This window comes from Pseudoalteromonas sp. BZA4 (genome assembly GCF_040104395.1).
Taxonomy (GTDB): Bacteria; Pseudomonadota; Gammaproteobacteria; order Enterobacterales; family Alteromonadaceae; genus Pseudoalteromonas.
The window spans coordinates 57,672-115,342 of sequence record NZ_JBECOT010000005.1 but is presented as its reverse complement, the minus strand read 5'-3'; the positions used below and the strand labels follow the sequence as shown (position 1 = coordinate 115,342).

Genomic DNA, 57,671 nt, shown 5'->3' with positions numbered 1-57,671 from the left:
CCATTTGTACAGTGCATTCAAGAAAACGGCATCGCGTAACCGCGTGGAGCTGGCTAATTGGGCACAAAATTACATGGCAGTGAGTTTGTCTTTACAAAATACACAGTGACAAACTACAGCCAGTTTAATCCCAGTGGTAGTGTTTGATCAGAATATTCAGCCACTTGCACGAGGCTTAAAAAACCGGCTTCGAGCAAGTATCCTTCAAAATCATGTTTCCGTTTAGCTTCCATTATTCGATACTCAGTTCGATTTAGATGTGACTTTATTCATAAAATACAGTGGAATACACAGTATTAATAATCCTAGCCATTGCCATAATGGCGCAAAAAGAAACACTAGCGCTGATTGTGCATCATGGGAAAAATAGATTGAACCTATGGTCACAGTACCAAATAAGACACACATAATAGTGACAATAAACGTGGCGATTTGTGTCACTCTTGTTTTACTGTGTTCAACCATCCACGCCATTAATAAATAGGGCGAAATACCCCATAAAACAAAACCAATTGGCAGACTTTTTGAACTGTCAAAATTATCAATGGTGATAACCAGGGTAATCAGTGCGGCTAAAACAATAAGAGAATAAGCGCATTTGGAGAAGGTAATCCATTTCATAAATAAAACTTAATTAACTGAATGCTATAAGTATTTATTTCGATGGATAATTAAGTAGAAAGTTCAAATTGGGCGCTGTGATGTTCAGCGCCACACTAATTAACTCATTAAATTAGACCGTTTTTGCAGACCAAATGCCTTTGTTAATACCTTTTAATACAAGGTCGCTAAGCGCTTTTTCAATTGCTTGCGTGACGCAAATACTCATAGGCTCATTGTCGGTGAATCCGGCTTCTGCTTCTGCAAGACGTTTGTAGCTCACATAGCGAAAGAAGCCTGCGCGCATTTCTTGGCTGAGTACTTTTTTGCTTGTCGCAACGGATAACAAAACTTGGCCTGTGCGAACATCGACAGCGCGTAAATAAATTGAAATTGCATCTTCACGGTATAATTCTGATGCGCCAATCCCGAAGTATTCCATACCAATCCCGCCGGTTTTGATATTTGTGTCGTAGCTAATGATACCGCCTTCTAAGATTATTTTAGCTGTCGTGAGTGGTGGTAATTCAGGTAGCTTATCGTTTTCGGCTTGCGCAGCGCGAATTATTTTACGCTCAGTTAAGATATTTTGTAGACCTTCGCGCTCTACCGGAATAAACCAATCAGATTCATGCAATGCTTGCACTAAAATAGAGTTAGCACCTTGTGTTACTGCGGTAGAAAATGAGCTTACATTTGCCTGTGGTTTGTATTGCCCAGTTTGGTCACGAAATGAGTACACTGACACAGGAATGCTTCCCATTGGTTGAGGAAGGGCCTGCAAAGCCTGGAAAGTTTCGGTTGGCTCAAGAGAGTCTGCTAGTTGTTTGGTCGGTGGGATTAAATTGCCCATTGATGAACAACCCGACAGAAGTAATACCATTGCTGCTAATGTGAATGTCTTCATTATCCAAACCTCGGTACTTCAATTACTGTCACTGTGCCATCAGAGGTGTTGGTAATTCTAACGGTGATTGTGTCACTGGTACTGGTGATAATTTGAATTTCATAATCACCCGTCATAAAGGTCGAGTCACCATTAAAGATGCTGTCGTCGATTTCGTCACCAAATGCCATATCTGTGATTTCTCGTACCATTCTATTTAAGTAGGTACGCTCTAACGAATCTTGAAATTTTTCCCCGTAGGTTTGTTCGATAACCGGCGCTTTGTGCTTGTTTTGTGATTGCGCTTTATTAAGTAGCATGCTGGCATTTAATGGGCTGCCACCAAAGCTTGGGTTAATTGGGGTATAAACGAGTTCGGTTGCCCAACTAGAAAGAGGGCAGAGGATTATTATTAGTGTTGTTAAGTATTTCATTTTACCATCCATTTTTTGCCATATCGGGTGTTGATTGCTGCATTTGACTGCGTGCCATGGCATCCATCACGCTATACATGGCTTGTTTTACACGTTCATCTAATGGCTCTAAGCGACGTCCTAAATAAGTGACGTACACTATTTGGTTATTCATTTTTAAGACAAGTCGAGTCCCCGCTCGGGGTAATACCGTTTCTTTTATTTCGATATTAAAACCTGCTGTTGAAGGTAAATCGCGCCATAGGTTGGCAAACTCAAAATAAAATTGATGGCCAAATCGGCTAATACTTCTATCGAGTACTAAGCCATCGATTTCGAGGTCTTCGCCATAACTAGCCGTACTTTGAGCTGCAAGCACGATGCAACATATGCGTAGTAAGTTTTTTATTTTCATAATGGAATGAGGGAGCAAGGCTCCCTCTTAAGCGATTATTCTTGGGTTACAGTTGCGGTATTGCCATCACCTAGTTGAGTGATAACAACTGTGCTGTTAGAGCCAATCATTGAGCCTTCAACAAGGTTTGCGTTGCCGTCTTGTACAACGACCAGTGAGTTACCCTCACCACCTAGCAAGAATGCACTTTCACCGATACCTACAACAAAGTTTTCTGAGCCTGTTTGGCTAATATCAACAGAGTTGTTGCTACCTTCCATAATCAGGTCGATGGCATTGAGTTCACCAACTTGTGTGAAAGCAACTTGGTTGTTGTTGCTATCAAGCACGCTTGCGAATGTTAATGCCGCTTCGTTAAGGTCACCCAGCTGATTAACTGCAATGTCATTATCGTTTGAAGAGAGTGAGTCGTCTGGGTATGAAGACTGGACTAGTACCGTGTTTTCATTGCCGCCTTGAGCAATATCAACGTTGTTGTCGCTACCATTGAAGTTAGCAACGTGAGCACTGTTTGCGTCACCAATTTGGTTAGCAACAAACTCATTGCTATCGCCAATAGCACCTAAGTACACATCATTACCGTTACCATTTTGGAATGCAGTGAGTTCGTTGTCGTTGCCAATAGCATCTAAGCCAGCGGTATTGCTGTCATGCTTTTGATTGACCAATAATGTATTGCCATCACCAACAATCACGCCTGACTCAAAGCTGTTGCTGTTGCCTTCTTGATCAGACTTAACTTCGTTGTCATTGCCTGTGATTTCTGCAACTAATGCGCTGTTAGAGTCACCATCTTGCTCAAACTCAACTTCGTTATAATCACCATGCAGCGAAGTAAGCTCAGCGCTGTTGAAGAAACCTGTTTGGTCAATAGTTATTTCATTGCCGTTGCCAATTACTTCATCAGAAATAAACGCATTGAAAACACCCTCTTGCATTACTTCGATGCTGTTGTCATCACCTCTAATTACATTGAACGTTGCTTCATTTAGTAAGCCGCTTTGCTCTGCGCTGATTGTGTTGCTGTTACCCTGTAAATCAAAGTTGTAGAACCAATGGCCACCATCACCTTGCGTTACAGTTGCGCTATTTTCATCACCAACCATGACGTTGATAGCTTCGTTGTTAACACCAAAGAATCCTGCACCTTCTTGCTCAACGCGAATAGCATTGCCAACACCAACGGTTTCAGACAATGCGCCATTCATGGTGCCGTTTTGGCTGTGCGAAACAGTATTATCGTCACCTGTATTGTAGATAAGAGATAAGTTAGATGTTTGTGCTTGGCTTACTTCAACCATGTTGCCATCACCTACACTGACAGTTTCTGCACGATGACCTGTACCTTGTTGAGTAATAACCGCATTGTTACCAACACCGGTAACCGATACTTGATCTAGGGTAATTGAGTTTGATACACCCAGTGTTGAAACTTGGCTTGCAAGCTCAGTGCTAGATTGAGTTTTATCATCTGTGTTTGCACTTGCTGCAAAGCTTGAACCTAACGCAATAGTAATTGCACAGGTAAGTAGAGACTTTCTTAACTTCATGATTATTTCCTTTAAATTATTATTAATCAAAGCTCTAAAATTATCTTTTTCGCTTTTAGAACCATGTAGCAGCATGCCTTGCCGGGTTAATTTATGTGATATTCAACTGTTAGCTAACAATCAGAAGTGAATGAAGCAACTTTGTTAGTTGTGACTCTGAGGTCGTACAAATAACAAGAAAATTACTTTAGACAGATTTGGAATAATATAAAATCATCAGTTTTTGTGGTTTTTATAAATTATTTATTTTCAATTGGTTATGTGTGTTTGCTTTGGTTTTAGTATGGGTTTTGATTTAAAAGCAGTAAAAAAGTTGGAGAAATATTAATGGATCATTGAGGGTGCTTTTTTCACAAAAAAGTGTGAATTGGACTTATTTTTATTGATTCAATCAGCAAAAAAGTATGGATTTAAACTTAGCATCATTTTTTTTCTTGCCTGTTATCTGCAATTTGCCATTTATGAAATATGCCACGTGATATTCATCATTCAGAAGTAATGAGCTTTGGTGGTCGGATCATAGTGATTCGATCAGTTCAACAAATTATGGATAGTAAATATGAAAACTAAATTATCTGTATTAAGCCTAGCCTTATTACCATGTTTAGGTGCTGCACAAATCAGCACACCAGCAAAAACAACCGTCGTTGGTGCAAGTGAAGACTCTGTACTTGTTATGTATAAAAAAGGCACCTCTGCTGCAATGCGTGCCCATGCTCGTAGCTTAGTTAAAGCCACCATCAGCGATATCAACAAAGATGGTGTCGATGATAACTATTCAGCTATTTTGTCTGGCCGTTTAGCTAAATTTAAAATTGCAGGTATGAGCAGCAAAGAAGCTATCAAGCGTCTACAAAACCATGCTGCTATCGAATATGTAGAGCCTGATTATCGCGTATCGATTGCCAGCGTACCTAATGATCCTGATTTTTCTTCGTTGTGGGGTTTACACAACGAAGGTCAAACAGGTGGTGTCGCCGATGCTGACATTGATGCAGTTGAAGCATGGTCAATCTCAACCGGTAGCCGCGAAGTTGTTGTTGGTGTAATTGATACCGGTGTTGATTACAGCCACGAAGATTTAGCTGATAACGCATGGATCAACCCAGGCGAAATTCCGGGTGATGGTATCGATAATGACGGTAATGGTTACATCGATGACGTGCACGGTATTAATGCGATTACCGACTCAGGTGATCCAATGGATGACCAAGGCCATGGTACTCACGTATCGGGCACAATAGGTGCGTCAGGTAACAACGGCACCGGTGTTGTTGGTGTGAGCCACGAGGTATCAATTGCGGGCTGTAAGTTCTTAAGTGCAGATGGTACAGGTTCAACTTCTGATGCAATTAAGTGTATCGATTACATGGTTGATCTTAAAAACCAAGGCGTAAATGTACGTGTTTTAAATAACAGTTGGGGTGGCGGTGGCTTTAGCCAAGCACTGGCAGATGCTATTACGGCAAGTGAACAAGCCGATATTCTATTTGTAGCAGCAGCGGGTAACGATGCGGTTGATAACGATCAAAACCCTCATTATCCGTCTAACTACGAGCATGACAGCGTATTATCAGTTGCCAGTACTGACAACAGAGATAACATGTCGAGCTTTTCACAATGGGGTTTAACAAGTGTTGATTTAGGCGCACCAGGTAGTGCAATTTTATCAACGGTACCGGGCAATGGTTACGCTAGCTATTCTGGTACATCAATGGCAACACCGCATGTTGCTGGTGCAGCTGCATTAGTGCTTTCGATCAACCCTGATTTATCAGCGCTTGAACTTAAAGAGTTGCTAATGAATAGCGGCGACCAAAATGAAGCGCTGCAAGGCAAAACAGTGTCTGGCAATCGCTTAAATGTGAATCAAGCACTTGAGCAAGCAGATCCGACTCCAAGCTTCAAAATCTCGGTGTCGCCAAGTTCACAGCAAATTACTGCTGGTGAAACTGCAACATATACCTTTGAAATTGGTTCAATCGCCCAGTGGGATGGTGTCGTTAGCCTAGCACTTCAAGCTGATTTAGCGGGCGCAACACTATCGCAAACAGAAGCCGTACCTGGTGATGTAGTTACACTAACGGTACCAACACAAGAAGCAACAGCATGGGGCAGTTATAGTTTTGTTGTTGATGCAACATCAGGTGAGTTAGCTAAACAAAGCAGTGCGTCACTGTTTGTTAACCCTGTTGGCTTAAATGACTTTACTTTCTCAAATGAAACATCAGTGTCTATTCCAGATAACAATGACACGGGTATTGATTCGGTGATTACTGTAGCTGATGAACTTACTGTGTTCTCAACGGATGCAAGTATTGATATTACTCATACTTACATTGGTGATTTAATCGTCACATTAACGTCGCCGCAAGGAACAACTGCAACACTTCACAGCCAATCTGGCGGTGGTGCTGATGATCTAGTACAAAGCTACTCGCTGGCTAACTTTAATGGCGAAGTTGCGACAGGTGATTGGGTACTCAATGTCAAAGACGTACTGTCTGCTGATACCGGTACTTTAAACAGCTGGTCACTGACGTTTAGCGCTATTGGTGAAGTGAGCCCGCAGCCTCCACAAGCTGGCTTTTCATTTGAAACATCAGGTTTAGATGTCACTTTCACTAATACCAGCACAGATAGCAATGACGATATTGTTGCTTGGGCGTGGGATTTTGGTGACGGTGCTTCATCAACAGATGCTGATCCTATGCATACTTACGCACAAGCAGGCAGCTATGAAGTGACGCTAACTGCGACAGATAGCGAAGGTCAAACAGATACGTTCACGCAAACGGTTGTGGTATCTGATGTTGAAATTGAGCTATCGGTTAAACGTGCTAACAAAACACGTTTAGGTACTATGCGTGTTGATTTAAGCTGGCAAACCGTGGCTGATCAAGTAAGCATCTACCGTAATGGTGAACTACTTGAAACAGTAGCTGATCGTGGTTTCTATCGCGATGTAGAGCGTAAAGCTGAGTTACCAAGCTATGAATATCAAGTTTGTGTATCTGATACTGTTTGTTCTAACCCAGTGACAGTGTCCTTCGACTAACATTGTTTCACTGCTCAAAGCCCAGTTTCCCCACTGGGCTTTTTTATTTGTATTACAAAATGAAATTTTCGCTAAAACTGTGTATAATTTGCGCCCCTTAAATATCTGTTCACGTGTCGTATTAATGTGGGGTTGTGAGTGAAAGCATTGCTGAAACAGCATGGTGTAATTTTTATTCTTCTAAGTATGCTAACCGGGTTAATGGGGGCATTTGTTAACCCATTGATGAGCTTATTCATTGTCGAAGGGCTGCAAACACCGCCCGTGTATTTAGGTGTTTATATGGTGGCGGTCACCATTACTGGGTTAGTTATTAGTCAGTGGTTAGGTGGCATGGCAGATAAAGGCACCAATGCGCGAAAGTTATTTATGGTGGCTGTATCAGGTATGGTGTGTGCGTTAGTGACCTTTGCGAATGCCACTGCATTTTGGCAAGTATTGCTCGCAGGCGTGTTGTTTCTTGCGATGGGCAATGCGGCAATTCCGCAAATGATGACCGTGGCAAGACAATGGGCTGGGCGTCAACAGAACATCGACATTACCAGTTTTAATTCCCGTTTACGTGCTGCTATTTCCTTTGCTTGGGTTGGCGGCCCGCCGCTTGGTTATTTATTAGCCGCTGGAGGCGAGTTTAGCCGCTCGTTTTACTTTGCTGCGGTGTGTGCCTTGGTTGCACTTATCTTTGCATTTAAATTTATTCCTGACTACAGCGCTCAAAAATCACAACATGGCAGAGAGCCTGCAGCCGCAGCGAGTTTATCATTTTGGTTGCTGGGCTTAGCTATTATGCTTGGTTCAACGGGTAATATTATGTATTCATCGGCACTGCCGCTTTATAGCATTACAGAACTAGGATTTGCTGAACATACGCCCGGGCTGTTTATGGGGGTAGTGGCACTATTAGAAATTCCTATCATGCTGTATGGGGCAAAGCTTGCTAAAAAATACAATAAAGTTGCGATGCTTGCAGTGGCATTTTGTTGTGCAATTGTATTTTATTTAGGGGTGTTTTTTGCCAGCCAAGTATGGCACTTAATCGCGTTGCAAGTTTTAAACGGCCTGTTTTACGGTATTTTTGCGGGCATTGGCTTAACCGTCTTACAAGATCAGCTCCCCGAGCGAATAGGGTTTACCTCTGCGTTTTACACGAACGCCATTAAACTTGGTGTTATGTGCGGGGCAGGGGCAACAGGGGTTGTTGCACAGTTTTATAGTTTTAGGTTTGCAACCCTTGGCTCTATGCTAGCTGCAAGTTTAGCCCTTGGATGCTTAATGTTGTTTAGCTATGTGAAGCGCCAAGAGCAGCAAGAAACTGTTATGCCAGTACTGCAAGAAGGCTTAGTTGAATAACTAGCTTAAATAGATAAAAAACCGAGCATCGTAGCTCGGTTTTTTGATTATGAGTAACTAATCATTAGCTATTAGCCATTAGCCATTAGCCATTAGCGATTTGATCCAGTAAATGCATAACTCGTTCACTGGCAGCTTCCATCTTATTAATGTGATTAATCGCTGCGTCTTTATTGCCAGTTTGCAGCATGACTAACGCTTCAACACCATTGCGATGAACTTCACGATGTGGCTCTTCTAATTGACGATAAGCATTGTGTTGTTTGAAGCCATTTGATTGCTCTGAATTATACCATTTACCTAGTCGGCACATGGTGTGATCTGAAAAGTCATCAATCGACTTATTACTTGTGCCATTGGCAACTGAGTAAACTTCACCTTTCCAAACAATGTGGTCCAGTTTTACGGTTTGCACAAATGAGCGTGTGGCTGCATTAATAATGGTTTCTTTCATTGAGCTACAGTGATTCATGATAGAACCATAGTCATTGTTTAGCGTATCAAAACTAGTTGAAAGCTGAGTGTTATTTTGCTGGATATCTTCAACCGAGGTCACCGTTTCGCCAGTTTTATTGATGATCTCTTTGACTAGATCAGATACTTCTTGGGCTGATTTATTGGTGTTGGTTGCAAGTGTACGAACTTCGTCGGCAACAACGCTAAACCCACGACCAGCCTCACCAGCACGGGCAGCTTCGATTGCGGCATTTAGCGCAAGTAAGTTGGTTTGATCAGAAATTTTAGAAATGGTTGATACAAAGGTGTTGATGCTATCGGCCATATCAGACAGACCCGTAATGTTACTGGTCATGCTGCCCATTTTGCCTGCCATACTCGCCATTTCACTGACAATATGTTGTAGGGCATTATTTGAGTCGTTTAATAGTTGGCTTATTTGTAAAGTAACTTGGCTTTCTTCTTCGATAACAAGGTATGAGTCGAGTACAGTTTGGCGTACCCCCTCAATTTGCGTGATACATTCAATCGAACTATTCAATAAGTTGGCAAGGAACAATTGGTCTGCATCATCAGCTTGCTGATGTAATTTTGCTTCTAAGCGTTCGTTTTCGTCACGTAATACGTGATTGTCGGCTTTAAGTGCCTCAACTTCAGCTAATAGCGCGTTGTATTGATCTTGGAGTAAAGAGTGGCTTTTGCTAGAGACAAACATGTATGTTCCTAATTTATATGGTTAATACCTAACCATGCTGATTATAGATCAAAGTATTAACTTATTATCAGTGTTTTTTATTAGAATGGTGGTAATTACGACTATTTGATTAAGTGTAGTAGAAAAAATTGGTTATTAAAGCCGAAAAAGCCCAGTAAAAACTGGGCTAAAACGAGGGAGGAGAGTAATTAATAAAAAGAGTATTTTAAAGTAAGCGACGTTGTACGGCCGTTAATAGTACGGGCACGGATAATGTCGTTATCTGGTACTGAGCCTTCTTCTGCTTCTGTGATACCTACGGTGTCGAACAGGTTGTTCACGTTAAGCGATAGACTTAAGTTTTCAGACAGATTGTAACTTACAAAACCATTCACTTGTGTATAGCCATCAAACTCAAGGTCGTTACTGTCTTGTGCGTAAGCATCTGTTGTACCAATAAAGCTCAGACCAGCAGCACCTTTATCAAAGTTGTAAGTTGCCATTAATGAGTAAATAAGGTCAGCTTGACGACGTGGTGTATTACCGACTAACTCTGGCGATAACGCATCTTTAGCAATTTCTGCGTCTGTCCAAGTAAAGTTACCACGGAAATCCCAATCACCTACGTAGTAGGTTGATTCAACCTCAATACCTTTTGCTTCGTACTCGCGGTCGAAGAATTTTTGTGATGTTGCTTCGAAGTTTTGCTCTTCAGTTTCTGCGTAGAATGCTGTTGCAAATACTGATAGCGAATCAAAACGTTTTTTCACACCGATTTCGTATTGGTTTACTTCATCAATTGCATCGGCTTCGGCTACCGAACCATCTGCTTCTACTTTACCGAATAGTAAGCGGTCTGCATTTGCGCGGCCGCCTTTACTTAAACGGGCAAAAGTCGCAAAGCTTGGATCAATTTGGTAGTTTGCACCAATTGAGTATGAGCTGTAGTGCCAGTCGTAGTTAACAATGCTTGGGTTCGCGTTATCAATACCAACAACACTTTGCTCAGGAATTGAGATAGTACCGTCGCCATTCATATCAATTGTTGATGTTACTGCACCTGCGTAGTTACCACGCGCTTCACCTGAATCATAGCGAGCACTTGCATCAATGCTTAAATCGCCAAACTTAGTGGCTAAGTTAATGTAAGGTGCGCGAGTTTCGTACTCTGTATCGTAGTTACGTTGACAGCAGTTACCCCAGTAAGGTGTACCATAAGCGTACAAGCCATTATCTGAATAGCTGTCGCCATTCGCAGCGTAAACGTCAAGTAATGCAGCGTTGTCGCCTTTTAGCTCCATAACATATGAGTTCCAAAGCCACGACATATCAATCGATTGGCTTGAAGCAAAGTAACCAAAGGTAACGCTAGTTTCATCAGAAAACGACTTAGTGAGCTTAAGGTCATTAACAATTGAACCCATGTCGTTTAGCGTTACATCAAATGTATGAATACGCATTGCTAAATCGTCATCGCCATAGGCTTCGCCTGCTGAACCACCATTTGCATAAACAAGCGATGCACCATCACCAGCAATACTAGAAGCAATAGAGCTTGCGCTTGCAACTTCAGCTGGAATAAGAGAAATAAAGTTACCGCTTACTGATGATGTTCTAAAGCGGTTTTCGATGCGCCAGTCGTTTTCTAAATCAAATGCAGCTTCAAAACCCACTGAGGTAACAACTGGGTTCATACCGTCGGTCATATCGCCTGTGCTGATTTGGTTATCACCATTTAAACGCAGAGTTTGTGTGAAAAGCGCTGAATGCGGCGTATCTGATTGTGCATCAAAACCTGGGATTGAATCGCCATCTGAGTACATAGGCATAGGTAGGTAACCTACGCTCTTATCATCGAGGTGTTTAAAGTAAACACGAACATAACCAGCATCAAATTCTTTAGTTAGGTTTGCCTTAATTTGGCCACCTTTATTTGATGTATAACCGGTTTCACGTGGACCTTCACCTTGGCGAACGAAGCCACCAATGTGATAGCGCACACTGTCGTTTAAATACGTACCATACTCAAAGTCTGTACGAATTGAATCATAATCAAGGCCTACCGTGGTCGATACACTGCCTGATTCGTTCTCACCCGTTTTTGAAATAAAGTTGATGATACCACCTGGGGCATCACTTGCTGCTGTTGATGCTGAGCCACCACGGATTGATTCAACACTTTGCACTGTTGAATCTAAGCGCATGAAAATGTCTGCGTTACCAAAGGCAATATCGCCAAATTGCATAACTGGTAAGCCATCTTCTTGTAGTTGCAAGAATTTAGCACCGCCCGATGCAACCGGTAAACCACGTACCGCGATATTTGCGTTACCTTCACCACCAGTTGATTCTGAACGAACACCCGGGATTGTTCTAAATGCTTCTGCAGTAGAACGAGGTGTTGATACTTCAATTTCAGCTAATGTAACACTGCTAACCGATGAGCTTGATGCCATGATGGTTGTACGGCGTGGTACACCGGTTACAACGATTGTTTCAAGGCCGCTTTTTTTAGCCTCAGGTTGTGCTTGCTCTTCGGCGTGTAAGTTTTGGCTTACTGCTAATGCAAGCGCGCTTAATGTGTAAAGGGCATGTTTGTGTGTTGTCATAATGTGCCTCGTCTCAATCCCAGATGGTTTGTTGTCTAAATTGCTATCTTAATCGATTAAGTAAAGATAACAATAATTTTACACAGTGCAAGTCTTTTTAGCGAAAAACTTGCACGATTTATGTTCGATAATTGATTTTTAACGATTTTTATTTAGTGGCTTAATGCACTGTGCTGCGCTAAAGCTTGCTCAGCAGGGTTTCGTAAGTAGTTATATAGCATGGCTAAAAACAGTAAACATGCGAAACCTGTTGCGAGATAAAAGCCGTAACGAATGTGGCCAAAATAGTCACTGATCACACCCATTAATAATGGGCCTGCTGCCGCAGAAAGGGCAGTAAAAAACAAAATAACACCAGCAACTGCACCGTGCTGTTGTACCGCAAAGCAAGAAATACCTTTTGAGTTTAAAGTTGGGTAGATCATCGACATGAATAGCCCAGATAAAGGGAGTAAGAATACCGCCCAATCAACGCCGCCGAAGATTAAGCCTAAATAACACAGTGCAATTCCTAAGCTTAAATACAGCATCGCTGCTTGCCAACTGAAGTGATTCAGCAGCCACACCGCTAAGAAACGCCCAGCGGCGCGTAATATGAAAAACAAGGTCAGTGCATAGGTTGCCAGTAATTGCCAAGGGCCGTTGTAATCGCCAAGTAGAGTAGGCATCCACACATAAATAGCCACTTCGGTTGCAACATAAAGGGCAATCGCTAAAGAAAAGCCAAGTGCATATGGGTTTTTCATCATACTCATGGTGGTTGCAAGAGAGGCCGGTTTGGCGTGTTCTTCAAGCTTTTTAGGTTTTGGATAATCTGCACGCCAAGCAATTAAGGTTAAAATTAAACATAAAACCCCAGCAATAACGTAAAGGTAGGTCCAGCTTACCTTTTGGGTGATTAAAAAGCTGACAAGGGCAGGGCCTACAATGGCGCCAACACCAAAGAAGCCTTCGACCAAATTCATTGTTTTTGTGTGTTCTAAATTGTTTTTAGAAATATCACCTAACAGCGCCAAAGCACCTGTTTTGAATAAACCAATAGCAAGGCCAATACAGCTAAGTAACACTACAAATATGCTAAAACTACTGCTAACGGCGAACAGAAAACAACAAATGGTGAATATGCCGAGCCCCAACATGATGGTTTGTTTGCGCCCAAAACTGTCGGCCAAAAAACCTAAAAACAGGCCACTAAAAGCAATAAGTGCCATAGGTGCATAATGGAAAGCACTGGCTTGGGTCATGCTTAAATTAAATTCTTCGATAAGCTCAGGAATGATCATACCAACCGCATCAGAGGTCATCGCAAACATAAAAAACATCATGTATGTCAGCCATCTAATGGTTTGCAAAGGATCGTGTGTTCTATTCATTATTGTATCCCCACCGAAAGGTCTGCGCCTTTACTATGTATATTAGTGTATAAAAACTATAAAAACTGCTTGAATAATTTGCTGTCGTGGTTAAAGATATATCTTAATCGATTAAGTTTCAACTTGGTATTAACAATTATGATCAACAACAAAGTGCAATTAATCACCTACGCAGACCGTATTACCGGTCAAGGTATTGATGAATTAAGTAATTTATTAAATGGCCCACTTAACAATGTGTTTGCAGGTGTACATTTGTTGCCATTTTATAATCCGATTGATGGCAGTGATGCTGGCTTTGATCCTATTGATCATAGTGAAGTAGACTCGCGCCTTGGTAGCTGGGACGATATTAACGTGCTTGGTGCAAACTATGACCTTATGGCTGATTTAATTGTTAACCATGTTTCAGCACAATCTTTCCAATTTAAAGATGTACTTGCGAAAGGCAAGCAATCTGAATTTTGGGATTTATTTTTAACTAAAGACGATGTATTCCCAAATGGCATGTCTGAGGCTGAGCAACAAGCGATTTACCGTCCGCGTCCGGGTAGCTGCTTTACACCTATCGCGTGTGGTGATGGCAAAACCTATGATTTTTGGACCACATTTACCGATAACCAAATTGATATTAATGTGAAATCAACGGCGGGTATCGAGTATTTAAATACGGTGCTTGGCAAATTTGCTGATAATAATGTCAACATTATTCGTTTAGATGCAGCAGGCTATGCGATTAAAGAAGCTGGCACAAATTGCTTTATGTTGGACGAAACGTTTGAGTATTTAAATAAGCTTTCGGCGCAAGCAAATGAAGCGGGTATGGAAACCATTGCCGAGATCCATAGCCATTTTCAAACTCAAGTTGAAGTCGCAAAGCGTGTAAATATGGTATATGACTTTGCTTTACCACCCCTTATTTTACACAGCTTGTTTAGCAATGATGCGCAAGCCTTACTGAATTGGCTAACTATTTCGCCGCGTAACTGTTTAACGGTACTCGACACTCATGATGGCATTGGCATCATTGACGCAGGCCCAATGGGTGATAAACCGGGTTTATTAAATGCAGCAGAAATTGATAACTTGGTTGAAACCATTCATGAAAAGAGTGAAGGGCAAAGCCGCCTAGCAACTGGTGCAGCAGCAAGTAATGTCGATTTATATCAAGTTAATTGCACATACTATAATGCCTTGGGCGCAGATGACTTTGATTACTTATTAGCGCGTGCAATACAGTTCTTCGCGCCAGGTATTCCACAAGTTTATTATGGTGGCCTGTTCGCTTGTGAAAACGATATGGAATTATTGGCTCGCACCAATGTAGGTCGTGATATCAATCGCCCTTACTTAGATGCGCAAGACATTGATGCTGCGCTTGCTAAACCTGTGGTGAAAGGGTTGATCAAGCTGATTCAATTACGTAATGAGCATCCAGCATTTAACGGTGAGTTTATTGCGAAAGGTGAAGGCAGTGTGTGTCGTTTAAGCTGGCATGATGATACCAGCTCAATCGAGTTAAAAGTTGACTTCGCTAGCCGTGAAGTGATCATTGTCGATCACCGAGATGGCGAACAAAGCATTGTTGATTTGGCTGACTTTTTAGCTTAACTACTTTGACCCAATTGCAGTTGATAGTCGATTTCGGCTGTTTGCTGCTCTTTCGATAGAAACAAGGTCGCAGCAATGCGGCCTTTTTCTTCACTATTTTGATGGACAGTGGTGAGTTTTGGCACAAATCGTTGGCCTTCATCTATGCCATCAAAGCCAACAATCCTGACATCTTCAGGAATAGATAAGCCCATTTTTAATGCTTCGCGCATGGCGGCAAGGGCAATTAAATCACTCATACACAACAACACGTTTGGTCTTGGTGTGCTGCTAAGTGCTTCTTTGGCGGCAATGCTGGCAAAGCGTTCACTGCTTTCTGGAATATTCCATGTTCTATCTTCACCAAGGGTGATGCCAGCATCGCTGATTGCTTGGTGATAACCGCGCAGTCGTTGATGAGCAATTGACTGACCGGCTTCAAACTCATGATGTTCGTATACTCGGCATAATACGTCGTTATCGAGTAAGCGCAGGCCTAAAATAGCAACCCGATCATCATTTTTTTGTAGTGCATGCTTGGCAATATCGAAACTGGCTTGTTGGTTATTTACGTTTACAGAGGCATCGCGACCGATATTAAAATCAACCGTTACCACATGTTTTGCGACCTGTTTTAATTGTTCCACAAGTTGCTTGTTACGAGGGCGACCATAACAAATAAAGCCATCAACAAAATCGACCACGCTATTAAGGTTATCGCTGTTACCAGAAAATAATAAAAGGTTAATACCATTTTTTTCGAGCACTGCTGATACACCGCGCATAAAACTGCTAGCAACCGGATCTGATACCATATATTCAACGCTGTCTGGTAGCACTAGAGCAACAATATTAAAGGTGCCTCGGCGTAATGATTGCGCCGCCTTGTTAGGGCCAAAGTAGCCGAGCTTTTTACAGGCAGCCAAAATTTCTTCGCGGCGTGCTTTTGATAATTGATCAGGGCGGTTAAACGCATTTGATACGGTGGCATTTGAAACGCCTAACTCTTGGGCAATACTTTTCAGCGTCCAACTTTTTGGCTTTGTCATTGTAGGTTCTTAATCGATTTACTTAATGGTAAATTACCATATAAAGAGTCGAAAAAAAGTGTTTTTAGTCATAAAAATAGGCGTACCATAAAAGAATGAGTACGAGTGTGAGAAAAAGGCGAATAGCGAGTGATTTCTAAGTTACCAAAATGGGTTGAGATTGGCGCATTTATTTTAGCGCTGGTGGCTGGGTGTGTGAATGCAGTTGGTTTACTTAGCTTTGAGCATCAAGCTGTATCGCATTTATCAGGAACTGCAACCTTGCTTGGCGCAGACCTCATGCATGGCAATAGCCTTGATGCTTTACATTTATTAGGTGTATTACTGTCATTTTTAGTTGGGTCTGGTATTGCTGGGTTCTTGCTGCATAGTTCAGCACTTAAACTAGGTCGTCATTACGACACGGCATTATTGATTGAAGCAGGGCTTTTACTGGGCGCACTTTGGTTATTGTTTAATGGCTCGGGTTACGGGCACTTTTTGGCCTCTGCGGCATGTGGTTTACAAAACGCCTTAGCAACAACTTACAGTGGTGCAATTGTTCGTACCACCCATGTAACGGGTATCTTTACTGATTTAGGTATTATGTTTGGTCGGGTTTTACGTGGCGAAGCGCTTGATAAACGTAAGACTAAACTGTTCGGCCTAATCATTTTAGGGTTTATTCTTGGCGGCTTAGCAGGGGCATGGTTATTTGCAAAAATGAGCTTTGCGGCGCTTTATGTGCCTAGTGCTATTTGTATTTTACTTGCCTTGACCTATCGTGTTTATTCTCATCGCAATCCAGAACTTAATGGTTAGCGATACTTTTAGGTGTTGCGCCAAAGGCTTGTTTAAACACACGGCTAAAATGGCTTGGGTTATTAAAGCCTAATTGGTAACAAACTTGGCTAATCGCCTCCCCTTTTTCGAGCAGTTTATACGCTTTTTGTAAGCGTAATTGTTGTTGCCAAAGAGCGGGCGTAACACCAAAGGCTAACTTAAATTGCTGATAAAATTTACTGCGGCTCATACAGGCTATCTTACATAACACATCAATATCAATATTCTCAGCAAGATGCTGTTCTATATAGCTTACTACATGGCTTAATGGGGTTGCGAGCTTGCCTTGCTTACAACTTGCTATCATTAAGTCTCGACTTTGCTGCTGTAACAGACGGGTTATGAGTTCATTGAGTGATAAATCAATTAAGTAATCGCGGTGTTGTTCATTTTCACTAAACAGGGTGATCATTCGCTCCAGCAGTTGTTGAGTTTGCGGATTATGCTGGGCGTGCACTAACTTGGCTTGATATTGGAAAAAGTCATCCTGGGTAATTTGCTGCTTAAAATTAAGCGCATCAACTACTTGGCTTATTTTATCGGTACTGATTTCAATCGCTAAACAGGTTGTTGGCTGATTGAGAGATGCATTGGGAAAGTCGATTAGCACCCCTTGTTCTGGGGCAAGTACAAATGATTGGTTTGGTAAAAACTCTTCATGATAATCACTGTCGGCAACATGCATGATTTTTTTACCGCTGATCATGCCACAAAATAATAATTCAGTGGAATGTAACGCCACTTTTTGGGCATCTAAATAGGTGTCGTAAATACTTAATTCCGCATGTTCGCCCGCAAAACTGACTTTATTTTCAATAAGCACATCAATACGTTGTCGTTTTTTATCTAAACTTCTGTTACTAACTGATGTGTTCATTGTTGCCTCGCTGTCGTCCTAAATTCTGGACAAATAGTCAAAAAGTCTGGACTAGGAATCAAGTGTGTTTTCAGTAACTGAGCTAACTTCAATTGTTAGCGGTTCATTAAACAATAACCTACTGCATAATTTAGTCAATGCTAAATAAAACACAACAATTTGAAGAGAGAACACATTATGATTTATGCAAATCCAGGTAGTGAAGGCGCAAAAGTTAACTTTAAAGCGCAGTATGAGAATTATATTGGTGGCCAGTGGGTTGCCCCTGTAAAAGGAGAATACTTTGAAAACATTAGCCCAGTAAACGGTAAAGTGTTTTGTAAAGTACCTCGTTCATCAAAAGAAGATATCGAACTGGCACTTGATAAAGCCCACGATGCAAAAGCGGCATGGGGAATAACGTCGGTCACCGAGCGTAGCAATATCTTATTAAAAATTGCCGATCGTATTGAACAAAACCTAGAAATGCTGGCAGTGGCCGAAACCTGGGATAACGGTAAAGCAATTCGTGAAACACTTGCGGCAGATGTGCCTTTAGCGGCTGATCACTTTCGCTATTTCGCAGGTTGTGTGCGCGCGCAAGAAGGTTCAATCGGTGAGATAGACGAAACCACGGTGGCCTATCATTTTCATGAGCCACTAGGTGTAGTAGGGCAAATTATTCCTTGGAACTTTCCATTGTTGATGGCTGCATGGAAACTTGCACCAGCCCTTGCTGCGGGTAACTGTATTGTTTTAAAACCAGCTGAACAAACGCCAGCATCTATATTAGTGCTACTTGAAGTGATTGGTGACTTATTGCCTGCAGGTGTTCTAAATGTGGTAAACGGCTATGGTAAAGAAGCGGGCGAAGCGCTGGCAACCAGTACTCGAATTGCTAAGATTGCCTTTACTGGTTCAACGCCAGTGGGTTCACATATCTTAAAATGTGCTGCTGATAATATTATTCCTTCGACGGTAGAGCTAGGTGGTAAATCGCCAAATATCTTCTTCAACGATGTAATGGAAAAAGACGATGAATTTTTGAGTAAAGCGATTGAAGGAGCCGTACTTGCGTACTTTAACCAAGGTGAAGTGTGTACGTGTCCATCGCGTTTATTTATTCAAGAAGATATTTACGAGCAATTTATTGAGCGTGTTCTTGCTCGAACTTTACAAATTAAACGGGGTAACCCACTTGATACCGAAACCATGGTGGGTGCTCAAGCATCACAAGCTCAGTTTGATAAGATTCTAAGCTACATCGAAATTGGTAAAAAAGAAGGAGCCGAAGTCCTCGCTGGCGGCGAAGTGGAGCAACTGTCTGATGAGTTTAACGGCGGTTACTACATTCAACCTACACTATTAAAAGGCACTAACGACATGCGCGTGTTCCAAGAAGAGATTTTTGGGCCGGTAATTTCAATGTCGACTTTTAAAGATGAAGACGAAGCATTAGCCCTTGCTAATAGCTCAGAATTTGGTTTAGGTGCTGGTGTGTGGAGTCGAAACATGAACCGTGCTTATCACTTTGGTCGTAAGATTGAAGCGGGCCGTGTTTGGACCAACTGCTATCATATGTACCCAGCGCATGCTGCGTTTGGCGGCTATAAAAAGTCAGGTATAGGCCGCGAAACACATAAACTCGCCCTTGATCATTACCAACAAACTAAAAACCTATTAGTAAGTTACAGTGAGAATCCACTGGGCTTCTTTTAAAAGCAATTTCTTATTGTTGTCGAAACTACCCAAACGCCACGTCTAGTGGCGTTTTTATTTTATAGCGGGTATAAAAAAGCCCGGCGAACACACAAGCCAGGCTTTTCGACAACAATTTGGTTGAGTCACCGCAAGTGCAGTGACTCGGGATAAAAAAGCTTAGAGAACACACAAACTAAGCTTTTGACAACAATTTGGTTGAGTTACCGCGTGTGCAATGAACTCGGAATAAAAAAGCTTAGAGAACACACAAACTAAGCTTTTGACAACAATTTGGTTGAGTCACCGCGTGTGCAGTAACTCGGAATAAAAAAGCTTAGAGAACACACAAACTAAGCTTTTGACAACAATTTTGTTGAGTCACCGCAAGTGCAATGACTCGGAATAAAAAAGCTTAGAGAACACACAAGCTAAGCTTTTGACAACAATTTGGTTGAGTTACCGCGTGTGCAGTAACTCGGTATATAAAAAGCCCAGAGAACACACAAGCTAGACTTTTTGTGACAACAATTCGGTTAGCGCAAACACTCTCAATGGTGTGAAGCTGTTTAGCTTAAAAGCGCTGATGGGTTAACTTTAGAGTAATCCTTCTAAACCGACAAACGATTAAAATAAACCTGATAGATGAATTTTTTTAATCTATTAGCATGTGAAGTACTTTTTATTGCCACAACAATGCCTTAGTGATTAAATAGGGTGTTTTTTAAACATAATAACTACTTAAAATGGATTTTTATGAAACGCGTGACGCTTTACTCATCACTCACCTTTAAACTTGTCAAAAAACGCCAGTCAGTTTACTAGACCTGTTTATGTGATTGTGCCAGGACAATGTGCCTGTGCTTGTTCAAATGATAGCCGAGTTGTAATTAAGCAGTATCTTTAGCAAAGAGTTTGTTAGACCCCTGAGGGAGGGAATTGAAGTGTTGACCTTACGTGAAGAAGAGCAACACTTTTTAAATAAATGGTATTAACAAGCTAATTCAGTAACAGGCTCTTCTGCTAACCAGTTTAGGGCCGCTGTTTTTGACTTAAATACACTCATTACCATGCCAGCTCGTTTATACAAATTGCAGTAGGTATCGCTAAGCAAACTACCGCCTTCAAGCCCTTCTTTTATGACTAAGGCTGTTTTGGCCGGCGCAATACCTTTACGTCGAAGCTCAACAAAATACACCATTAGTTTTTCAAGCGCCCCGGGGGTTGCCATGCATGAGTTTTCAAACTCAACCAACTCAAACCATTGACCATAATCAGCGCTGAGTTTGTTGATGTAATCTTTTTGCATAAAAGAATGCGCGTCAATAATCTCTTCGTTGAAAGGCCCTGTGGCAGTAGTTAGTAGCGTACGTTCACGCTGATAAAATTCGACAAGACCATGGGGTTTAAAATCTTTGAATGGATAATGGTTGGTTGATACTTTTTTATGCATCCGTTCAATCCCTGAATATTTATTGAGCTATTGATGATAGCAGTGAAATAAATTAATTCAATCTTTAGGTTTAATTGATTGTTAAAATAATAACAAAAGTATTAGTTTGGATTACCAAGTAGAACCCGCCTGAATGTAAATTGCATTCTGTTCAGGGCCATGGGCTACATCTAAGCCAATGCTAATACCGTAATGTTCATCAATTAAATAGCGAAAGCCTGCACCTACAGTATCAATGGTTTCAGCTTTCGATAAGTCAGAAAAGTTATCGGCTGCCCAGCCCATACCAGTAAACACATTGAGCTTTATTTTGTGAGTGATTTTATAGCTCGCTTCTGCTTCGGTAACAAATACATCGAGACCTTGATAGCGAGTTGCAGACACACCGCGAAGGCTAATACTTGGCGGAATATAAACCGGTAAGCGTTTTTCACCACGGTTGTTAACTGAGTCATACTGCATGCGCAGTGCAAAGTTGAATTTATCGGTATAACGCCAGTAATTTAAGGCGGTAAGCTTTAAGCTCGTGTAATCAACCTTACTGCCAATTGCCTCATCATAATATAAATACTCAGCCTTATAGTTAAAGCCTCGCTCAGGGTTAAGGGGGTTATCTCGGCTATCGTATTCTATTAATGGACCAATACCTGACGTATTTACATCAAGTGAAAGGTGGTCCTTGATTATATTGTTTTCGAGTAGAAAATCTTCGATAGGGTTTTCGGCTAAGCTTATTTCTACTTTTCGATAAATCTGTTTAAAGCCGTAAAAGAAGTTACTGTCGTCATAGCGCAACTTAAGGTTTTGAAACACCGCTGGGCCTTCAATATTCAGTGATAATGGCGTGAGTAGCTTGATCTCGTCGAAGGTATAAAAATCAAGGTTTATACTCGCCCAGCCAACAATCCCTTGATAGCGAATGCGGTCTTCATCCCAAAAGGTAATGTGGCCAACAGCACCGCCTTTGGTGCCATTTTTAGTACCCATAAAGCCTACTAAACTAATGCTTTGTGGCAGGGTAGAGCCTTCTTTTTTCTTCTTTTTGGCTTTCTTTTCGTTGTCATGAAAAAAAAGGCCAACAACACCAAGCCCCGGCCCTACAGCTGGCTCTGTAATAAAAGTTGGAATAGGTAAAAATGAAATGGGCTCATCAACTTTTTGCTGTTGATTACTTAATTGCTGCTCTGCAGGTTTTATTGCATATTCATCGTAACTTGATGCAAAGCTTTGTGTGCTTAACAAACTTGCTGCAAGCATAGTTATTAATACAACTTTTTTCACTTAATCCCTTACCTTGTTGTTTCTTGTTATTTCAAATTTTAATTTATAGCTGATAATTAAATTCGAGACGATGATCGCCATCCATAAAGTCAACGTTTTCATTCCAATTTGCGAAATAGCGTAGATTCATACGCGGGTTAATTTGGTAACTTGCTGCAAATTCATGAGTCAAAATATGGCTTTGGTTTAGACCGTAGTAGTGGTCTTTATAGTTATCGCTACCGCCGATAGTTGTCAGCCAAAATGGATTGTAGTTAAGCCAAATTTTATCGTTAATGGTTATTTTTGCGTACATACCCACTAAACCATAGGCTCCCATAATGGAATAACCACTGTCACGACTACCATCATCTTCTAGTGTATTTTCACCGAGCGATGCACCCACACCAGCTAACGGGTAAAATGTAAAACGCCCCATAGGTTTTAGTGCTTTTATATAGCTATACGAAACATCCATGCTTTCGTCAGCAACAAGGTTGGCATTTAGGTTATAGTTGGCATCAATCTGTGTTGCACTCATAGTGCTTAAATCAACAGAGAAGTTTCGAAAGCGAAATGAGTCAATTGAATCCGTCGTTTTGCTATCGCTTTCCCAGCCTAGCGCATCGCCATATATGCCTTTTACTTCAATCACATTCATGCCGGCAGTTGTTGCTATGCCCGTATCGTATGCTTGGCCAACTTTGAAATTGAGCCCTTTATTTGTAGCGCCAACTCCTACTTGAGTATAAACGGCCAGAGGGTCTGACATGTCTTGTACTTCTTTTTGCTCAGCCGCATGGCTCGAGGCTGCAATCATAAGCGTTAGTAAAGAGGGGAATCGAAGAGAAGTCATGTGTTTTCCTTACACAAAAGTTTGAAAAATTAGTGTTTTTTTAGTTTATATAAGTTGAAATTAGGTGCTTTTAGCTTAATAAATTCTCGACTTCAGCCTCTAAAGAGGCATCAATTTATTCTTTTCTAAAATAAAAATAGCATAAAAATAGCATAAAAATAGTGACAAAGGCGAGAACAAAAATCGAACAAGCCTCAGCAAATACAACGAAGCTCTCAAAAAGCACTTTAGTAACAATTTATATCAATTTATCAACTGGTTAATGAAAATGTGTGATTTTTGTGGAAATTTGATTTAAATCGTTTTTGCCGCTTTTAGAGACTAGACTGGTTTGTTTTTTAATCTATACTGAATGCTGCTCATATAGAGCAAATGGTACTATTAATGAAAAGGGATGATTTATGAAAAAACTAATAGCGGCGGCTATTTGCGGCTTGGTTTCAACGGTAAGCCTAGCAGCAGATAAACCGAACGTATTAGCCATTATGGTTGATGACGTTGCGCCAATCTCACTCAGTGCATACTCGCACGGTATGACCTACCCAACCCCTAATATTGATCGCATTGCTAACGAAGGTGCATTGTTTACAGATCACTATGCACAACCAAGTTGTACAGCGGGTCGTGCTGCGTTTTTAATGGGGCAATTACCAATTCGAACAGGCCTAACAACGGTAGGCCAACCGGGTAACCCTCTCGGTATTAAAGAAGCCGATCCTACCTTAGCTGAATTTTTAAAAGATCGCGGTTATATGACTGCGCAATTTGGTAAAAACCACTTAGGTGATTTAGATGAGCACTTACCAACAAAGCATGGCTTTGATGAATTTTACGGTAACTTGTATCACCTCAATGTATCCGAAGAGCCTGAACAAGCGGATTACCCAAAAGATCCTGAGTTTGTGAAAAAGTTTGGTCCACGTGGTGTTATCGAATCTTACGCCAATGGCAAAATTATCGATACAGGCCCGCTTACTCGCAAACGTATGGAAACCTTTGACGAAGAAGTGTTAGAGCGCTCACTTAACTTTATGGAACGTGCAGTTAAGGCGAAAAAGCCATTCTTTATTTGGCATGCGTCTAGTCGTATGCACGTTTACACACACTTAAAACCAGAAAGCCGTAATTTAGCGACGGGTATTAGCTCTGAAGAAGACGTATTTGGTAGTGGCCTGATTGAACATGATGGCCATGTTGGCAAGCTGCTTGATAAACTTGATGAGCTAAAAATTGCCGATAACACAATTGTTATTTACACCAGTGATAATGGCCCTGAGCAATCAAGCTGGCCAGATGCAGGTACAACTGAATTCCGCGGTGAAAAAATGACAACCTGGGAAGGGGGCGTGCGTGTGCCTTTCTTAGTTCGTTGGCCAAACAAAATACCTAAAGGCCTAAAGCTAAATGGTATTTCTTCACATGAAGATGTTTTCCCAACTGTTGCTGCTGCACTAGGTGAAAAGAACTTACGTGAAAAGCTTAAAAAGTCAGACAAAGTGTATATTGATGGTGAAAACAACCTAGCTTACTGGACTGGCAAGGCGGATAAGTCTGCGCGTAACTTCTTCTTCTATTACTATGAGTCACAGCTTACAGCAGTGCGTTTTGGCCCATGGAAAATGCACTTTGCGACTAAACCAAATGGCTTATATTACGAAGACATGGTAACTCATAGCATGCCTAAGCTATTTAACTTACGTAAAGATCCATTAGAGCACTATGATGGAGTAACAGGTTTCCACCAAATCATGCGTAAGAGTTGGTTGCTACAGCCAATCATTGCTAAGTTAAACGAACATGTACAATCTTTTGTAGAGTTCCCACCACGTCAAGAGTCAGCGTCTCTTAACGTGAATGAAGCAATCGAAAAAGCAAAATCACTAAACTATGGTCATTAATTACTAATCATAAGTTAAGTTGAAAGGGCCTACTTGGCCCTTTTTTAATGCTTAATGATTAATACTATTCATCATTTCGAGCTGTTTCACAAACTGCTCAATTTGCTGGTTACCCGGTACCAAGCGGGCTAGGTTTCTGGCATAAAACAGCGCTTGGCTGTAGTTTTCTTCTGCCACATACCACTGCGCCAAACTGTAGCTGATATCTGGGTTATTCGGTGTTAGATTAAAAGCGCGCTCAAGGGCTGATATTGCAGCTGGCATATTGCCTAAATCTTGTAATAGCAGTGCGTAGGTAAACTGATAGTTTGCATTTTCTTGTGCAAACTGCGCGGCTTTTTGTAAGTGTGTAAGGGCGGTGTCTTTTTGTTTTGTGCGAATAAGGCTCATTGCAAGGGCATAATGAATATCGCCGCTTTCTGCGTTAACGTCTAAGCCTTGTTTCAAGATGGCTTGCGCTGCTTTTTCATCGCCCTGGTTGCGATATAAATCAGCTAAATTGACATAAGCAGGAGCAAAAATAGGCTCTACACTGATTGCTTGTAGGTAATGTGCTTTAGCTTGCGCTGGCTTTTGTAGTGTGAGTGCCAGATTACCTAAATTGGTATGGGAATAGCCACGCTCTGCTTGGTACTCTTGAATGCCTTTGTACTCACCAAGGGCTGAATTTAAACGTTTGCTGTCTTGCTCATTAAGACCCGCCGGAAAGGGCTGAGTTAACATACCTGCAAGTGCTCTTGCTGCTTCAGCTCTGATTGGTAAATGCTCATCATCTAAAAGCGGGTTTAATAAACGCCAGCGCTGATTGATATCAAATGGCATGGCCGCCTCAATGGCTGCTTGGCGTTTTAATGGTTCGCTGTCTTTTACTGAGCGAGCAATCGCAACGACAGCATTATTATCTGGGCTTGCGGCTAAACGGCTTAATGCTGAAGCGCGAATAATGTCAGGAAAGCCTTTATTTTGCACGATTTTGGTCAGCATGGTTGAGGCATTTGGTAAACGGTTATCGGCGGCATAAAACGCCTCAGAAAAATGCGCAGTGCCAAGGTGTTTTGAATGTGGATGCCAGTCTTTTATTTTGCCAACCGCCCACTGCGGCGTCTTATCTTCATGGCAGCTATTACAAGCATTTGGGGCATTGGTTTTTAATGTTAAGTCTGGGCGTGGTACCCGAAAGCTGTGGTCGCGCCTAGCATCAACTTGCATATAGGTGGTGGCAGGCATATGACAATCAACACATTGGCTACCTTCACTTGCCACTTTATGACCGTGATGTTTCGGCGTATCGAACACCTCTTGGCTATGACATTGCGTACATGTTTGATTACCCGGTAGCTTTAATTTACCCGAATGAGGGTTATGACAGTTACTACATGTTACTCCCGCGTTGAACATTTTACTTTGTAAAAATGAACCCCAAACATAGTCTTCGTCCCACACTTGACCATCAACATGATAAAGCTCAGGAGTGAGTAATGAGCCTTGAAAGCTTTGTAAAAAGCTATGTGGGTCTTTGCGGTCGTCAAGCTGTGAGCGGCGAGCATGGCAGGTTGCACACACTTGCACTTGGTCGCTTTTTACCAGAGGCTGCACGCTTTGCATACTGCCATCGGCTTTTTGGGTAAACAGCGGAGTTTGCTTTTTAATATTATGAGTAAAGCCCTTATCGGCAATACTGCTATCGCCATCAGCCCATTTTAAATGAGCTTGTGGATCGCCATGACACGCTTTACAGCTCACGTTAATGCTTGAATAACTCGAATCAAAGCTATTCGTTTTAAGGTCAAATTGCTTTTTGAAATCAGTTGAGTGGCAATCGGCACACATATGATTCCAGTTTTGGCCTTTTTGCGACCAATGAAATAGGTCGTGTTTTTTCTGCTCAGGGTGCAGTACGAACCAGCGCTGACCGCCGTCTGTTTTACTGCGCGAGTCCCATGCAAATGGAAACAGCTGAATGTGACCTTGGCCCATATCAAACATGTATTGCTGCAATGGCTCATAGCCAAATGTGTATAAAACCGGGTAATCAGTCAGCTTGCCATCAAGGTTTGGCATGCTTATAAAAAGTTGTTGGTCTTGTTGATAAAAGCGCGCTTGCTGGCCTTGGTAGTCAAGGGTTTGTTCGTTGAAATTACCAAGCACCGTAGTGGGAGTAGCTTTTTCCATAGCATGAAAATGATGGGATGTTTGCCAATCTTCAACTTGGCTTTGATGACAGTTAATACACTGGGGTTCTGCAAACGCATTAAATGCGAAAAAGCTGCATAACAGCCAAGCCAATCTTATCACTGAATAAATCCTTTTTATTTTTACCACATGCACTTAGAGTTATATCAGTTTGTTGCTGATAAGCAAAGTCGGCTTATTAAAACGAGGGTATAAAAAAGCCCGAGAAACTCGGGCTTAGTAAGTTATAAACTTTTCTTCGGTGGCAGCGCGACGTTAGCAAAGATAAGCCCCGCCACTAATGACATGAAAATTAAAAAGGTTTGTTGGCCAATATGGTCTGCATAAACGAAATCTTGGCCTTCAATAAGTGAGTTCAAGCCAATATAGGTTTTACTACCAGGTACCAATACGATTAGTCCTTGCATAGCTACAATAGAGGCTGGAGCATTGACAACGCGGTTGAATAAGTTGCTAAAAACGCCCACGGCTAATGCGCCTACAAATGTGCCTAATGTGTAGTCTAGGTACATGGCTGAACCAATACTTGTACCATACGCTATAAAGCCAGATGCAATAGACCAAACAGCATGTTTTAGCTTGGTTCTAAAAATCACGATTAGGCTGCTACATAGCATGAAAATAGCAAGCCAAGCTGTCCATTTGGGTAAAGGCTCAGGTTGCACAAAGTCACTTTGACCAAAAATAGCAAAACCAATACCAATACCAATAAATGCGCCAAAATACAGTTTAAACAGAAGCATGAATGAGTCCATCACCCGAGCCGTACCAGATACTAAATGTCTTGCCGCTAACTCTGCCAAACCTAGGGCTAACGCTAAGCCGGGTATAAACACAATGATGGCAGAAAGTACCACTAGCCGTATGTTGATTTGGGCATCAATATAGACACTAATAGCACAGGCTATAATCGCCGATACAATGGCTACTAATGGTTCAAGCATATGGGCAACACGTTTAGAGCGTGTTGACCAAAGTACAAATAAATACACCACTAAGGTAATAAGTGCTGACCAAAATACATCATTCCAGCTAGTACCCATCAACATGGCAAATGCACCACCTGAGGTTGCAAACGCAACGCCAGTCATAAATTTATTATATGGGTTTGGCATGGTGTAAATAATATCGAGCTGTTTATCGACCTCTTGTAGCGTCAGCTCGCCATTAAGCATTTTGTTTACTAAGTCATCGGTATCTGCCAGCGAGCCTAAGTCATGATCGCCCGGATCAACACGCGCAACATGGGTGTACTCTTCTTCGTGCCCATCTGTCCAAATAACAAATGTCACTGATGTTGGCGACATAACAAAAGATGATTTCAAACCGAGGTAAGTCGCAACTTCCATTAAGTGTGCTTCTAGTCGGTATGCAGGTGTACCGTATTTATGAAGCATTTTGCCAAGCTTCACGATAAATTTTCGTTTTTCAGTAAACGTTGCGGTTTTCAAAGGCGTTTTGAACCAAAGGTTAAATTGTTCAGTTAAGGATAGACCAAAATTCAATAAGATATAGTCCAATAGCTAGACTATATCGCTTAAATTGACCAGCGCGATTTTAGCGACAAAAGCCGCTATGTCTAGTGTTATTTACGGCAAAATTACTTATTTTTTGCTTCAATCCACTGCGCCATGTATTGGGTCGAACGCATGGTGTGATGTTTGAGCATTTGGCCGGTAAAATTTTGCTGTCTATGCTGCGCTAATGACTCACTAATGGCGGTGATTTTAGCGATTAATTGCGACTGAAGTTTTGATTTATCATAATATTTTTGCAATAACTGCTGGCCATTTTGCTGTGCCTGAGTAAATAACGCTTCATCTTGATAAAGTGCCACTGCTGCATCTGCAAATTGCTGTGCATCTTCACAGATTGCGCCTGACCAAGGCTCATTTTGATGCATGCCTTCACTACCAATAGGAGTTGTTACGCTCGGCGTTTGCATGATCATCGCTTCGAGTAACTTACCCTTAATACCAGCTCCAAAACGCAGTGGCGATAAACATACTCGGGCATCTTCCATCACTTGATAAGCATCATCAGCCCAGCCTTTGATTAAAAAGCCGGTTTTTGGATTGTTCAGCGCTGTTGCCTTTGGTGGCGGGTAAGAGCCATAAATGTGGAGTTCGGCATCGGGTAATTGTTTGCGGATCAGCGGCCAAATCTGTTGTAAGTATAACACTGCATCCCAGTTTGGCGCATGACGAAAATTACCAATGGTCATAAAGTGTTTGCGCTCTGCAAATGTTTTGGTGCTGGTGGGGATATGCTGCAAATCGACCAAAAATGGTAGGTGGTGAAGTAGGGCGTTATCTACTTTGAAAACGTCATTGAGTAGCTGCATCTCGTAATGCGAGATAATTAAGCTGATGTCTGAGCGTAAAATAGCGGCGATTTCTCGCTTGGCAATATCACTGTGTAAATCGCTATGGCTGAATGCTCGACCTGCTTTATGAGCGTCGTGACGGGCATTTCTTAGACACTGTAAATCTTCGGTATCAAGAATCTTAAGTGCGTTAGGGCAGTATTTGTCGACTCGCCAACCAAACTGTTCTTCCATCATAAAGCGGTCAAACATCACAATATCAGGGTTATACGCTTGTACGTACTCATCAAAGCTAGAGCAGTTTAATGCAATTACTTGTGTGGTAATGCCATCTTCGCTGAGATCCACCATGTGTTCGGTTTTTTGCGCTGGGCTTGCAAATTCGACTTGCCAGTTTTCTGCACGAAAGGCGCGCAGGAGTGACATCATGTGGGTGCCGGCTGCCGACGAATTAGGCTCAGGCCATACATAGCCGATCACTAACACTTTTTTCATTGACTTGAATCTCGTATTTTTAAGTTAACATCCACCAAGGTGCGAACTGGCGGTGTTGATTTATCTAATAGTTCTTTTAGCACCTGACAGGTGCGTTTACCGATTTCATCGGCATTAATGGCGATGGTTGAAAGAGAAGGTAGCATTAAGCGGGAATCTTCTAGGTCATCAAAGCCAATAACTTTAATGTCTTTACCCGGCTCTAGGCCATGTTGGCGCATAGCTTCAATCGCGCCATAAGCAATCACATCATTAAAACAGACAATGGCTCTGGTATTTGGCGCTTGTTTTATAAGGGTATTAAAGGCTTCTCGGCCACCTTGGCGGTTTGTCGGTGCTTGAATAACCGGTTTTTCGTCAGTGATATTAAACTGCTCAAGCGCAGCTAAAAAACCACTTAAACGTTCATGGTAATCAGATATTTCTGCAGTGCCGCCTAAAAAGGCTACCTCTTCTATGCCTTGCGATAAAATATGGCTGGTCGAAATATGTGTGCCTTTTTTGTTATCAGGCAAAATACACGGCGCTGCTGAAAAAGGAATTTCACGCATGATATTAATAACCGGAAAACCACTATTTATTAAATCATCTTGCCACTGTTGCTCAGTCCCCGGTGCCGGACACATAATAAACGCCGATACGTTGTATTCTTTTAGGGTTTTCACCACTTGAGTTTGCCTTTCGACACACTCCGCAATATTCACCAGCATTGGCAGCATGCCAAGCTCAAAGATGTGTTTTTCGAGACCAACAGCAAGCTGAGCTGAATACGGGTTGGTTAAGTCATTTATAACCAACGCGACTAGGTTTGAGCGCTTGCTGCGTAGTGCAGCAGCATCGCGGTTATACACATAGCCAAGCTTATCAATGGCAGCCAGTACTTTTTCTTTACTTTTTTTACTGACCTTATCACTGTTGGTAAGGACCAAAGACACGGTTGATTTTGAAACTTGTGCTTGTTCAGCAACATCCCAAATTGTGACTTTGCCTGTCGATTTTTTCATTTTTATTAGCAAAAAGTGGCGAATAGAGTGCTTTTATTTTAGCGTAATTTAGCTGTTTAAGTCACTGATTGGCTGCCAAAAGGGTCGAAACTCTTTATGAAATGCTGCAAACATGTTCTACTTGTTTACAGAATCGAAAATAAAAACGAAAAAGGAACGAACATGAAAGCATTTAAACTGCTTTTTGCGCTAGTTATTGGCGCAGCTGTTTGCACACCCAGTTTTGCTAATCAAGGTTATCAAACTCCATCGCCTGCACTGGCTGCTGTGGTTGACGCTAAGCTTGCACCGAGTAGTTATTTATCGAATGATGGCCAGTGGCTGGCGTTATTTGATAGAAAACGCATCGATACGTTACAAGACTTAGCCAAAGAAGAGTTGAAACTTGCGGGTATTAAGCTTAATCCTGCTAATTTTTCGCGCTCACGAGTGCGTAATAAGTTTACATCGTTAGTGCTTAAGCATGTTGAAACCGGTTCTGAAATTGTTGTATCTGGTTTGCCAAATGGCATTTTACGCTCACCAAGTTGGTCAAGCGATAGTCAATACTTGGCGTTTGTGGTTGAGCAAGCATCGAGTGCTAACTTATGGGTTTATAATGTAAGTACTAAGCAAGCCCGCCAGTTAAGTGATACACCACTTAATTCAGTGCTAACGCGCACGCCTTATACTTGGTTGCCAGATAGCAGCGCCATTGTAGCTAATGCAGCGGTTAATATTGGTAAAGCACGTATCAGCAACGACAGCTCGCAGATTGTACCAGTTATTCAGCAAAGTAGTGGTGAAAAAGCGCCTGCGCGTACTTATCAAAACTTGTTAACTAGCCCATATGATGAAGCACAATTTAAGTTTTTTGCGCAAAGCCAGCTGACTTATATTCCGCTTAGTGGTCAGGGCCAACCAATTGGTCAACCGGGCTTAATTAAATCGTTTTCGGTCTCACCTGATTCAACCAATATTTTGGTTGGCATGATTGATGAGCCTTTTTCTTATCAAGTGCCTTACAGCCGATTTGCTGCGACTTGGCAAATTTGGGGTATGCGTGGCTATACGCTTGCAGAGCTTGCGAAGCAGCCTTTAGCAGATAACATTCCACAAGGTTATGACAGTGTGCGTACTGGTCGCCGCGAATTTCAATGGCGAGCAGATCAAGGCGCTGAAGTCATTTGGGCAGAAGCACAAGACGGCGGTGATATGAAAACCGACGTGCCTCATCACGATTACCTTTATAGTCTAAGAGCACCATTTAAACGTGATGCTAAGTTATTTGCTAAAGTTGAACGCCGTTTTGATTCAATTACTTGGGGCAACGGTAATGTTGCTCTGTTATCTGAATGGCGCTTTAGCGACCGACAAGTTCGCACATTTGTTATTCAACCACGTAATGCAGATAAAAATCGCGTGTTATTTTCTGAGCGCAGCTATAACGATGCCTACAAAAACCCAGGTTACCCAATTTATGAAAAAAATGATTTGGGCGCTGATGTATTAAAAGTCGTTGGCGGACGCTATCTTTTCTTACGCGGTAATGGTGCATCTGAAAAGGGCAATATTCCGTTTTTAGACCGTTATGATGTAAAAACCAATACCACAACACGCATTTGGCAATCAGAAGCGCCATATTATGAGCGTGTGCGTGCCATGCTTGATGATGAAGGCGAGCGTTTAATTACGATTCGAGAATCTAAAACTGAGCAACCTAACTTCTTTATTCGCGACCTAGACGATAAAACCCTGACTCAACTTACGACTTTTGAGCACCCTTATCCAGAATTTAAAGGAGTAACTAAAGAGCTAATTCGATACAAGCGTGATGATGGTGTTGAGCTTAGTGGTACGCTTTATTTACCGCCGGGTTATGATTCAACTCAAGGCCCGTTACCGGTTCTAATGTGGGCTTACCCGCTTGAATATAAAGATAAAGCCGTTGCGTCACAAATGCGTGAGTCGCCGTATGAATTTACCTACATCGGTTATTGGGGGCCAATGCCTTACCTTGCAAAAGGTATTGCTGTGTTTGACGACCCGAAAATGCCAATTGTGGGTGTTGATGGTAAAGAGCCAAACGACTTATTCCGTAAGCAGCTGGTGGCAAGTGCTAAGGCTGCGGTAGATGTACTTGTTGAAAAAGGTGTGGCAGATAAAGATAACATTGCCATTGCAGGCCACTCTTATGGTGCCTTTATGGTGGCGAATTTATTAGCGCACAGCGATTTATTTAAAACCGGTATTGCCCGCAGTGGTGCTTACAACCGCACCCTAACGCCATTTGGTTTCCAAGGTGAAGAGCGTGATTTTTGGCAAGCGCAAGATGTGTATGCGGCTATGTCACCGTTTTTCCACGCTGAGAAAATCAATGAGCCTATGCTGATGATCCACGGTCAAGAAGATCCAAACTCGGGTACCTTCCCAATGCAAAGTGAGCGTATGTATGCTGCATTAAAAGGCCTAGGTAAAGAAGCCCGCTTAGTAATGTTACCTTATGAGGCGCATGGCTATCGTGCCCGTAAGAGCTTGCTGCATGTGCTTTGGGAGCAAGAGCAGTGGTTAGATAAATACTTATTAAGTGATGAAAAACCCGCAGAGCCAGTTGCCGCTGAAGGTGTTACTCAGTAATTAGTAAAATATTAAAAATCCCCGCCTTATAGCGGGGATTTTTGTATTGCCTACTTGCATATTCTTATCCGCAGATAAGCGGTAAGCAAATAAGAGGAAATGTTGTTCATGTTTATAATTCCAGATACCGACAAGAAAATTCGAGCAAAGATATCTAGCTATAAATACTAAAACTACGTTAATCACGTACAGGTTTGCTATCTGTACGTTGTTTGCGTATACTTTGCCAATGAAAAGTGTATTTGTTGAATCAACTATATTTGAAAAGTACCGTAACGAGTATCTCAGCGATGAAGAGTTTAGGGTTTTCCAAGCTGAATTAATGTCTAACCCTAAACAGGGTGATGTTATTCAAGGTACAGGTGGTTTACGTAAGGTGCGAGTTGCTGGCAAAGGTAAGGGCAAACGCGGTGGCTTTCGTGTTGTTTATTATTTTCTTGATGACAAACATCGTTTCTACTTGTTGACCATTTATGGTAAGAGTGAAATGTCTGATTTAACAGCAGATCAAAAGAAACATTTAAAGGCTTTTATGGAGATTTGGCGTAATGAGCAGTCGTGATTTATTTGCAGAGTTAAGTTCTGCACTTGTTGAGGCTAAAGAGCACTCAGAGGGCAAGTTAACTCTTAAAACGCATCAAATTAACGACATAAGTGAGTTAGACATCTCACCTGATGAAATTGTAAGTATTCGTGAGCAATTTAATATGTCTCGGGGGGTCTTTGCTCGTTTGCTGCACACATCATCTCGCACCTTAGAAAATTGGGAGCAGGGGCGAAGTGCACCAAATGGGCAAGCAGTAACTCTTCTAAAGCTGGTTCAGCGTCATCCAGAAACTCTTTCGCACATAGCTGAGCTATAATTTCAAAGTAATGCTCGATAAAGACATGTGATTTTGACCTATTTTTTCTATCTAGATTCTAATACAAGTTTACACTTTAACATTTATTTTCCTGCTTAGGGCTAGGGCTAGGGTTAGCATGCAGATATTAACGAAATGCTGACTTCTATCATCACAATATACTCTCAAAGGGAGTCAGAAAAGTAAGTTAATTCATTGCTTTAGGTGGGGTTTTGATTGTTTGCTTGCGCCTAAATATGATTTTTAAAATAGCTCTGGCATTTTGAAAGTAAATTCAAGTATTACATTAAAGGAATAATGAAATGTTTATAATTCAACTAACGTTTTCTGATAATAAATCTCAAGCTAAAGATTTCATGGAAGGCCATAAAAAGTGGCTTCAGACAGGCTTTGATAAAGGTATTTTTGTATTATCTGGAAGCTTGCAGCCTAACGCAGGCGGCGGCATTATTGCAGTCGATGTTTCAAAACAGGAGATCGAAGAAATTGTCGCTGAAGATCCTTTTGTAATCGAAAATGTAGTTAAATCTGAAATCATTGAGTTAACGCCATCTAAAGCTGATGAACGCTTATCATTTTTGCTTGATAATCGGTTTTAATTGCTCGCTTAACCAATCAATAAACACTCGGGTGCGCCTTGGTAAATGACGTCGATTTGGGTAGACGATATTCATAGGCATGGGCGGCAAATTATAGTCAGGTAAAACTTGGATAAGTTCACCGCAGCTAAGCTCGTCAAGAACTCCATGACGTGGCACCTGAATAAGACCAAGCCCTGCTAAACACGCTGCTTTGTAGGCATCCGTATTGTTAACTGTGAGCTGTGATTTCATGGTCAGGGTTTGCCAATCGCCTTGTGTATCTCGGTATTCAAAGCCGGGGTCAAGTTGGCCGAGTGTTTGACTATAGCGAACAATGTAGTGCTCGGCTAAATCGCTAAGCTTTGTGATGTTGCCATAGTTTTTAATATAACCTGGGCTTACACAGTTAATCATCGGGCAGTGGCCAATTCTTTTCGCAATCAGCGATGAGTCTTCTAAATGACCGACTCGCACTACACAATCAAAGCCTTCTTCAATGAGGTTAACTCGTCTGTCAGAACTGCTCAGTTCAATCTCTAATTGTGGGTGTGCAGATAAAAAGCTGTCTAGATTCGGCAGCACTAAACGTCTGCTAATTGGCTGTGGCATATCTACTCTAAGACGCCCTGATAACGCTTCGTCTTTTTTATGAAATAGGGTTTGTAGTTCGTCTATATCAGCAAGCATATCTTTGCAGCGCTGATAAAAAACTGTGCCTTCGTTGGTCAGCGTGACTCGCCTTGTTGTGCGGTTTAGAAGCCGAGCACCTAACGTATCTTCGAGTTGTTTGACCAACTGCGAGACAGATGATTTAGGCATGCTCAGTGCAAGTGCTGCAGCCGAAAAGCTTTTTAGCTCTGCAACCTGAACAAAGGTTTTCATGGCATTCAGTTCATTCATGATTGTTTGTTATTTACGAACAGTTAATTCAATTTTACATGGTTTATCTGGTTTTGCAGTGTAAATATACTGGTTGCTCAAAATAACTCCAAAGCAAAGGTAAACATGATGAGCAACAAAATTGCAGTGATCACAGGTGGTAATCGCGGTTTAGGTAAAAATACAGTTTTAAGTTTGGCACGTAAGAACATTGATTGCGTATTTACTTACAGAAGCCATAAAGATGAAGCACAGCAGGTCGTAGAAGAAGTAGCTGCACTGGGGGCAAAAGCCGTCGCCATTCAACTTGATGTGAGCGATATATTAGGTTTTGCTGAATTCAAACAAACACTTGAAAGTACCTTAGCAACACAATGGCAAACCTCTCGATTTGATTATTTAATTAATAACGCAGGCCATGGTAGTGACAGTGCATTTGCTGATACCAGCGAAGCTATGTTTGATAATTTGATGAATGTACATGTAAAAGGTGTGTTTTTCTTAACGCAAACATTGCATGAGATGATCAATGATGGCGGGCGTATTATTAACTTATCTTCTGGGCTGACACGCTTTGCATTACCAGGAAAAGCGGCCTACGCCACCATGAAAGGGGCCGTTGAGGTATTGACCAAATACATGGCAAAAGAACTTGCTGGTCGCAATATTGCCGTGAATGTCGTCGCACCTGGTGCAATTGCCACTGATTTTGGTGGCGGTGCTGTCCGTGATAATGAGCATGTTGCTCAATTAGTCAGTTCATTTACAGCTATGGGGCGCGTTGGCCAAGCTGATGATATTGGCCCTATGATTGCGCAATTACTCGGTGATGAAAACCGTTGGGTAACCGGACAACGCATTGAAGCATCGGGCGGTATGTTTTTATAAGCCTGTTAGCAATCGCGTGTTTGTTTGCTTATTTAAGTGAATGTGATTTAATCGCTTTCTCTTTTTAAGCAATAAACATGTGATTGCATTTATGCTCGATTTAGCAGTACTCGCGGTTTTTATTCCGACCTTTTTCTTTGTTTCTATTACACCTGGTATGTGTATGACGCTCGCCATGACGTTAGGGATGAGTGTGGGCGTTAGACGTACGCTGTGGATGATGGTCGGCGAGGTGTTAGGCGTTGCCACGGTAGCCATTGCTGCGGTGATTGGGGTTGCTAGTATTATGCTTAATTACCCTGAGTTATTTGCCTTTTTAAAATACTTAGGTGGTGCGTACTTAATTTACCTAGGGGTTAATATGTGGCGCGCTAAAACCAGCTTTAAACCTAATGATGATACACAGCAGCAAATTGGTCGTGGGCAATTGTTTTCGCAGGGGTATATTACTGCCATTGCAAACCCAAAAGGGTGGGCATTTATGATTTCTTTACTCCCTCCGTTTATTAATGTTGATTTAGCGGTTGCTCCTCAGCTTGCGGTATTAGTGAGCATTATTATGCTGAGCGAATTTATCTGTATGTTGATTTACGCAACAGGCGGTAAAAGCTTAAGGCTGTTTTTGGATAAAGGCGATAATGTGAAGTGGTTAAATCGTATTGCTGGCGCGCTAATGATGTGCGTGGGCGTTTGGCTGGCGCTAGGTTAATACTAATTTGGATAATACCCATCCGAATACGGCAAATGGGTATTATCCTTGTAGCGTCTTAATCAACTAATTCAACTTGCTTAGAAACATGGTTAAAACACAGTTTTAATGTATCAATGGCAGTTTTTGTTTTTGCCGCTAAGCTGTCTCTGGCTGGTGTTACGGCATAAACAGTGTAATTTGGCATTGCCCACTCAGGTGCGATTTCAACCAGCTCTTTTGATTTTAGTAAATGCCTGACTTCTGGCTCTGGTAATACGCCATAGCCAACACCATCACACACTAATTTAATTAAACTTTGCATATTATTTACGGTGATCTTTGCTTTCGGTAACGGCTTGCTTGCCAGCGTTGACGGGTTAAACGCATTACTGTCGGCGTTGCTGTGGGCGATACGGGCAAAGTTGCCAAGGTCTTCCCAATTGGCTTTATCGAGTTTGCTAATTGCATGGTCTTTATGAGCACATAGCTTTAACGGCCAAGTTGCTAATTTACGAGCAACGAGGTTTGAGTCAGTTAATGGGCCAATCGCAATCGCTAGGTCAGCGCCGCATTTGATCATATCAATTGGCTCATCAGTCAAAATTAACTGAATACGTAAATCATCAAACTCGTTAATTAAGCGATCTAATGGCTCGCTTAATAGGCCGCCGCCAAACCCCACAGGCGCAACTAATTTGAGCTCGCCACTGGGTTTATTTTGTAATTGTTGCAATTGCGTACTGGCCTGATCAGCCAGTGCCAGTATTTTTAAACAGCTTTGATAATACAGGTGGCCCGCTTCGGTTAAAGTCAGTTCGCGCGGGCTGCGGTTAAATAGGCTCAATCCGATTTCTTGTTCTAATTGCTTAATGTGTTGACTGACAGCCGATGTGGTCATCGATAACTCTGCAGCTGCACTGCTCATGTTGCCTGTTTCAACAGTACGAGAAAATACACGCAATGTTTTTATCAGCTTGGAATTCATGGTTCAGGCCTTCTTAATTCAGTTTTAAGAAATCGTAAATTGTGAAAATCGGGACTTCTCATTAGTATGCAAACGCTAATTATTATCATTTATAAACAAAAAGTCACGGAGTATTATTATGACGAGGGTTGTTTCTTCTGTTTTACCACTCACCGCTGCTGTGTTAGCAGGTCTTTCCCATTTTGCATACGCTGATGACAAAAAACAAGACATGGAAGTAATAGTTGTATCGGCTTCCGGTTACGAGCAAATGCTTAAAGAGGCACCAGCCAGTATCAGTGTTATTGACCGTGAGCAGCTTGAAAAACGTTTTTATCGAGATCTAACCGATGCAATGACCGACGTTCCCGGTGTAGTTGTCACAGGTGGTGGCGACAGAAAAGATATCAGTCTTCGAGGGATGGCAAGTCAATATACTTTGATTTTAATTGACGGCCAGCGCCAAACCTCACGCGAAACTCGTCCAAACAGTGATGGCCCAGGTGTAGAAGGGGCATGGACTCCACCTATTTCAGCAATTGAGCGTATTGAAGTTATTCGCGGCCCTATGTCTTCACTATATGGCTCAGATGCAATCGGTGGTGTTATCAATATTATTACCCGTAAAACACCAGAAAAATGGTACGGCGAACTGCGTTTAGATAGCACGATTCAAGAATCAAGTGAATCGGGTAATATCAACCAAGGCAGCTTCTTCACTGCAGGTGGTTTAATTCCTGAGTTATTAGGTATGCAGTTATCTGGTCAGTTTTCAAAGCGTGACGAAGACGATTTTGAAGCCGGTTTTCGTGGTAAAGAGCAAAGTAATATCAAAGCAAAGTTTATCTTAACGCCCTCTGATAGCCATGAAATTATGCTTGAAGTAGGTTCTGCAAAACAAAAACTCGACGAAACATTAGGTAAAACAGTTGCTCCTTTAGCTGAAGGTGAAAGCTGTGGTCGACGTGGTTGCCCAGAGTCATCAACCACAGAGTACGACCAAGAAAGCTACTCACTAAGCCATAATGGTTTTTATGATTTTGGCTCATCACGCAGTTACTTAAAGTACGATAAATTCGATAATACCTCTCGCGAAATGTACGTCGAAAATACCGATGCGCAAACAAGCTGGACTTTACCATTTACCAATCATAATGCTGCATTTGGTGCGTCATATTTAAAAGAAGAGCTAGACGATTACACCAGTAACCGCATTAGTGACCTAACGCATGTTGAGAACGAGCAGTGGTCAGTATTTGCCGAAGATGAGTGGGCTGCAACCAAGCAATTTAAACTCACTACCGGTCTTCGTTATGACCATGATGGTAATTTTTCAGGCCATTTCAGCCCGCGTTTGTATGGCGTGTATACAGCAACTAAGTCGTTGACGGTGAAAGGCGGCATCTCAACAGGCTTTAGAGCACCGAATATTCGTCAATCTACCGCAGCTTGGGGGCAAGTGAGCCGAGGTGGTAATATTTACGGTAACCCAGATTTAAGCCCAGAAAAATCAGTAAACTACGAAATGGGTATCTACTATGATGCCAGCCGTGATTTATCGCTTTCAAGCACCGTATTTTACAACGAGTTTGAAGATAAAATTACCCGTATTTCGTGCCCACTCACTCAGTGTACTGATGGACCAAACCAGTTTGGTTCAATGCCAACGACCTATGTCAATGTGGATGAAGCCGTTACGCAAGGCTTTGAGTTATCAGTATCTTACGACATTACCAGTGAGCTTGATGTAAGTGCCAACTACACCTACACCGACTCTGAGCAAAAAACCGGTGAATACAAAGGCAGCCCACTTAACCAATTACCGAAGCATATTTTACAAACATCAGTTAATTGGCGCCCGGTTGATAAGCTAGGTACCTGGCTGCGTGTTCATTACCGCGGCGAAGAAAGCCAGCCGACAACAGGCCCGTCGCAAGATAGCTTAATTGCGCCAGATTACACCTTGGCTGATATTGGTGGTAACTATGATTTAAGCCGCAGCATTAAGTTAGGATTTGGTGTTTATAATCTGTTTGATAAAGAAATCACTGAAGATGAATACGGATATGTTGAAGATGGTCGCCGTTATTGGGTTTCTCTAGGCTTTAACTTTTAAATAATTATCAAGTTATTCGTATTTGCAGGTTTAACCACTAAGTTAATTGGTGGTTAAACCTTATTTTAGTAAAACTTAGGTTGTTATCTCAACGATAGCGCCGTAGTGCTGAATGACTTGCCCTGCAATATAATTTCCTTGTTTTGCGCATTTTTCGATAGCTTGATCCTGCAGCCAAGCCGATAAAAAACCAGCATTAAATGCATCTCCTGCCGCTGTTGTATCAATGACTTTGTTAATTTTATTGGTAGGATAATGCGTTGCATTTTGTTGCTCTAAAGTACTGTATTGGCACCCATTTCCACCATCTTTAATTACAAGTTCTTTAACGCCTAATTGATGAAGCCACTCTCTACAAGCTGAAATATCTTTGCAACTCCAAATCAGTGCTTCATCATCAAACGTTACCAAAGCCAGGTCGGCTAATTGCGCCATCCGCTTATTAATATCCTGACAGTATTGCATCGAATGCCATAACGAAGGCCTGTGATTGCTATCATAAGTTATTTTTACACCTGCGCGCTTTAAGTTTGTCAGCTCGTTAAGTAATGTATAGCAATCATCTGGGGGCAAAATTGCCAAACTAATGCCTGATAAATAAACAGCATCAAACTCAGTTAATTTATTGATGATATTATAAAATTTGGGCTGCTGAACAAGGTGCTTTGCTGCAGAATTATTGCGCCAATATTGAAAAGAACGCTCGCCATGTTGGTCTGTTTGAATCATATAAAGGCCAGCGTGTCTTTGCTTATCTTTGAGAACAAAGTCGCAATTTATTTGATAATCCTGCCAACGAGCGATCATAGCTTGGCTTAATGCATCTTCACCCATGGCAGTTACATAACAGACATCGACTTTTTCGCCTGCTAATTTCTTTAGGTAAATTGCGGTATTCATGGTGTCACCACCAAAGTTTTGTTGCATGGTTGCGAACAGCTCGCCAGACAATTCCACCATACATTCTCCAATAATGGCGACTTTTTTAGCCTGCATTACAGAGTGACTCCTTTTTTCCAAATGGCGACTTCACGAATATCATTAACTTCGTTACATGTTGGCTTACCGTTTACTATCTCAACTAATAAATCGACAAATTCCTGATGCACTTCAGGCATGCTTTTACCGCTGACTAGCACACCGGCATCAAAGTCTATCCAGCGCGTTTTTTTATTTGCCAGCTCTGAGTTAGTAGCAATTTTTAAAGTCGGCACAAAGCCCCCATAAGGCGTACCTCGACCGGTTGTGAATAACACAATATGACAGCCTGCAGCGGCAAGTGCGCTGGTGGCAATGGGATCATTACCTGGTGCATTGAGTAAATTTAAACCAGCGACACTTAAGCGTTCACCATACTCAAGCACAGCCTGCACTTTGCTTGTGCCAGCCTTTTGTGTACAACCCAACGACTTATCTTCTAATGTACTAATTCCGCCTTTTTTATTGCCTGGAGAAGGGTTTTCGTAAATAGGCTGATTATGTGCTTTGTAATAACCTTTAAAGTTATTAACCATGCTGACAAGTTGATTAAAGGTTTCTTCATCTTTACAGCGAGACATGAGTAATGTCTCTGCACCAAACATTTCGGGGACTTCCGTCAGGACTGTCGTGCCTCCTTGAGCGATTAAGTAATCAGAGAAGTAGCCAAGCATAGGGTTGGCTGTGATCCCAGATAGGCCATCACTTCCTCCACACTCAAGGCCAAATTTTACTTCACTGAGCTTGCCGGTTTCTCGCTTATCGTGTTTAACGACGCTGTAGATTTCTTCTAGTAGAGCTACGCCATCTTCAACTTCATCATCAGAGTGCTGTGAAATTAAAAACTTAATTCGTGATTCGTCTATATCACCTAAACCCGCTTTAAAAGCTGCTAATTGGTTATTTTCGCAACCTAGACCAACGATTAACGCGCCACCGGCATTAGGGTGTAAGGCCATATCTTGCAATAAAACTTTTGTGGTTTCTAAATCATCGCCTAACTGAGAGCAGCCAAATTGATGTGGAAATATGTGTACGCCATCAATTTCAAGATCAGCATGGTTACGTAAAAACTCATCTTTCATTTGTTTGATCATGCCATTCACGCAGCCAACGGTTGGGATCAACCATATCTCGTTGCGAATACCAATCTCACCATTGGCACGACGATAAATATTAACCTCAGGTGATGGCTCCTCAGGGGCTTGTGTAACGAACTCTGGCTGATATTGGTATGTTAATTCATCATGCAATGTTGTTTTGATGCAATGTGTGTGTACCCATGCGCCAGGATTAATATCTTCAAGTGCAAAACCAATTGGGGCGCCATATTTAATGACTCGCTCACCCTTAGCAATCGGCTTAAGCGCAACTTTATGACCCTTATCTATGTCTTCTAACGTTTTAAAAGAAAAGCCTTCAAATTCGATTCTTTCATTTGCATTGATTGGCTGTAAGGCAATCGCCACATCATCAGTATTGTGAAGTCGTAATAGTCTGCTCATGCTTATGACTCCAATAAGTTAACAAGCGTTTGTTCAACTGAGCTTGATAGCATTAGACTTAGTTGCTCAGTCACTTTATCTGTAAGGCCTGCTATTTCATTTAAGTCTTTATCCCAATGCCAGTTTGCAGCTAACACAGAGCTTACTAGCTCATTGGTTGTTATTGATCCTTGCTGATGTTGTTGCCATTGCTCGTTGAATAAAGCCAACCACTTTGGACTGTCGGCTAATTCAATTTTGTCTCCATTTCGCTCGCCACGATAAAACAATATTTGCCCAGCTAAAGCTGTTGCGATGAGTGGTGGTACAGTTTCGTTGTCGCTAATATATTGCTCTAATTGAGGTAACAAGCGTGTTTTGAATTTAGTCATGCTATTTAATGAAATAGACATCAGTAGGTGACATATATAAGGGTTTCTAAAGCGGTTTAATACGTCATTAGCGAAAATCTGTAACTCTTCTTTAGGTAAGGATAGAGTAGGGATGATTTCATCAAATATCAGTTTAGTAACGTATTTTTCAAGCAGAGGTGAAGCGAGAGCCTCGCCAACCGAATCAATATTTGCCATATAGGCAAGTGGAACCATAGCAGTATGCGCACCGTTCAAAATAGCCACTTTTCGTTGTTTATAAGGCGCAATATCGTCAACAATCTTAATGTTTAAGTCACTTCCTTCAAGGTGTAATACATCAGCTAAATGCTGTGGTCCTTGGATCACAAATAAATGAAAGTATTCTGCTGTTACCATGAAGTTGTCGTAATAACCGCATTGTTGCTGTAAAGCTTGATGTTCATCGCGCGGAAAACCCGTCACAATACGGTCAACGAGAGATGAACAAAAATGATTGTGCTCGTTAAGCCAGTTCACAAACTCGCTTGGTAAATCCCATAACTGACTGTACTGCAATACAATCTCTTTAAGCTTTTCGCCATTATAATCAATAAGTTCACAAGGAATTATGATCATGCCACTACTACTTGCACCATTGAAGTGCTTGAAGCGGTGAAATAACCATTGCGTTAGTTTTGCAGGAAATGCCTTTGCAGGGGTATCAGATAACTTGTCCTCGGGAATGTATTCAATGCCGGCTTCTGTTGTATTCGAAAAAATGACTTTAAGGTCGCTGTTCTCGGCAAGCTTTAAATAGTTATCAAACTCTTTGTAAACTGGGATTTCTTCGTTAACGCAACTGATAATACGCTGCTCAGAAACAGCTTTGTTTTGCTCATTGATACCACGAATAATACAGGTATATAAGCCATCCTGTATATTAAGAAGTGGCAGCGAGTCGTAGTCGATGGGTCTGATGATAGCAACACCGGCATTTAAACCGGTTTGTTCGTTAAGCTTATCTATTTGCCAATCGACAAATGCACGTAAAAAATTGCCTTCTCCAAACTGCATAATACTCGTTGGATATTTGTTTTTATTAAAGTTTTTACGATTTAAAGTTTGCATTTTTGTGCCCGCTCTTAGCATTGTTACAGTGTATTGCAGAACATAGTAGTTAATTTTGCCACCGGTGGCAAATAAGATTTGACAATTTGCTACCGGTAGTCAAAACTGGCCTTTAACAAATAAGTAATACAATTAACGTTTGTTTATAGCTATCCATTGAAAACTCAAAAAATTTTTTAAATGGATACGCAGGTCATAGCTTGGATTGCCGTGTACCTTAATGAAATATAAAGGATTATATAAGACAACATGAACACACAACTGAACACACAAAGAAGACACAACAATGCATAAAAATCTTCTGAGCACGCTATTTCTCTGCTGCTGTTTACTTTTTATCAGTGCTTGCAGTGACGACAACAAGGTTATTCGCCTAACAATGGCGCATACATTAGATAGCCGCCATGTTACTCATCAAGCCATGGAGTATATGGCAGAGCGTTTAGCTTATTACTCTGATAATCAAATGGAAATTGTGATTTATCCCGCAGCACAATTAGGCACGGAAAGAGAGTTAATAGAGCTATTACAAATCGGTAGTTTGTCGATGACAAAAGTATCGTCAAGCCCACTTGAAGGCTTTGTGCCTCAAATGAAAGTATTTGGGGTGCCTTATTTATTTAACGATAGTGAGCACTTTTGGAAAGTGCTTAATAGTCAGCTTGGGCAAAAATTGCTTGATGACCTAGCTGTAGCTCGCCTTAAAGGGCTTGGCTATTATGATGCGGGGAGTCGCAGTTTTTACACAACAGATGCTGCTATTAGAACGCCCGATGACTTAATTGGTAGCAAAATTAGAGTTGTAACTAGCCCAATGGCTATTGCTACTGTGCAGTCTTTAGGTGGCGCTGCCACTCCCATTGCGTGGGGTGAACTTTATTCTGCGCTGCAACAAGGTGTTGTCGATGGTGCAGAAAATAACCCGCCTAGCTATTACCTATCTCGTCATTATGAAATTGCGAAATACTACACCCTAGATGAACACACTTTTGTGCCTGACATCGTAGTTGCTAGTCAAAAGGTTTGGCAGCAATTAACGACTCAGCAGCAACACTGGCTGAAGTTGGCAATGCAAGATTCTGTTACCTATCAACGTAGTTTGTGGCAATCAGCATCTGATCAGGCATTACAGGCCGTTGTTGATGCGGGTGTTGAGGTTATTTACCCAGATAAACAAGTGTTTCAAGAGAAAGTAGCCCCTTTTCATGCCTCATTTAAAGGCACGCCTATCGCCGCACAAATTGCGGCAATAAAAGCGATGCAGGAGGCGTTATGAAAGAGTTTAATGCGAAAATAAATCAGCTCATTGAATGGGTATTAATTGTTGCGATGTTTGCCATTGTTGCAGTCGTTAGTTGGCAGGTGTTCTCACGCTTTATTTTGCAGTCCCCTAACTCTTACACTGAAGAACTTGCTCGTTTTTTACTTATGTGGATTGGCGTTTTAGGTGCTTCGTATGCCTATCGTACCCGAGCACACTTAGGGCTTGATCTTTTCTATCAGAAGATGATTCCAACGATACGTCGTAAGTGTTCATTTTTAATTGAGTTTTCAGTACTGATTACCGCGCTCAGCCTATTAGTTTATGGAGGCGGTATGTTGATGAACTTAAGCTTTGCATTAGATCAACGTTCAGCTGCTCTTGGGATCAATATGGGGTTCATTTATGTTGCTTTGCCAATTAGCGGCGTACTTATCACACTTAATTGCATTGAAAATATCATTTATTTTTTTAGACAAACACAGGAGCAAGAATAATGGAAATGACAGCCATCTTGTTGCTTGTTTGTTTTTTCACACTGCTCCTAATCAATGTACCGATCTCGATTAGTATTGCTCTGTCGACCTTGTTAGCACTGGTTTTACACATGGATTTTACTCCAGCGGCAACGACCATTGCGCAGCAAATGATAGGTGGAATAGATAGCTTTGCACTACTGGCCATTCCGTTTTTTATTTTATCGGGTCTGATCATGGGGCAGGGGGGCATAGCTAGGCGTTTAATTGAATCTGCTATGGCTATGGTCGGTTTTTTACCGGGCGGTCTAGCGCTGGTCAATGTGATGTCTTGTATGATGTTTGGCGCAATTTCTGGTTCTGCAGTGGCGGCCACATCGGCGATAGGCAGCTTTATGGTGCCAGAAATGAAAAAGCACGGTTATAGTGAAAACTTCGCCGCTGCGGTCACGGCCAGCGCAGCAACAACGGGTATGCTAATACCGCCAAGTAACATCTTAATCATTTATGCCATAGCAAGTGGTGGTGTGTCGATCGCGGCATTGTTTGTTGCCGGTTATTTACCAGGTATTTTACTGGGCTTAACACTGATGTTGGTCTGTGCCATCTATTCTTTAAAAAATAACTACCCAGTAGCAGCACGTTTACCACTTGCTTTAGTTTTAGAAAAAGTGATTGCAGCCATCCCTAGTTTGCTTCTCATAATAATCGTTATTGGCGGTATTATAGGGGGGGTATTTACAGCCACAGAGGCCGGTGCTGTCGCTGTACTATATGCACTGGTTTTAGCCGTTTTTGTATATAAAGAATTATCGCTAGATGAGTTACCTAAACTACTGCTAAAAGCTTGTGAAACAACGGCAATCGTGATGCTTATTATTGCCGCTTCTAGTGCGATGTCGTGGGTTTTATCATATTCACACATTCCGCAAATGGTGAGTCAATTTTTCTTAACCTTAAGTGATAACCCATTACTGATTTTGTTATTAATCAATCTCATTTTAATATTAGTGGGTGCTTTTATTGATATGACACCTGCTGTGCTTATATTTACTCCGATCTTTTTGCCGGTTGCAGCACAGTTTGGCATGTCGCCAGTGCAATTTGGGGTAATGATAGTGCTTAATTTATCAATCGGTTTGGTATCGCCGCCGGTTGGTAGTGTATTGTTTGTCAGTTGCGCAGTAGCAAAAACTTCGCTTCATAAAATCATTAAGCCAATGCTGCCTTTGTATTGTGTGATGTTTATGGTGCTTATGTTGGTGACCTATTTACCTGCCATAAGTGAGTTTTTACCTCGCTTACTAGGGTTGATTGATTAATAAAAACAATTGCTTTGCTAGAGTTAACAGCTTTTATGGATAAAAGCTTGGTGCTACTATAGCTAAGTTAGTTATTTCGGAATCTTCTATGTCAGTGACAATTAATGATATTGCCCGCTTATCGGGGGTATCAAAACGTACCGTTTCTCGTGTAATAAATAGCTCGCCTGCGGTAGGTGAAGCAACACGTGAAAAAGTGCTTGAGATAATAAAGCAAACAGGCTTCTCGCCAGATAAGCAAGCCAGGGGTTTAGCCTCAAGCCGTTCGTATTTGTTAGGGCTAATTTATGATAACCCTGATGCACTCTATATTGATGAAGTGCAACGAGGTGCATTGAGTGTCTGTGCTGAATTAGGCTACGAGTTAGTGGTACACCCAGGTTCTGCAAAACGCGAAGATTTTGTTGATGACTGCTTACGCTTTATTGCTCGCTCAAAATTAGATGGCGTCATTATCTTGCCTCCGGTATCAGAAAACAAAGAGCTCGCAGCAGCTTTAAGAGATGTTGATTGTCCTTACGTAAGGCTTGCGTCAGTTGATTTGGATGACGCTGATAATATTGTTGTATCTGACGAGCGTGCAGCAATGCGTGATATGGCAGACCATTTAGTCGAATTAGGCCATCAAGACATTGGCTTTATTTCTGGCCCACAAAATTATCGTTCATCAATAGAGCGTTTAGCTGGCTTTTTAGCTGAGTTGCAGGTTTATGATGTAAATTTACCCTCAGAATATATTGTTGAAGGCAAAAATAGTTACGACAGTGGTTTAGAGTGCGCTAGGGAGTTATTAAACAAACAACCTAGGCCAACAGCAATCGTTGCTAATAATGATGAGATGGCTGCAGCTGTACTCCGTGTGGCTAACAACCAAGGCATTAAAGTGCCAGAACAGTTATCGGTCGCGGGGTTCGATGACAATATTCTTGCATCTCGGATCATTCCATCGCTGACAACAATACGCCGACCTGTATTTAATATGGCATGCTTAGCCGTACAAAAGCTGATTAATCGCTCTCGTGGTAATCAAGACAAACTACCTATGCCTAAAACAGTAACGCCACATCTGGTGACACGCGAATCAACATCTCGAGTTCCTAAGTAAGCACGACATTATGGCAGTAATGCCGTGCTAGATTTTTATAAGTTATACGCCTTTTTAACCAACCCATAAGTTAGTTGATAAGCAAGCTCGTGGGCTGTTTCAATCGTTATTTGATGATTTGTAACAAGCTCTGCTAAGTAGCGGCAATCAACTCGACGTGCCACATCATGCCTTGCTGGAATCGATAGAAAAGCTCGCGTGTCATCATTAAAACCGACCGTATTATAGAAACCTGCGGTTTCAGTTGTTTGCTGACGAAAACGCAGCATACCTGCAGGGCTATCATGAAACCACCATGCCGGACCTAGTTTTAAACTAGGGTAGTGACCAGCAAGCGGTGCCAGCTCACGACTGTAAGTCGTTTCATCTAGGGTAAATAAAATGATTTTTAACTTTGGATGATTACCATATTTAGTTAAAAGCGGCTTAAGCGCATTAACATACTCGGTTTGGCTCGGAATATCTGCGCCTTTATCACGGCCAAATTGATTGAAAATTGGCTGGTTATGATTACGATGTGCACCAGGATGAATTTGCATCACAAGGCCATCTTCAATACTCATACCTGCCAGCTCCGTTAGCATTTGGCCACGAAATAGCTCTTGCTCTTGTTCTGTTGCGTTACCTGTGCGGCATTTTTTAAATAATGCTTCACATTCAGATAATGATAGATCAGCTGTAATCGCACTGGGGTGACCATGGTCGGTTGCAGTTGCTCGACCTTCTTTTTTAAAGTAAGCGCGACGAACTCGGATCGCTTCTAAATAACCTTGCCAAGTACTGGTATCTTGGTCTGTTAATTCGCCAAGCTTAGCGAGGTTATCAGTAAAGTCTTCTCGGCTCGCATCCACAACATCATCAGGCCTAAATGTGGTTATAACTCGTTTGGCCATAGCCGTTTCAGCCATCTCTTTATGATGTTCTAGTGAGTCTAATGCACCTTCAGTTGTTGCTATGAGTTCTATATTAAAGCGATCCATTAATGCTTGCGGTTTATAAGCATCTGTTGCAAGTTCAGTGGTGATTTTATCGTAGTATTGTTGTGCGTTTTCAGAGTTAAGTTTTTCTTTAAAACCAAATACATCATAAAAAACGGCATCTAACCAATAGCCACTTGGGGTGCCTGCAAATAGGTAATAGTTATCCGCAAAAATCTGCCAAGCTTTTTTTGGATCTGCATTTTTTGATCGTGTTAAATCGCCATCGATACCATGCTCAGGAATACCAAGCTCGGTTAAATCAATACCTTGGCTGTAAAGCATTCTAAATACATAGTGATCTGGTTTTATAAAGAGTTCAGTGGCGTTACCAAAGTTAGGGTTTTTATTAAACCACTTTGGGTCTGTATGGCCATGTGGGCTGACTATTGGAAGGTCTTTTATTTGTTCATAAAGCTCTCGGGCAACACTAACAATTGCCGGGTCACTCGAAAATAGCCTATCAGGGTGAAGTGAAAGCGGCTGTGATTTAATTGACATAAGGTTCCTCAAAATCTTGCGTTGCCAGCGGTGGCAAAATTTAAATATGTAATGACTAAACTTAATTAGCAGTGAGTAACTTAGGCACGTTAGTTGTTTTTTAATGGCCTAAGACTGATATTTATGCAAACAACTTTAGCAAACATTGCCACCGGTGGCAATGTTGTTGCGCGTAGATAAATTTAGTCTATCTAAAATGAAAAAAGCACTGACCCTAAGGGTACAGTGCTTTATTTTCTAACTTGATGGGGAAATCAAATAAACCTTCCTTGGTTTTGCTAAACTTAGTTAGAAGCTATAGCGGAATCCTAAGCCGAATGTACGGCTATAAATAGACGCTGAGTCGTTTAGAACAGTTGGTAGTTCGTAGTATTGACGATAAACCTCATCTGTTAGGTTTGTTGCATCAAATGTCACAACCAAGTCTTCAGTGACATCGTAACTTACTTGGAAGTCTAAACTTTGTTCTGGTCGACGATAAACTCCTCGTGGATGCGCGAAACGACCTGAGCCATAGCGATTTAAGAATGAGTCACGCCAAACGTAAGAGAGGCGAGTGCTGAAATTTTCTCGTTCATAAATTAATACACCGCTGTAAGAGGTATCTGAAACACCAAATACGCTTCTGTTTGTGTACCCTGTTAATTCACCTTCGTTGCTGAAGATTGGAATGTCTTGATCCGAATCTAAGAAGGTACCACTTGCTTGAAGGCCAATGCCATCTAACCACTGTGGAACAGATTCAGGGAAGTAAACTAAGCCAACTTCAACGCCTTTAAGAACACCATTGGAGGTGTTGCCAGGTTGAGAAAGTATATAATCTTCCATCTCGCCTGTTTCTGGGTTTGGAAATTGAGCTTGGCGTAATGAATCAAAAACAAACCCTTCAATATCTCTGTAGAAGTAGGTCGCATACGCTGAGCTACCTTCATTAAAGTAGTATTCTAGTGAGAAGTCATAGTTAGTAGATTCAACTGGGCGTAGACTTTGATTACCACCGCTAGCGTTGCCGTAGCCAACATTTGTAGTGTCTGGACGTAAATTAATAAAACTATTTAATTGGCCAAACTCTGGGCGGCGTAAGGTTTGCGTATAAGCAAAACGAGTTATTAGATCATCACTTAAATGGTAGCGTAGCGTTAAATTAGGTAAGAACTTTGCGCTACTATTTCGGCCAGTACTTTGTACTATGCCACCAACTTCTCCATCCCAGTGGTAAAAGTCCATGTCAGCGCCTGCGTAGGTATAGCGAAGACCAATATCACCGTCTAATCGATTACCAAAAAGTTGTGTTTCAAATTGGCTTTGCACATACGCAGCCCATGAAGTTTGGTCGATATCGAAGTTCTTTTGTAGCGTCATTCGACGCTCGCCATCGGCGCTATCGTAGAAATTAAACGTATCACGATACTCTGCACGGTTTTGCCATAAGTTTTTTGCATTAAAGGCAACCCATGATCTCGGCAAATCACTTTTCCCATCAAAGAAATCACTATTTACGTAGTGCGCTTCTGAGCCTAGAGATGCTAATGGAATAGGGTTAAATCGATTAGAATCACGACTACTGCTATCAGCTGTACGTTTATCATAACGAACACCTGCTTTAGCTTTTGTAAAGATACCCCAGTCAACATAGAAGTCGAGGTCAAGCGTGAATGTTAAGCCATCACCATTATCCTCACCGCCGTTGTCGAACATGGTACTGGTGGTCCATAAGCTTGGATCGGTTAAATCAAGTGGAGTACCAAACTCTTCATCGTAAACAGTCCATGCCATGATGCCGTCTTCATGATTGAAGTCTGCCATGACAAATGGGAAACGAGTATTTGCCTGCATAGCAACAAACTCACGTTCATATTTACTTGTTTGATAGACCAACTCAGATTTTAGTGTTGCATCTTCAGATAGCGCCCATTTACCACCTAATGCAAACATGTAGCTATCAGTTTGGCTCTTAGAAAAGTCGCCGCTGGTAAATGCGCCTGAGTCACCCCAAGCACGAGATTTGATGACATTTGTGCCTTCAAACAACACTGGTTGTGTCACCGTTTCTAGCCGTGAAGAATCTGCGTATGAAAATAGTAGGTGATTATTACTTTCGTTGCGGTAGCCATTGTAAAATGCTTCGAAAATATACTCTGATGTATCATTCGGTGCCCATTGAAATGACAGGTTTACTGCTGGGCGTTCACGTTTACCAGTTAGATCTGACTGATTTAGTGCGTCACGACTTAGATAGTACTCAACCTCACTGTCAGTTGCAGGGTCATACATGGTTGCCCCTGGCGTTCTGTCCATACCGTGTTCAAGGCCAGTTGGCCATGGGTAAATGCGATTTAAGTTATCAGCTCTAAATGGCACGAAACCACCTGGTGCACTATTTTCATCTCGGTAGCTGGTGCTAGCAAATGAAAGGTTAATTAATGCGCCGAGATCACCAACTGATGATTCCCAACGATTGCTGGCAAGCACACTTACTATAGGATCGGTTTCTTCAGATTGGTCTTGATAAACGCCACGGGCATTGACCACAACCTTTGAGCCTTCAAAATTAAATGGGCGTTGGGTGCGAACATTAAGTTGACCCGCAATACCGCTCGCTAATTGGCTGGCGTTGCGTGTTTTGTATACCTCTACACTTTCAAGTAGTGCCGCAGGTATGTCTGCAACAGCAAGTTGACGCCCTGCTGCGGTGAACATTTCGCGGCCATTAATTGTTGTTGTAACATCGGTTAAGCCACGGATTGTAACAGTATTTACTTCACCCGATGCGCGGTCTGTTACCTGTACACCCGTTACACGTTGTAGCGCCTCAACAAGGTTATTATCAGGAAACTTACCAATATCTTCGGCAACAATCGCATCAACAACCTGAATCGATTGGCGCTTGATATTAACGGCTTTATTTAAGCTGCTTCGGATCCCAACAACTTCAATTATTTCAAGGGAATCATTGTTGTCATTTGCTTGAGCGTTTTGTGTTTGCTCTGCAGCCTCATCTGCTGCATAAACACATTGCCCAAAAAGGGCCATACAAATTGTGCTGGCTAATGTCGTTTTCTTAAACATTTAAAATAACCTCCAAAATTATTTTAATGCGAATCAATAACAGAAGTTATTTGATTCAGTGTTAAATCAGCATCATTAGAAAAACCTCTAATGTTCGACAAGGTGCTGATATCGTGTGTTTTTTTATTAAGTGTATTTTTCCTGCATCTTTGCCACCGGTGGCATTTTTAGCCAAATAGTTGCACCGCAAGTAAGCATGCCAGGCTTGTTGTGTTGTCTTCATCCCCCTAACCACGCTCCTAAATTTTATAACACAGAAAATTTAGATGTTTAAGTATTATTATATTCTTTTTAATAATTTGTTACTTATTTCTGTGTATTTTAAAAATAAGTCATTTATTATCAACGGTTTAATTTTTTAATGATTTTCAAATAAAGAATTTAGATGTGTAGTTACATAGCAATTTGTATTATTTTTTGCTTCATAAAGAGAGGGTTCAGTTGTAGTGCAAGGTTTAATTTCTTTTTGGTGCAAGACAAAAAATAAATGATTTTATTGTTAATTTATTTATTAAAATTAATGCGGTAGGTCATTTTTTAGCGTCAAATATGATAAGTAAAACACGTGAACAAGGTGGATGAAACCTCAAAATGCTACCGGTGGCAATTGTATTATGATATGTATATAATTGATGTTAATATTAGCTTGTGTAGACTAAAAATTTTCTAAAAACATTATAATTTCAACAGTTAGAGGAACACATATGAGGAAGGATTATTTTGGCCGGCTTGAAAAAAAGCTAAGGTTAATAAGCAAATCTGCATGGCTTGAAACCAGTATATTAAGAAATGCGTTTATCGCTTGCTTAAGCTTCTTGTTTGTAGCCTGTAATAGTCAGCAAAGTGTTGACGTTCAGCCTAATGATCAAGCTAAAACAGACATCATGATGTTAAGCGGTACTGGCAGTGATGATGCGGTGAAATGGGACTTTTACTGTAGTGAAGGGCAAAATTGTGGTGAGTGGAGTAAAATAGATGTTCCTTCTAACTGGGAGCAACAAGGCTTCGGTAACTATGATTACGGCTACATCCCAGATAAACATAGCGAACAAGGTATTTATCGTCGTGATTTTACCCTACCTGCTGATTGGTCTGGTCGCAAAATTGAAATTGTTTTTGATGGTGTGATGACAGATGCCACTGTGTTTGTGAACCAACAACAAGTGGGCCCAACCCACCAAGGTGGTTTTTATCGATTCAGCTATGACATAACGCCATATTTAAAAAGTGGTGAAGCTAATGAGCTAAAGGTTGTGGTAGATAAAGTTTCGGCTAACAAAAGTATCGAAGCAGCAGAACGCGCAGCAGACTACTGGGTGTTCGGTGGTATCTATCGTCAAGTCTTTTTACAGTCTTTGCCACAATCTCATATTGATTGGGTTTCATTAGATGCAAAAGCGTCTGGTGAATTTAAAATGGATGTTTATCTCGAAGGACTAGATAAATCAAATGCTTCTGCAGTTGAAGCACAAATTTTAGATTTAGATGGCAACCCTGTAAGTGAAACGTTTAATGCCACACTTAATGGTAAAAAAGTGCACTTAGCCACTAATGTTGACTCTCCTGAGCTTTGGAGCGCCGAGACGCCTAATTTATATCAAGTACGTATTGATTTAAAAGAAGGCTCTAAAACTCTACATAGTTTCGATAAAACCTTTGGCTTTAGAACTTTTGAATTACGCCCACATGACGGCTTATATTTGAATGGCGAAAAAATTATCCTTAAAGGGGTTAACCGTCACAGCTTCCGTCCAGCAACTGGGCGTACTATGACTAAACAAGCCAGCATCGATGACATTAAGACGATGAAAAGCATGAACATGAATGCTGTTAGAATGTCGCATTACCCACCCGATGTGCACTTTTTAGAAGCGGCAGATCGTCTTGGTATTTATGTTATTAATGAGTTAGGCACATGGCAAAAGCCAGTTATTGATACACCATCAGCGAGACGCCTAGTTGCACAGCTTGTTAAACGCGACCAAGCACACCCAAGTATTTTATTCTGGGCGAACGGTAATGAAGGCGGTTTTAATACCGATGTTGATGATGATTATCATCTTTATGACATTCAAAACCGTCCAATTCTTCATCCTTGGGAGTTGTTCCGTAATATCGATACTGATCATTACCCAACTTACTCGGAACTGGTAGCTAAAAAAGCCCGTAATGAAGTATTTTTCCCAACCGAGTTCTTACATGGCTTATATGATGGTGGCCATGGTGCAGGTTTGAGAGATTTTTGGGACTTCATGATGTCAACTCCTGTTGGTGCCGGTGGTTTCCTATGGGTGTTTGCTGATGAAGGTGTTGAGCGTACAGATCAAAATGGTCGTGTTGATACCGACTTTAACCATGCACCAGATGGTATTGTTGGACCTTATGGTGAAAAAGAAGCGAGCTTTTTTACAATTAAAGAGATTTGGTCACCAATCCAAGTTGAAAATTTAAAGAATGGCCAGTTACTTGCCGGTTCTTTTGACGGTCAGTTGCAAGTTAAAAACTTGTATGACTTTGTTGATTTATCAACTATGTCGCTCGAATGGCGTTTATATCAGCCAGTGACAGCGTTTTCTGATAAAAAGCAGCTTGTAGCGAGCAATAAAGCCACACTCCCTGCTATTAAGCCAGACTCGACAGGAACAGTACAATTGAACTTACCTGACAATTGGCAGCAAAATGGGTGGTTAGAGGTTGAATTTTTTGACCAGCAGCAGAATTCAATTTGGACAGATGCTTGGCCTATCCAAAGCGCTGCTAAACTTGCAAAATTAACTCAAGAGCAATTTGAAAATCAGGCATCAGCAACTAAACCAGCTCAAATTGTTAGTCAAAACGAATCTGAGTTAGCGGTTAAGGCTGCTGATAGAACAATTATTTTTGATGCAACAACAGGTCTATTAAAGTCATACAGTAAGCAAGGTCAAACTGCGGCGTTGACTAATGGTCCTAAGCTACTTCGTTCTGATAACTCACTAAATAAAGGGGTTTATAATGGTATTGGTTCATGGCTAACTCATGATCCAAATGCTGAGAAAGAAGCGCAACAAGATAAAAAACCGACAGAATTAAAGTCTGAAATTATTGCTAATGATTTAGTGATTGAAGTGATGAACCCGCCAGCAGGCATTACAAAGCTAACTTGGACTGTTCACCCTGAAGGTCATTTATCAATGGATGTTGATTACTGGCTTGACGGTGAATACATCCTTCATGGCGTTGGTTTTAATTATCCGAAAAAAGCAATTGAGCATAAACGTTGGTTAGGTGATGGCCCTTACCGTGTATGGGCTAACCGCTTAGAGGGCGTAAACTACTCTGTTTGGGAAAATGATTATAATGAAGGCGTTGCTGGCGAGCGCTGGGAATTACCAGAGTTTAAAGGATACTTCTCGGATATTCAGTGGCTTACATTAAGCTCTCAGCAAAGTGAAATCACTTTCTCTACTGCAACTCCAGATCTATATGCGCGAGTTATGCAGCCTGATGATGGCGAGCGCCCTGATAATACATTAGCACTTAAATATGATGAAGAAATTAGCTTCTTACACAGAATTAGTGCAATAGGGTCTAAGTTCCACGCAGCCCACCACCTTGGGCCACAAGGTCGACCTGTGGCAGAAAGAGGAATAAACAATATCAAGCTAACGATATACTAATTTACAAAGAGTTACTCGTTTTAGTGAAAGCGCTGCAGAAACCTGCAGCGCTTTTTTGTTTTAATCCACTAAAGTGCATCAATTAAAGGTGGTTATTTAAGCTTAAAATTTATTAGTGGTGCAGCACTATAGTTATAGATTGCTTTTTAAATAGTTCTACTACATTGAGTTAGTCATCAACTGACAGACAACAATGATAACGACTATAAAGGCGATATATGCAAAAAGTAACACAATTATGTAAACGAAAATCAGCGTCGTTTACTTCGCTCGCAGTGCTCTGTGCTGCTATTTTCTCACAGCCAAGTTTTGCAGGGAGTTGGCAGCAAAATGTCAGCATTGGCGGTTTTAATAATGTTCATATTTACACTCCTGATACGCAATCAAGCATAGGCAATGGCCATTCTTTGATGCTAGTACTGCATGGCTGCGTGCAACCCATTAATAACTACTTAACTGCGAATCTTGAAGATGCAGCCGAAGCCCATGGCATGGTAATAGCCGTTCCTGATGCTATGAATAAAGCAGGCTATAGCTGCTGGTCATATTGGCAAGGAGCAATCAATAGAAGCTCTGGCGATTATAAAAATCTGATTAATTTAGCCAATACATTGAGCGCTGATGCAACGCGTAATATTGACCCTAAACAAGTGTATATTGCAGGCTTATCATCTGGAGCCGCCATGGCTGCACAAACGGCTTGTGTGGCGCCTGATGTATTTGCCGGAGTTGCACCAAGCGCCGGGCCAACCATCGGCACAAGTTCAAGTGGGGCGATTTCGACTTGCGAAACAGTGTCTGAAAACACCTTTGTATCCCGTTGTGAAAGCTATGCTGGCAGTTATAAAGATCACTT

At 41.5% G+C, this 57,671-nt stretch carries 44 protein-coding genes (2 of these 44 cut by a window edge); 20 read left to right on the top strand and 24 right to left on the bottom strand.

Annotation, left to right across the window (positions count from 1 at the left end):
* Window positions 1–109 carry the final stretch of a response regulator transcription factor gene (locus ABMY41_RS03910; RefSeq protein WP_287245778.1) on the top strand. 590 nt of this gene lie to the left of the window's left edge, so 109 of the gene's 699 nt are visible here — the last part of the coding sequence; its start codon lies beyond the left edge, outside the window; it ends in the stop codon at window positions 107–109.
* 134 nt (window positions 110–243) lie between these two features.
* On the opposite strand, the gene ABMY41_RS03905 is transcribed toward ABMY41_RS03910, so the two are convergent.
* The 5 genes from ABMY41_RS03905 to ABMY41_RS03885 all read right to left on the bottom strand — a co-directional run bounded on the left by ABMY41_RS03905 (window position 244) and on the right by ABMY41_RS03885 (window position 3,864).
* Window positions 244–621 (bottom strand): hypothetical protein, encoded by a 378-nt coding sequence (locus ABMY41_RS03905; RefSeq protein ID WP_289097032.1) that lies wholly within the window; start codon window positions 619–621, stop codon window positions 244–246.
* A gap of 112 nt (window positions 622–733) precedes the next feature.
* The gene (locus tag ABMY41_RS03900; RefSeq protein WP_287246194.1) at window positions 734–1,507 is read right to left on the bottom strand and encodes a CsgG/HfaB family protein; all 774 of its coding nucleotides are present in this window, start codon (window positions 1,505–1,507) and stop codon (window positions 734–736) included.
* Complete coding sequence (locus ABMY41_RS03895; RefSeq protein WP_054562528.1) at window positions 1,507–1,932, bottom strand: curli assembly protein CsgF; 426 nt, start codon at window positions 1,930–1,932, stop codon at window positions 1,507–1,509. Before ABMY41_RS03895 ends, ABMY41_RS03900 begins: the two co-directional genes overlap by 1 nt.
* Complete coding sequence (locus ABMY41_RS03890) at window positions 1,922–2,314, bottom strand: curli production assembly/transport protein CsgE (RefSeq protein WP_055021612.1); 393 nt, start codon at window positions 2,312–2,314, stop codon at window positions 1,922–1,924. Before ABMY41_RS03890 ends, ABMY41_RS03895 begins: the two co-directional genes overlap by 11 nt.
* 35 nt (window positions 2,315–2,349) lie before the next feature.
* Window positions 2,350–3,864: a curlin gene (locus ABMY41_RS03885; RefSeq protein ID WP_349274169.1), complete on the bottom strand. Its 1,515-nt coding sequence runs from the start codon at window positions 3,862–3,864 to the stop codon at window positions 2,350–2,352.
* Window positions 3,865–4,423: 559 nt separating this feature from the next.
* On the opposite strand from ABMY41_RS03885, the gene ABMY41_RS03880 reads away from it, so the two are divergent.
* On the top strand, window positions 4,424–6,922 hold the full coding sequence (locus ABMY41_RS03880) for a S8 family serine peptidase (protein WP_349274168.1): 2,499 nt from the start codon (window positions 4,424–4,426) through the stop codon (window positions 6,920–6,922).
* Between the two features lie 138 nt (window positions 6,923–7,060).
* The gene (locus ABMY41_RS03875; protein ID WP_289097034.1) at window positions 7,061–8,272 is read left to right on the top strand and encodes a sugar efflux transporter; all 1,212 of its coding nucleotides are present in this window, start codon (window positions 7,061–7,063) and stop codon (window positions 8,270–8,272) included.
* 85 nt (window positions 8,273–8,357) lie between these two features.
* On the opposite strand, the gene ABMY41_RS03870 is transcribed toward ABMY41_RS03875, so the two are convergent.
* The 3 genes from ABMY41_RS03870 to ABMY41_RS03860 form a co-directional block, all read right to left on the bottom strand.
* On the bottom strand, window positions 8,358–9,443 hold the full coding sequence (locus tag ABMY41_RS03870) for a methyl-accepting chemotaxis protein (protein WP_058584668.1): 1,086 nt from the start codon (window positions 9,441–9,443) through the stop codon (window positions 8,358–8,360).
* Between the two features lie 188 nt (window positions 9,444–9,631).
* The gene (locus tag ABMY41_RS03865; RefSeq protein ID WP_175078781.1) at window positions 9,632–12,031 is read right to left on the bottom strand and encodes a TonB-dependent receptor; all 2,400 of its coding nucleotides are present in this window, start codon (window positions 12,029–12,031) and stop codon (window positions 9,632–9,634) included.
* A 152-nt stretch (window positions 12,032–12,183) separates the two neighbouring features.
* Complete coding sequence (locus ABMY41_RS03860) at window positions 12,184–13,404, bottom strand: MFS transporter (protein WP_252949930.1); 1,221 nt, start codon at window positions 13,402–13,404, stop codon at window positions 12,184–12,186.
* A 138-nt stretch (window positions 13,405–13,542) separates the two neighbouring features.
* On the opposite strand from ABMY41_RS03860, the gene gtfA reads away from it, so the two are divergent.
* Entirely contained in the window at window positions 13,543–15,015 is a 1,473-nt protein-coding gene (gene gtfA / locus ABMY41_RS03855) for a sucrose phosphorylase (RefSeq protein WP_252949927.1), read from the top strand.
* Here the strand turns inward: gtfA and ABMY41_RS03850 are convergent.
* Complete coding sequence (locus ABMY41_RS03850; RefSeq protein WP_349274167.1) at window positions 15,012–16,043, bottom strand: LacI family DNA-binding transcriptional regulator; 1,032 nt, start codon at window positions 16,041–16,043, stop codon at window positions 15,012–15,014. The genes gtfA and ABMY41_RS03850 overlap by 4 nt on opposite strands.
* A 129-nt stretch (window positions 16,044–16,172) precedes the next feature.
* Here ABMY41_RS03850 and ABMY41_RS03845 point away from each other — a divergent pair, with 129 nt between their 5' ends.
* Window positions 16,173–16,844, top strand: a complete 672-nt coding sequence (locus ABMY41_RS03845; RefSeq protein WP_252949924.1) for a YoaK family protein — start codon at window positions 16,173–16,175, stop codon at window positions 16,842–16,844.
* Here the strand turns inward: ABMY41_RS03845 and ABMY41_RS03840 are convergent.
* Window positions 16,834–17,742 carry an AraC family transcriptional regulator gene (locus ABMY41_RS03840; protein ID WP_252949921.1) on the bottom strand — a complete coding sequence of 303 codons (909 nt, stop codon included), beginning with the start codon at window positions 17,740–17,742 and terminating at the stop codon, window positions 16,834–16,836. The genes ABMY41_RS03845 and ABMY41_RS03840 overlap by 11 nt on opposite strands.
* A 177-nt stretch (window positions 17,743–17,919) precedes the next feature.
* Between ABMY41_RS03840 and ABMY41_RS03835 the strand changes: the two genes are divergently transcribed.
* A complete protein-coding gene (locus tag ABMY41_RS03835; protein ID WP_252949920.1) occupies window positions 17,920–19,440 on the top strand; it encodes an aldehyde dehydrogenase family protein in 1,521 nt (506 codons plus the stop codon).
* 970 nt (window positions 19,441–20,410) lie between these two features.
* Here ABMY41_RS03835 and ABMY41_RS03830 read toward each other — a convergent pair.
* From ABMY41_RS03830 to ABMY41_RS03820, 3 genes are all read right to left on the bottom strand, one after another.
* Window positions 20,411–20,872, bottom strand: a complete 462-nt coding sequence (locus ABMY41_RS03830) for a hypothetical protein (RefSeq protein ID WP_287246245.1) — start codon at window positions 20,870–20,872, stop codon at window positions 20,411–20,413.
* Between the two features lie 111 nt (window positions 20,873–20,983).
* Window positions 20,984–22,153, bottom strand: coding sequence for a BamA/TamA family outer membrane protein (locus tag ABMY41_RS03825; RefSeq protein WP_349274166.1), 1,170 nt, complete (start codon window positions 22,151–22,153; stop codon window positions 20,984–20,986).
* A 43-nt stretch (window positions 22,154–22,196) separates the two neighbouring features.
* A complete protein-coding gene (locus ABMY41_RS03820) occupies window positions 22,197–22,988 on the bottom strand; it encodes a hypothetical protein (RefSeq protein WP_349274165.1) in 792 nt (263 codons plus the stop codon).
* A 401-nt stretch (window positions 22,989–23,389) separates the two neighbouring features.
* On the opposite strand from ABMY41_RS03820, the gene ABMY41_RS03815 reads away from it, so the two are divergent.
* Complete coding sequence (locus tag ABMY41_RS03815; RefSeq protein ID WP_349274164.1) at window positions 23,390–24,886, top strand: arylsulfatase; 1,497 nt, start codon at window positions 23,390–23,392, stop codon at window positions 24,884–24,886.
* Between the two features lie 51 nt (window positions 24,887–24,937).
* Here the strand turns inward: ABMY41_RS03815 and ABMY41_RS03810 are convergent, their stop codons facing one another.
* The 4 genes from ABMY41_RS03810 to ABMY41_RS03795 all read right to left on the bottom strand — a co-directional run bounded on the left by ABMY41_RS03810 (window position 24,938) and on the right by ABMY41_RS03795 (window position 30,904).
* A complete protein-coding gene (locus ABMY41_RS03810; protein ID WP_349274163.1) occupies window positions 24,938–27,181 on the bottom strand; it encodes a CDC27 family protein in 2,244 nt (747 codons plus the stop codon).
* Between the two features lie 122 nt (window positions 27,182–27,303).
* Entirely contained in the window at window positions 27,304–28,530 is a 1,227-nt protein-coding gene (locus ABMY41_RS03805; protein WP_082401625.1) for a threonine/serine exporter family protein, read from the bottom strand.
* 149 nt (window positions 28,531–28,679) lie between these two features.
* Complete coding sequence (locus ABMY41_RS03800; RefSeq protein ID WP_349274162.1) at window positions 28,680–29,900, bottom strand: glycosyltransferase; 1,221 nt, start codon at window positions 29,898–29,900, stop codon at window positions 28,680–28,682.
* Entirely contained in the window at window positions 29,897–30,904 is a 1,008-nt protein-coding gene (locus ABMY41_RS03795) for a substrate-binding domain-containing protein (RefSeq protein ID WP_251601583.1), read from the bottom strand. Before ABMY41_RS03795 ends, ABMY41_RS03800 begins: the two co-directional genes overlap by 4 nt.
* A 162-nt stretch (window positions 30,905–31,066) precedes the next feature.
* On the opposite strand from ABMY41_RS03795, the gene ABMY41_RS03790 reads away from it, so the two are divergent.
* From ABMY41_RS03790 to ABMY41_RS03775, 4 genes are all read left to right on the top strand, one after another.
* Entirely contained in the window at window positions 31,067–33,520 is a 2,454-nt protein-coding gene (locus ABMY41_RS03790; RefSeq protein ID WP_055197292.1) for a prolyl oligopeptidase family serine peptidase, read from the top strand.
* Window positions 33,521–33,749: 229 nt separating this feature from the next.
* Window positions 33,750–34,082: a type II toxin-antitoxin system RelE/ParE family toxin gene (locus ABMY41_RS03785; RefSeq protein ID WP_175081676.1), complete on the top strand. Its 333-nt coding sequence runs from the start codon at window positions 33,750–33,752 to the stop codon at window positions 34,080–34,082.
* A complete protein-coding gene (locus tag ABMY41_RS03780) occupies window positions 34,069–34,383 on the top strand; it encodes a DNA-binding transcriptional regulator (RefSeq protein WP_062565786.1) in 315 nt (104 codons plus the stop codon). Before ABMY41_RS03785 ends, ABMY41_RS03780 begins: the two co-directional genes overlap by 14 nt.
* 302 nt (window positions 34,384–34,685) lie before the next feature.
* Complete coding sequence (locus ABMY41_RS03775; protein WP_289097044.1) at window positions 34,686–34,982, top strand: hypothetical protein; 297 nt, start codon at window positions 34,686–34,688, stop codon at window positions 34,980–34,982.
* Here the strand turns inward: ABMY41_RS03775 and ABMY41_RS03770 are convergent.
* Window positions 34,956–35,864, bottom strand: coding sequence for a LysR family transcriptional regulator (locus ABMY41_RS03770; protein ID WP_289097045.1), 909 nt, complete (start codon window positions 35,862–35,864; stop codon window positions 34,956–34,958). The two genes, ABMY41_RS03775 and ABMY41_RS03770, sit on opposite strands and share 27 nt — an antisense overlap.
* Window positions 35,865–35,969: 105 nt before the next feature.
* Between ABMY41_RS03770 and ABMY41_RS03765 the strand changes: the two genes are divergently transcribed.
* Window positions 35,970–36,731, top strand: a complete 762-nt coding sequence (locus ABMY41_RS03765; protein ID WP_229677602.1) for an SDR family oxidoreductase — start codon at window positions 35,970–35,972, stop codon at window positions 36,729–36,731.
* Window positions 36,732–36,822: 91 nt separating this feature from the next.
* Window positions 36,823–37,440, top strand: coding sequence for a LysE family translocator (locus ABMY41_RS03760; RefSeq protein ID WP_054562642.1), 618 nt, complete (start codon window positions 36,823–36,825; stop codon window positions 37,438–37,440).
* A 58-nt stretch (window positions 37,441–37,498) separates the two neighbouring features.
* Here ABMY41_RS03760 and ABMY41_RS03755 read toward each other — a convergent pair whose 3' ends face one another.
* Complete coding sequence (locus ABMY41_RS03755; protein ID WP_058584682.1) at window positions 37,499–38,407, bottom strand: LysR family transcriptional regulator; 909 nt, start codon at window positions 38,405–38,407, stop codon at window positions 37,499–37,501.
* 118 nt (window positions 38,408–38,525) lie between these two features.
* Here ABMY41_RS03755 and ABMY41_RS03750 point away from each other — a divergent pair, with 118 nt between their 5' ends.
* On the top strand, window positions 38,526–40,502 hold the full coding sequence (locus ABMY41_RS03750) for a ligand-gated channel protein (protein WP_252949909.1): 1,977 nt from the start codon (window positions 38,526–38,528) through the stop codon (window positions 40,500–40,502).
* Between the two features lie 75 nt (window positions 40,503–40,577).
* Here ABMY41_RS03750 and ABMY41_RS03745 read toward each other — a convergent pair whose 3' ends face one another.
* Genes ABMY41_RS03745 through ABMY41_RS03735 form a run of 3 tightly spaced genes read right to left on the bottom strand, consistent with a single transcriptional unit; the run spans window position 40,578 to window position 44,445 of the window.
* Window positions 40,578–41,498 carry a sugar kinase gene (locus ABMY41_RS03745; protein ID WP_349274161.1) on the bottom strand — a complete coding sequence of 307 codons (921 nt, stop codon included), beginning with the start codon at window positions 41,496–41,498 and terminating at the stop codon, window positions 40,578–40,580.
* A complete protein-coding gene (locus ABMY41_RS03740; RefSeq protein ID WP_287244865.1) occupies window positions 41,498–42,985 on the bottom strand; it encodes an altronate dehydratase family protein in 1,488 nt (495 codons plus the stop codon). The genes ABMY41_RS03745 and ABMY41_RS03740 overlap by 1 nt, the downstream gene beginning before the upstream one ends.
* A gap of 2 nt (window positions 42,986–42,987) precedes the next feature.
* Window positions 42,988–44,445 (bottom strand): tagaturonate reductase, encoded by a 1,458-nt coding sequence (locus ABMY41_RS03735; RefSeq protein ID WP_349274160.1) that lies wholly within the window; start codon window positions 44,443–44,445, stop codon window positions 42,988–42,990.
* 379 nt (window positions 44,446–44,824) lie between these two features.
* Between ABMY41_RS03735 and ABMY41_RS03730 the strand changes: the two genes are divergently transcribed.
* From ABMY41_RS03730 to ABMY41_RS03715, 4 genes are all read left to right on the top strand, one after another.
* Window positions 44,825–45,721 (top strand): TRAP transporter substrate-binding protein, encoded by an 897-nt coding sequence (locus tag ABMY41_RS03730; protein WP_156426482.1) that lies wholly within the window; start codon window positions 44,825–44,827, stop codon window positions 45,719–45,721.
* A complete protein-coding gene (locus tag ABMY41_RS03725; protein ID WP_349274159.1) occupies window positions 45,718–46,203 on the top strand; it encodes a TRAP transporter small permease in 486 nt (161 codons plus the stop codon). Before ABMY41_RS03730 ends, ABMY41_RS03725 begins: the two co-directional genes overlap by 4 nt.
* Window positions 46,203–47,504, top strand: coding sequence for a TRAP transporter large permease (locus tag ABMY41_RS03720; protein ID WP_251601597.1), 1,302 nt, complete (start codon window positions 46,203–46,205; stop codon window positions 47,502–47,504). The genes ABMY41_RS03725 and ABMY41_RS03720 overlap by 1 nt, the downstream gene beginning before the upstream one ends.
* A gap of 88 nt (window positions 47,505–47,592) precedes the next feature.
* Window positions 47,593–48,609, top strand: a complete 1,017-nt coding sequence (locus ABMY41_RS03715) for a LacI family DNA-binding transcriptional regulator (protein ID WP_287244852.1) — start codon at window positions 47,593–47,595, stop codon at window positions 48,607–48,609.
* 35 nt (window positions 48,610–48,644) lie between these two features.
* Here ABMY41_RS03715 and uxaC read toward each other — a convergent pair whose 3' ends face one another.
* On the bottom strand, window positions 48,645–50,087 hold the full coding sequence (gene uxaC / locus ABMY41_RS03710) for a glucuronate isomerase (RefSeq protein WP_175078800.1): 1,443 nt from the start codon (window positions 50,085–50,087) through the stop codon (window positions 48,645–48,647).
* A 288-nt stretch (window positions 50,088–50,375) separates the two neighbouring features.
* Entirely contained in the window at window positions 50,376–53,156 is a 2,781-nt protein-coding gene (locus tag ABMY41_RS03705) for a TonB-dependent receptor (protein ID WP_349274158.1), read from the bottom strand.
* Between the two features lie 704 nt (window positions 53,157–53,860).
* Between ABMY41_RS03705 and ABMY41_RS03700 the strand changes: the two genes are divergently transcribed.
* A complete protein-coding gene (locus ABMY41_RS03700; RefSeq protein ID WP_289097052.1) occupies window positions 53,861–56,815 on the top strand; it encodes a glycoside hydrolase family 2 TIM barrel-domain containing protein in 2,955 nt (984 codons plus the stop codon).
* A 218-nt stretch (window positions 56,816–57,033) separates the two neighbouring features.
* Window positions 57,034–57,671, top strand: partial view of a PHB depolymerase family esterase gene (locus tag ABMY41_RS03695; RefSeq protein WP_349274157.1) — the start only. 1,543 nt of this gene lie beyond the right edge of the window; 638 of the gene's 2,181 nt are visible here — the first part of the coding sequence; it begins with the start codon at window positions 57,034–57,036; the stop codon falls past the right edge of the window.

Bases quoted from the DNA above. Each gene is read 5' to 3' on its own strand.
- ABMY41_RS03905 (WP_289097032.1), bottom strand. From the start codon at position 621: ATGAAATGGATTACCTTCTCCAAATGCGCTTATTCTCTTATTGTTTTA.
- ABMY41_RS03900 (WP_287246194.1), bottom strand. From the start codon at position 1,507: ATGAAGACATTCACATTAGCAGCAATGGTATTACTTCTGTCGGGTTGT.
- ABMY41_RS03895 (WP_054562528.1), bottom strand. From the start codon at position 1,932: ATGGATGGTAAAATGAAATACTTAACAACACTAATAATAATCCTCTGC.
- ABMY41_RS03890 (WP_055021612.1), bottom strand. From the start codon at position 2,314: ATGAAAATAAAAAACTTACTACGCATATGTTGCATCGTGCTTGCAGCT.
- ABMY41_RS03885 (WP_349274169.1), bottom strand. From the start codon at position 3,864: ATGAAGTTAAGAAAGTCTCTACTTACCTGTGCAATTACTATTGCGTTA.
- ABMY41_RS03880 (WP_349274168.1), top strand. From the start codon at position 4,424: ATGAAAACTAAATTATCTGTATTAAGCCTAGCCTTATTACCATGTTTA.
- ABMY41_RS03870 (WP_058584668.1), bottom strand. From the start codon at position 9,443: ATGTTTGTCTCTAGCAAAAGCCACTCTTTACTCCAAGATCAATACAAC.
- ABMY41_RS03865 (WP_175078781.1), bottom strand. From the start codon at position 12,031: ATGACAACACACAAACATGCCCTTTACACATTAAGCGCGCTTGCATTA.
- ABMY41_RS03860 (WP_252949930.1), bottom strand. From the start codon at position 13,404: ATGAATAGAACACACGATCCTTTGCAAACCATTAGATGGCTGACATAC.
- gtfA (WP_252949927.1), top strand. From the start codon at position 13,543: ATGATCAACAACAAAGTGCAATTAATCACCTACGCAGACCGTATTACC.
- ABMY41_RS03850 (WP_349274167.1), bottom strand. From the start codon at position 16,043: ATGACAAAGCCAAAAAGTTGGACGCTGAAAAGTATTGCCCAAGAGTTA.
- ABMY41_RS03840 (WP_252949921.1), bottom strand. From the start codon at position 17,742: ATGAACACATCAGTTAGTAACAGAAGTTTAGATAAAAAACGACAACGT.
- ABMY41_RS03835 (WP_252949920.1), top strand. From the start codon at position 17,920: ATGATTTATGCAAATCCAGGTAGTGAAGGCGCAAAAGTTAACTTTAAA.
- ABMY41_RS03830 (WP_287246245.1), bottom strand. From the start codon at position 20,872: ATGCATAAAAAAGTATCAACCAACCATTATCCATTCAAAGATTTTAAA.
- ABMY41_RS03820 (WP_349274165.1), bottom strand. From the start codon at position 22,988: ATGACTTCTCTTCGATTCCCCTCTTTACTAACGCTTATGATTGCAGCC.
- ABMY41_RS03815 (WP_349274164.1), top strand. From the start codon at position 23,390: ATGAAAAAACTAATAGCGGCGGCTATTTGCGGCTTGGTTTCAACGGTA.
- ABMY41_RS03800 (WP_349274162.1), bottom strand. From the start codon at position 29,900: ATGAAAAAAGTGTTAGTGATCGGCTATGTATGGCCTGAGCCTAATTCG.
- ABMY41_RS03795 (WP_251601583.1), bottom strand. From the start codon at position 30,904: ATGAAAAAATCGACAGGCAAAGTCACAATTTGGGATGTTGCTGAACAA.
- ABMY41_RS03790 (WP_055197292.1), top strand. From the start codon at position 31,067: ATGAAAGCATTTAAACTGCTTTTTGCGCTAGTTATTGGCGCAGCTGTT.
- ABMY41_RS03785 (WP_175081676.1), top strand. From the start codon at position 33,750: ATGAAAAGTGTATTTGTTGAATCAACTATATTTGAAAAGTACCGTAAC.
- ABMY41_RS03780 (WP_062565786.1), top strand. From the start codon at position 34,069: ATGAGCAGTCGTGATTTATTTGCAGAGTTAAGTTCTGCACTTGTTGAG.
- ABMY41_RS03775 (WP_289097044.1), top strand. From the start codon at position 34,686: ATGTTTATAATTCAACTAACGTTTTCTGATAATAAATCTCAAGCTAAA.
- ABMY41_RS03770 (WP_289097045.1), bottom strand. From the start codon at position 35,864: ATGAATGAACTGAATGCCATGAAAACCTTTGTTCAGGTTGCAGAGCTA.
- ABMY41_RS03765 (WP_229677602.1), top strand. From the start codon at position 35,970: ATGATGAGCAACAAAATTGCAGTGATCACAGGTGGTAATCGCGGTTTA.
- ABMY41_RS03760 (WP_054562642.1), top strand. From the start codon at position 36,823: ATGCTCGATTTAGCAGTACTCGCGGTTTTTATTCCGACCTTTTTCTTT.
- ABMY41_RS03755 (WP_058584682.1), bottom strand. From the start codon at position 38,407: ATGAATTCCAAGCTGATAAAAACATTGCGTGTATTTTCTCGTACTGTT.
- ABMY41_RS03750 (WP_252949909.1), top strand. From the start codon at position 38,526: ATGACGAGGGTTGTTTCTTCTGTTTTACCACTCACCGCTGCTGTGTTA.
- ABMY41_RS03745 (WP_349274161.1), bottom strand. From the start codon at position 41,498: ATGCAGGCTAAAAAAGTCGCCATTATTGGAGAATGTATGGTGGAATTG.
- ABMY41_RS03740 (WP_287244865.1), bottom strand. From the start codon at position 42,985: ATGAGCAGACTATTACGACTTCACAATACTGATGATGTGGCGATTGCC.
- ABMY41_RS03735 (WP_349274160.1), bottom strand. From the start codon at position 44,445: ATGCAAACTTTAAATCGTAAAAACTTTAATAAAAACAAATATCCAACG.
- ABMY41_RS03730 (WP_156426482.1), top strand. From the start codon at position 44,825: ATGGCGCATACATTAGATAGCCGCCATGTTACTCATCAAGCCATGGAG.
- ABMY41_RS03725 (WP_349274159.1), top strand. From the start codon at position 45,718: ATGAAAGAGTTTAATGCGAAAATAAATCAGCTCATTGAATGGGTATTA.
- ABMY41_RS03720 (WP_251601597.1), top strand. From the start codon at position 46,203: ATGGAAATGACAGCCATCTTGTTGCTTGTTTGTTTTTTCACACTGCTC.
- ABMY41_RS03715 (WP_287244852.1), top strand. From the start codon at position 47,593: ATGTCAGTGACAATTAATGATATTGCCCGCTTATCGGGGGTATCAAAA.
- uxaC (WP_175078800.1), bottom strand. From the start codon at position 50,087: ATGTCAATTAAATCACAGCCGCTTTCACTTCACCCTGATAGGCTATTT.
- ABMY41_RS03705 (WP_349274158.1), bottom strand. From the start codon at position 53,156: ATGTTTAAGAAAACGACATTAGCCAGCACAATTTGTATGGCCCTTTTT.
- ABMY41_RS03700 (WP_289097052.1), top strand. From the start codon at position 53,861: ATGAGGAAGGATTATTTTGGCCGGCTTGAAAAAAAGCTAAGGTTAATA.